This is a genomic window from Streptomyces sp. NPDC019531, assembly GCF_044903305.1.
In the GTDB taxonomy this organism is placed as follows: domain Bacteria; phylum Actinomycetota; class Actinomycetes; order Streptomycetales; family Streptomycetaceae; genus Streptomyces.
Window position 1 is genome coordinate 1 of sequence record NZ_JBJDQL010000057.1, and the last position, 48,030, is coordinate 48,030.

Sequence of the window (48,030 nt, forward strand, 5' to 3'; positions counted from 1 at the left end):
AGCAGCCTCGGCTATCGCAGTCCCGCCGAGTATGAGACCGCGCTCGCAGCCTGACCACCACACCGATGGTGTCCGTCAAAGCGGAACAAGCTCAGTAGGCGGTTGTCACGCCGAGCGGCTTTCCGTCCGGTGCGGCAGTGGTGCGGTAGTGAGCCGTGACGGTGTACTTCTTCTTCCCGCGGCATCCGCAGCCGGTCCAGTAGGAGTACGTGATGTCGTACTTGCCGTTGTAGACGCCACCCCAGGCGTTCCTCCATTTGCCGGAGATGAGTGTCTTCTTGAGGTCGCTGAGCATGGTGGAGCTGGAACGCCAGGCGGATCGCTTTCCGCTCCCGACATGCTTGTCCTTGATGTGCCGGAGGCCGAACTTGCCGTACTTGACCCCGTTCACCGTGACGTTGGACGTGCTGCCCTCGCGGATGGTCTTCCAGTGGCTTCCGGGAGAGCGCGACCACATGATGATGCGCCATTTGTCGCACTTCTTGAACGGATTTCCCCAGGCGCCGCACCGGCCGTCGAGGTCGGTTCCGTTCACCGGGTCCGCGCAGACGAAATCGTAGGCGTTGCAGTTGCCGCCGAAGACCGGGTCGGTCTGCAGGAAGCGCGAGGTGCTCGGATCGTAGAGGCGTGCGCCCATGAGGACGAGTCCGGTGAGGGTCTCGCTAGAGCGCTGCTTGCCTCCGAACCAGCCGTAGCGTGCTGCGGCCTTGTTCGCGCGGGGCGCGCCGTTCTCGTCGTTGTCGAGAACCGTGGGTGCGACGGCGGTGTCGAGCGGCAGTTGCAGGGCGATGTCTCCGTGGATGTTGGAGAGCTGCAGGACCGTGTCACCGGTCTTGCTCGTGGTGGCGCTGAATACGCCGGTCGCGGAGGTGACGTTTCGGGTGACCGTTCCCTGCGCGGTGTTCTCCACGATCCAGCTGGGGTCGTCGGAGTCGCCGCTGTAGTGGTTGGTCTTGGCGGACGTCTGGGTCCAGGTGCCGGCGCTGTTCGTCTCGATGGTCCAGGAGCGGGAGCGCAGGGCTGCGTCGAGCTGCCAGGTCTGGCGCCGGGTACCGGCGGTCTGCTGGCGGGCCAGGTCGTTGGTGTAGTAGGCGAGAGCCGAGCCCGGCAGGGTGGTGGTGCGGCCGAACGCGTCGTAGGTGTAGCCCGAGTCGGCGATTCGGTCCGCGGTGTCGAAGGCGCGGGCGGTGGTGCTTCCCGCACTGGTGGGGCAGGTGAGCCCGGTTTCGGCCGAGGCGCTCGCGGTGCCTGTGCGGTTGGAGCGCTTGTCCAGGGTGTAGGTGCGCAGTGCACAGGTGTTGTCGCTGGTGTCCTCGACGCGGGTCAGGCGTCCGGCGGCGTCGTAGCCGTAGCGCTGGTGAGACCAGCCCACGTGTGAGGAGGTTCGGCCCTGGATCGTGGAGGTGACGGCGTCGCTGTAGACGGCGGTTCCGTCACTGTCCCTGGTGTAGGTGCGGTCTGTGACGGCGCCTGTGGCGTCCTTGGCCTGCTTCAGTGTGTATCCGCCGGGCAGCTTTTCGGATGAGACTGCACCGTCCGCGTCGTAGGTGGCGGAGAAGTCGCCTGCGATCGAGTCCGTGGCCTTGGTGGCGAGTCCTCGTGCGTCCGCTGCGGTGTCGTAGGTGTATGTGATCGTGCTGGGCACGCTGTTACTGACGCTGACCGTACGGTCGAGGAGGTCGTAGGTGGTTGTGGTGGTCCCTCCGTCCGCGTCGGTGTAGGAGATCTCCCGGCCCAGCCGGTCGTAGGCGCGGGTGATGGTGCCGCCGGTCGGCGCGCTGGTCTTGGTCGCTCGGCCTGTGGCTGGGTCGTAGGCCGTTGTGGTCGCGGGGACGTCCGCTCCGATGCCGCCGGTGACGGTCACGGTGGTCGGCCGGCCGGCCGCGTCGTGGCCGCGGGTGATGGTGCGGGTCGTCGTTCCGGCCTTCTCGGCCGTCTTGGCCGTGTTGCCCCAGCGGTCGTATTCGGCGGTCATCGTGGGCAGTTGGGCAGGGTTGTTGCCGCCGCCGGTGATGTCACCGGCCGGGCCGCTGGTGCACAGCAGGTCGGCCCATTCGGGTCGCCCGGCGCAGGTCCCGGTGCCGCTTGCGGACCAGTAGGCGCTGACCTGTGTTCCTGCGTCGGTGCCCGAGGTACCCGGTGCGCCCTGCTTGGTCACACGGCCCTGGCTGTCGTATTCGGTAGTGGTCGTGATGGCGAGCCCGCCCGGATCCTGCACGACCTTTGTCGGAAGGCCCTTCGTCCAGTCGTAGTCCACGGTGGTCAACTCGGCGTCGGCGACGATGTCTGGGTGCTCGCGGACCTGTGCGCCTTGCGTGGTGCTGGTGACCTGGTTGCTGGTGCTCACGCCGGCGTCCGTGGGACGGCCCTCGTCGTAGCGCGTGCTGGTCCAGCTGCGGGCGATGACGGAGGAATCCGCCGCCACGAGGGTGGTGCTGCCCGACTTCAGGTCCTTGGCTAGGTCCACACGGCCCAGCGGCCCGAACTTTTCGAGTTCCCTGGTACCCGTGTCGTCGTACACCGAACGGGTGGACAGCAGCTCAGCCCGCTCGGCGCTGGGCAGTCCGCTCAGCCCCAGCTCGGCGAGGGCGTCCTTGTTGTCCGCTGTTAGAGCGAGAGCCGTCTCCCGGTTCGCGGCCGACAGGACACGTACGGTGTTGCCGAACCGGTCGTAGTCGGTGCTGTCGATCCGGCCGCCGGGCTCGGCGGTGTTCGTCCGCTGCCCCGACACATTGAGGTAATGGACGGTGGCGCGCCGGTAGTCGGACTGCGCCAGAGCCGATCCGGAGTGCGAAGCGGGTACCGAGTCGGCGGGGAAGACGGCGGCGGCGTCGGCGGGGATGTCGCGCTGTCCCCACGTTCCGACCGAGGCGGCGTTCATCTGATGGGGCGCGGCGGACCCGGAAAGGGGAACGTCGTAGACGACGCTGGTGGTCGCTGTGCCCTCGGTGATGTCGGCCGCGCCCTGCTTCAGTCCGGCGCGGGAGACCCTGAGCAGCATCCCCTCGACCGCCGCGGGTTCGTTGCCCGCCTTGCCGTAGGCGAAGGTCCAGGGCAGCTCACCGGGCGGAGTCAGTGAGATGATCCGTCCTGCCGAGTCGTAGGAGTACTCGGTCACCAGGGGTGGGGTGATCTGCGGGTTCCAGGCGCGGCGGAGCCGGCCCGCGTCGTCGTACTCATAGGTCTGGACGATCCTGGACGTGGCGGTGGCGGCTTCGGGTTCGGTGGCCCAGAGACGGATCTCGCGTACCTGTCCGGCGAAGTCACCGAATGCCGACGAAGTGGCCTTCGTGGTGGGGGCGTACACGTACTCCAGCAGACGGCAGCCCTTGGTCGACGGGTCGGCCGCGCAGGCGGACGCGGTGGCGGCGGAAGTGGGGGCGATGATCCGGGTGGGCCGGGCCAGCTCCTTGTCGCCGACCTTGACGGTCTCCGACATGACCGAGGTGACCGAGTTGGCCAGTCCGTCGATCAGGGTGCTGCTGACCTGCCATGCGGACGACGTCGGGTCGGCCCTGGTGAACTCCGTCACCGTGCCCGAGCTGTCCGAGAGGGTGAAGGCGCCGGTGACGCTTCCCTTCAGCACCATCTCCTCGGCGCCGGGTTCGGGTGTCCAGCCGGTCCGCGCGGCGTTCGCCGTGAAGTGGATCGGGCTGGCGTCGGCAAGTACGACGCTGATGGCTGTGTCGGAGATCTTCTCCAGGCGTGTGTAGTCCGACTCGTTCAACTGCGCCTCGAAGCCCGACACCCACTGCGGCCCGAAGATCGCGGCCTGGTCCTCCTGCTGTGTGCCGGCCTCCGGGCGGCGTGAGAAGGCGGTACGGGACACGGAGAGGTCGAAGTAGGAGGCGTCCTCCTCGGCGAGGGTGAAGTCTCCGGTGAGCAGGTTGACCGACCCAGGGCCGATGTCCTCGCTCGCCGCGTTGTCGGCGTTGCGGTCCACCACCACCGTGATCGGATCCGTGCTGCCTGTCGCGCCGTTGGGGCCGGTGAAGTCGGCCTTGAGTTCGACGCTTCCGTCAGGTGCCACTGTGGCCGACGCGTTCCACGCCAGCGGCGCGTTCTTGCCGTTCGTCAGCGTCACCGGCCACTGCGTGAGGGCGGCGCCGTCCAGTGTCACGTGCGCGGCGGGGACGGGCTGCCAGGGGTCCGCCGCGGAACGCCGCCAGGAGAAGGAGGCCGCGTTGTACTTGCCGCCGTCGGTCTCGGCTTCGAGGGTGAGGCGGCGTGCGGTCCGTTCCCCGGAGGCGGGACGAAGAAAGCCCCCGGCTCCCACGTTGAACGTGTACTCGACCGTCGAGGACCGGTTGTCAGCCTTGTCGACGGCACGGACCAGCAGCGACTGCGGGCCGTTGTCGGACGGGGTGATGGAGACGGTCTTGTTCCCGGTCGCTCCTCCGGTGGCGACCTTGGTCCAGGTCACGCCGTCGAGCGACCACTCCAGCCAGTTGTGGTCCGCGGCCGGGGGCGTGATCGTGAAGACACCGGCCTGCCCAGCACCCTTGCTCCACTTGTCTGGCGGGTAGTCGGTTGAGACGACCTTGGCGGGAGCGGCCGGGGCCTTGGTGTCGACCGTGAACGTCTTCCACGCCGACCAACCGGTGTTGTAGTGCGTCCCATCGTAGGGCGACGTACGGAACTTGTACGTCTTGCCTTCGGCCAGTACCCCGGACGGCACCGTCACCGAGGCGACCTGCCCCGACGGCACGTACTTCGACACCATGACGTCGCCGACCTGAGTGTCGGTGGCGCTGTCGAAGATCTGGAAAGTGCCGTTGACCTTGTCAGCGTCGGCGTCTACGAAGGTGTCACGCAGCGTGGGCGTGACGGTGTTGACCGTGTAGGCGCCGCTGTAGGAGAAGTACGGCGGACCGGCCTCCTGCTTGGTGCCGGTCCGCGGCCGGTAGTTGTAGTTGACCACCAGCTTCGGCGGATTGGACGCCGCGTTGGCGGAGTTGATCCGCTTCCACTGCGCCAGCACGCTCTCACTGGAGGCCCGCAGGCCCATGTGACCGCGTGTGGCACTGGCCGACGCCCACTCCTGCACGAGCGTCGTCACATCGGCGTTGATCCAGCCGTCGGGCGCCGAGGTGCAGGCCGCGTTGCCCCGGGTCTCGGAGGAGGTGGTTTTCTTCGCGGTCCAGGACGGTTGTGCGGTCCAGCGGGACGACGTGGAGGCCGCTCCGGAGGACCACACCTCCCACGGATACGCCTTGCAGTCCGTGTTCCCCGAATGGAAGTTCCACAGGCTCAGCTTGGCGTCCAGGACCAGCGCGTTCTGGACCGGCGTGGTGTTCCAGGAGATGAAGGACCGAGCGGTGCGCGCCGTGCCGTTGGCGTTGGTCGTGCCCGGGTTGCCAAGGTCCAGCTCGGTGTCCGTGGACCAGTCGACGGTCTCACCCTGCTGCACGTACGTGTCGAAGACGTTGCTCAGCGAGGACGTGGACGGATCGACGGTGACGGGATACGTGGTGCCGGGGTCGGCGAGGAACTCCGCGTCCGGGGTGACCAGCAGGGCGACGGAAGAACCTTTCTGCACGACCTTCAGGCCGACCTTGGCCCGGTTCGTGTGCTCGCCCGACCGCTTGTCGACGGACGCGTCCCACATCACGGGAGCCGGCATGACGGCCCGCCGCTTGTTCTTCCGGTCGGTGAACTGCACGCTGCCGTCCGGCAGTTGCTTGGCCTTCAGCCCCTGGCCTTCAGCGGCAGCGTGTACGAGTAGGCGCCCGTGCCGGGCCGCTTCTTGATCTCGACGTACTGCTCGAAGCCGGTACGGGTGGCCTCGACGACCACATCAGCGTCGGGTACGGCGTTGACGTACTCTGCCCTGGTCCCCTCCAGCCTCGGCTTCGGCAGCCCGCTCTTCCACTGAAGGGTGATCTGCTGGTCGCCCTCGCCGAGCGTCACCAGGTCGGTGGCCTTTGCCTGACGGGCCGCCTTCAGTGACTTCGCCGGTGCACCCGTCCTGCCCGCGAGACGGAGTCCCTCCGGGTGGGCGAGCGGTTCCACACCCGAGCCGGATTCCCGCAGCCGCACATCGACGTCGACCCACTTGCCGTCCCGCTCGAACCGGACAGGCCCCGCTGCGAGTTCGGTCGTCAGGCTGCCGTCTCTGTTCGCCCAGGTCGTGGACTCCTCGGTGCGTTCCGAGAGCGCCTCGACCCGCCTGCCGGACAACCTGGCCGTGACACGGGCCGAGGGTATGTCGGCCGCTTGTGTCGCCGTCTCCTTCTTCGGAGCCTCCGCAGTTCGCGACGGCGGGGCCGCCACCGAACTCGTCACGTCCAGCAGGGTGATGGCCATCGTGAGGGCCGCGCCCCCCGCCGTCCAGCGAACGATCCCCCTGTGCCGAGGCCGCCCGCGCCGTCGAGGCGTGGGTCTGTGAGCCGTCATCATTCCGACCTTTCATGCTTCACAGCGACATCACCCGTGTGATGTCAAAGTGAAGGTATGCAACAGGTAAAGATCATGAATGATCGTAAAGTCACAGAACTCGGACAGGTATCCACAGTAAATTCTAGTGATTCGTGTCACCTTCACGACAATTGCTTCATCAACTAGGGCGAAGCGGACGCTCCTTGTCCCGGGTCGTCGCGCATCTAGGGTCTGTAGATCTGGTGTCGTCCTGCGGTGTGACCTCCGCCGCTATCCTCTGGACCTATGGCGCGTCCGGCGACGCCCTCGGCGAGACCGGCGCCATGTGGAAATCGACTACCTCTGCGGCCGGTTGGGATTCGCGATGATCGCGATCGACGGCATCGTCACCTCCGGGCGCAGGCGCGGCGGCAGGCTGCCGAAGAGTGGACCGTGGCCGTGACGCTCGTTTGACGCTCTGGGTGCATCTCGGCCCGGTTTGGTAGCGGGGAAAACCGATCTGACCTGCGTGTTCTCCCGGCATCGTCCCTCGCGACATCTTTCCGATGACGCACCACGTGGAGTGCGTGGCCATTTTGGAGCCTGCTGCAAAGGGGCTCTGACCTGCGGGTTCCAGCGATCGCCCAGGCGCGGCCGGGGTGCTTGAAGCGCGGCGTCGCATCTGGGCCGGCCGACGCGGGCTCGACACCCTCCGCGCCAGGCAGCACGCTGACCTGGCCCAGGTCTTCGCCCTGCTCGCCGAGGGCCGGCTCGTCCCCCGGGTCGCCGCGCGCGGCCCGCTCACCGAGCTCGGCGAAGCGGTACGGCCGGCGGAATCCGGCACCGTGGGCACTTCAGCGGAGGACACCGCGGGTGGTCAGAGCGCGCTTGAGGGCACGCATCGCGTAGTAGGTGCGGGACTTCACCGTGCCGGGCGGGATGCCCAGGAGCCGCGAGACGTGGTTCACGCTGTGGCCCTGGAAGTACATGCCGTGCAGGACCTCGCGCTGCTGTTCGGTGAGGTCCGCCAGTGCTTCCCGCACCACGTGGGCGGTCAGTACGCGGTCCGTGTCATCACCGACCGGGATGACCACGTCGTCCAGCTGATGGGGGACGTTCGGGCGCACGGCTCGCGCGCGGTGCTCGTCGATCACCAGGTTCCGCAGGACCCGGAACAGCCACGGACGGATCCCCTCCGACGAGAGGGCGAGCGAGGGACCGTGCTGCCAGGCCCGTACGGCGGCTTCCTGCACGAGATCCTGGGCACGGTGCCAGTCGTCGTCCAGGCGTCGGGCCGCATAGGCCAGCAGAGCCGTCCCGTGCTCGGCGTACAGCTCGCGGACGAACCGTTCGGCGTCCTCAGCCGCTTCGTCGGCTCGCTCGCCGACGAGGACGATCGCCTGCTGGGTGCTCATGGTGTCTCTCCCTGAATGAGGGGCGTCGGCCTGCGGGTGCCTGGCTGTCGGCGATGCGGCGACTCCGATGTGATCAGCCTGCGGCGCCTCTTGTCCCACTGGTGAAGCTCACCGACCATCCGGGACGGTGGAATGCTGAAGCGGCTCCTCACCTGCGGAAATGCCCCCGGCTTGGAACGGTGCGTGGGACGCGGAACAGGCCGCGCGCTCCGGCCAAGCTGTGCGCGGAGCAGGGGGGCGACCCGGGGCAGGGCGGCGGACGTCATGACGACGGGCGGCTGCGATGCACCGGGCATCGCGGCCGCCCGTCGTGGAGACGGCACCGGGGGACCGGCACCGGCACCGTCACAAGAGGATCCCCCAGCAGGCGAGGGCCAGGAACAGACAGGTCGCGAGGTGGATCCACCGGTGGTGCAGGACGACGGCGACGAACTCCCGCATGGTCGCGCTGGGACGGAAGTACGAGGCCGTGGGGGAGCCGAGGACATGGCCGTCGACGCCCATCCCCCGCGCGATGATGGCGGCCCGGAAGGCGTGGAAGTCGTTGGTGACGATCGCGCAGCGGTAGCCGCCGCCGCGCTCGTCCATGAGTGCCTTGCTGTTGCGGAGGTTCTCCTCGGTGGTGGCGGACTCCGCCTCCCGCAGCAGGCTCTCGGCCGGTACGCCGCGTGCTGACAGATAGTCGGCCATCGCATGCGCCTCGGGAACTGCTTCGTCGGGACCCTGCCCGCCGGACGTGATCAGCACGGGCCGTCCGCCCCGGGCCACCTGGGCGTCGAAGAGGGCATGTGCCCGGTCCAGTCGGCTCGCGAGCAACGGCGGCACCCGGTCACCGCCGATCAGACCGGAGCCGAGGACGACGATGTAGTCGAGGCCGGACGGCACGGTCAGGCGGCTGTAGGCGTAGCCGTAGACGGTGAAGCAGACGAACAGGAAGCCGAAGTAGCAGGTGAACAGCACTGCGATCACGACCGCGACGGCCAGCGAGCGCAGCTGGGCCACGAGCGCCACCACCGTCAGCAGCAGAAGGGACAGCAGTCCGAGGCCCGCCATCAGCGTCAAGAGGTTGGCGGGACGGCTCCCCTCCTTGCGTACCATCCGCAGACCGTTGCCGATCAGCAGGCCGCAGACCAGCAGCAGGCCCAGCCCTTCCGGGACAGGGCTGGGCAGACCGGCGCCGGCCAGACCGCGGTGAAGGGCCAGGAGGTCCCGCCCGTGGGCCGCCGCCATCAGCACGACGAAGATGCCGAGCAGCACGGCGTTGGAGAAGCGCCGCGCGTCGACGACGACACCGATGACGAAAAGCAGCAGCGCGATGGCCGCCAGTATCTGGATCAGCATCCTGGACTTTCTTGGTGGGCAGGGTCGCCCGGGCCTACTGCGGCGGACGCCGGTGAACGGTTGGCGGAGATACCGGGCGAGGCGTCAGATGGTGGCCCAGAGTTGCTTCTCGGGGGAACCGTTCGGGTAGACGAAGCTGACCGAGCCGGCGTTCCAGCCGATGCTCTGCAGTGCTGTGCCCAGCAGAGCACCGAGCCTCTTTTTCGCGCTCACTTGCTCACTCTCCAGTCGGGGTTCCTCACGCCTTCAACGGTGGTCAGGCTTGCCTGGTTCACCAGGGTCTTCGAGACCCCTCCGGCCCGAGAGGTGGCTTCGGTGGCGCGAACGGACGGAGAGCGACGCGTTCAACGTCGTCAAAGCCTTCACGGATCACCTACGACGACCCCGTGCCGGCCTCTGCTCAATGGGGTGGCCGCCGCAGTCGTGTCGCGCGACGACACACCCATTACGGGAGGGCCTGCGTGGATTGCGTACCCGCTCGCCATGATCTTGCCCCGGGGCTGTTCGGCGCTCTGGACGACACGGATCGCTTGGTGCTGGAGGAGCACCCGGAGCACTGTGGTGCCTGCCGCGCCGAGCGGGAGGAACTGGGTGAGCTGCCGAACTGCCGCCCACCGCGCGGCAGGTCATCTGCGGGGGCCGGTTCACCCGGCACGGGGGAGAGACGCACATCGTCTCGCCCATGCTGTCGAGGCAGGCGCCCGCTTCGAGCCGACCGGACGCGGAGCACGCCGTCCACCCCCAGGCGCTGCCAGGTACTCGTCACGCCGCACGGGTCCGGTCCTGCACGGCGGCCCTCCTGGCGCCCGCCGACAGGAATTCGCCCGAGTGGGCGTTGCTCACGCGGCGTGCGGTCTCCTCCCAGCGGGGAGCCGCCTCGTCGTGGGCGGTGTCGCCCTGAGCCGGTTTGTCCGTCACCGCTCACAGCGTCCTCGATGGCGTCCGCCGTCGACCCCTGTCCTGCCTGTTCTCCACGGCGTGGACCTTGATGGCCAGCCACCGGGGGCGGCTGACGGACTGGTCAGCGACCAGCTTGGCGGTGCCGTTCTCCAGGTCGCCCGCGAACAGCGGCGTCCCGACGAACACGCCGACAGGGCGGGGATCAGTCCGAGCGCCTGGGAGACGGGCTGGAGGTCGGCGGCGTACGGCTGGAGCTCCGGGCCCAGCTCGTCGATGTCGCGGGCCGGCCGGCCTGGCCGGTCAGGACGTCCGTCAGCGCGGTCCGGCCACGGTGTGCCGGCGCAGTTCGCCGGGCAGGCCCTCCGCCGCCCGGAAGCCGCACACGGTGTCCAACTGACGGAGTGTCAGGGGTGGGCTCGTCGCCGCGTGTTGGGTCGGTGTGTGGCGACGCCCCTGATCGCGACCGTCGCTGCCAAGGCTCCGACGAGAGGGGCCAGCAGATAGACAGGCAGGAGTGAGAGGGAACCGGAGAGCAGGGCCGGTCCGAACTCCCGGGCGGGGTTGGCGACTCCGCCGGTGAGGGTGCCGAAGGCGATGATCTGGGTGGCGATCATGGTGCCGACCGCCCAGGGCAGCAGGGGGCCCAGGCGGGTGCTGGTCATGCCGATCCCCACGATGGCGACGATGACGAACATCGTCGCCGCCTCGATCGCGGCCACGGCGGCCCAGGACCACCCGGGGGCCGGTCGGATCACGGCGTGGTTCACGGCCGGGGCGGCGATCACCGATCCCCAGGCCAGTCGGCCGAGCGCGACGCCCAGCACCGAGCCGGCCAGTTGACTGGCGATGAAGGGGACGACGTCACGGCCGGGTGTGCGGCCGTAGCGCCACATCGCGAGGGTGATGGCCGGGTTGACGTGGCCGCCGGTCACCCGGCCCCAGGGCGAGAGCATGACGGCGGTGACGGTGTAGCCGGAGAGGGGCGCGACCACGAGGAGTCGGCCTTCGGGGGTGTTCCACCAGCCGCCCGCACTCACGTCGAGGGTGCCCATCAGCCAGCGGACCGTGGTGGTCACGACGAACATCATGAGTGCGGTGAGGGCGAGTTCGAGCAGGGCGGAGTGGAGCGTGCGGTTGCTGGTCGGTCGTTCCGCGCGCCTGGTGACGGTCATAGCGGGTTCGTCCAGGTGGCGTCGGAGCGGGTCAGGGCGAACGTGGTGATCGTGGCCGCCGTCAGGAGCACGGCCGCGAACAGCAGGGGCAGGGCCGGGCTGCTGTGCAGGACGGCGATCGCTCCGACCAGGCCGCCGGTGAACATCGCCGCCGCCGAGACCGAACGGCGGCCCGCCTTGCCGCCCTTACCGCCCGCGAGGCGGCTGTCCGCGGCGACTCCGGTGATGGTGAGCGTCAGGACGGTCGTGGTCAGGTCGGGTACGGCCAGGGCCCGGGCGGCGGCGTTCTGGACGCCCATGGCAAGGCCGAGGAGCGCGATCAGGGCGTAGCGCGCGGTGCCCGTGTACGGCGTGGCGGTGGCCTCGGCGATGACGTACGCCGCCAGCATCAGGGCGGTCTCCAGCAGGAGGGCCAGATGCAGGACCCGGCCGCGGTGGGCGCGGGCGCCGTGGGCCAGGCGGCCGCCGAGCAGGGCGCCCGCGGCGAACGCGGCGAGTGCCGCGAGCGAGGCGGCCAGGGAGAAGCCGGGTGCGCCGGCGAGGGCGAAGCCGGAGAAGACGACGTTGCCGGTCATGTTGGCGACGAAGACGTGGCCGAGGACCAGATAGCTGAACGCGTCCACGAGGCCGGTCACCACGGTCAGCGCGAGCATGAGCGGAGGGAGCGGGCCGTGGCGGTCGCCCATGTCGGGGACGAGCGTGGTCCAGGCTTCCCGTAGTGCGGCAGGCATGGTGGTGCTCCGAATCGCAAGGGGAGTGGTTGGTTCTCCTTTCGGGAACCGGTCTCCAGCCTCCTGCCGAGCGATCGTTCCGTCCAACATATGGATGCGGATGCAGCGATCGGTCGTACCGATTACTCCTTCACGGCGTGCCCTGCGACCACGTCGAGGAATGCTGCGGCGGCCGGCGCCAGCCGCTTGCTGTCGTGCACCACGCAGATGGTGTGTGTCGCTGCCGCGTCCGTCAGGCGGAGCGCGCGGGCGCCGTACGGCAGGATGTCGCCGGGGTTCTGGCCCAGGAGGGAGCCGGGGCCGAAGACCGTGGAGCGGGGTACGACCGTTACGCCGATGCCCCGCGCGGCCAACCGGATCATGTCGTAGATCTGGCCGACCTGGAAGTGCTGTCCGGGGCCCACCCCGGCGCGGGCGAAGGCGGACTCGACCTGGCGGCGCAGCCCTGTGCCCTTGGTGAACTGGATGAGCTGGTGAGTGTCCGGCAGGTCGGCCAGGCCGATCACCTCGCGGTCGGCCAGGGCGTGGTCGGCGGGCACGATCAGGACGAGCGGGTCGTCGGCGAGGACGCGGTGGTCGAGGCCGTCGGGGATCTGGTGCGGGGTGAGGCCGACGACGGCGATGTCGAGGTCGCCGGTGAGGACTGCCGCGGCCATCTCGGAGCTGGGCGCGTTGGTCACGTGGAAGTCGATGCCGGGATACCGGGCGTGGTAGTCGGCCATCACCTCGACCAGGTCGACCAGGGAGGCACGCGTCTGGATGAGCCCCAGGCGCAACCGCCCGCGCCGCAGCCCGGAGAGGGCGTCGAGGGCGGCCCGGGCGTTGTCGACGTCGGTGAGGATGCGCCGGGCGAGGGGTTCGAGGAGCTCGCCCGCGGCCGTCAGGCGGACGGAACGGCTGGTGCGGCTGAACAGCTGGGAGCCGACCTCCTTCTCCAGGCGGGCGACCTGCTGGCTCAGGGCGGACTGGGCGACGTAGCAGTTCGCGGCGGCCTGGGTGAAGTTGCGCGTCTCGGCGACGGCGAGGAAGTACCTCAGGTGCCGAAGGTCCATCCGATCTCTCCTGCCGATCGATTCCAGCAAAACCATGTGTTGGACCGATTCATGGTGCCAGACCTAGCTTCGAGATGTCGCGCGACGACCCATCTTCCGCTTCGCTCAGGAAGCCAAGGAGCCCCATATGTCCAGCACCATGCCTGTGGGCGGTGTCCGCCCGCACGAGGGCGTCCGGAGTCCCGCCCAGCTCGTCGTCCGCAACGGCCGCATCCACACCGGCGACCCCGCCCGTCCCACCGCCTCGGCCGTGGCCATCACCGACGGGGTCTTCACGGCCGTGGGAGACGACGCCACCGTCGCGCCCCGCATAGGTCCCGGCACCCGTGTCGTGGACGCCCTCGGCCGGCGCGTGATCCCCGGCCTCAACGACTCCCACCTGCACGTCATCCGAGGCGGCCTCAACTACCTGCTGGAGCTGCGCTGGGACGGCGTACGGTCGCTGCGTACAGCCCTGCGGATGCTGCGCGAGCAGGCCGAGCGGACCCCGAAGGGGCAGTGGGTGCGGGTGGTCGGCGGCTGGACGGGGGAGCAGTTCGCGGAGAAGCGGCTGCCGACCGTCGCCGAGCTGAACGCCGCCGCCCCCGACACCCCGGTCTTCGTCCTGCACCTGTACCAGTCGGCGATCCTCAACCGGGCCGCCCTCGAAGCCGTCGGCTTCACCCGCGACACCCCGAACCCGCCCGGGGGTGAGATCGTCCGTGACTTCGCGGGCAACCCGACCGGCGTCCTGCTGGCCGCCCCCGCCGCCGGACTGCTCTACTCCACCCTCGCCAAGGGCCCGATCCTCGGCGCCGAGGATCAGCTCGGGTCCACCCGCCACTACCTGCGCGAACTGAACCGCTTCGGCATCACCAGCGCCATCGACGCCGCCGGCGGCTTCCAGAACTTCCCCGACAACTACGCGGCCGTCACCGAGCTCGCCGAACGCGGTGAGCTGACCGTCCGCATCGCCTACCACCTCTTCCCGCAGACCGCCGGGCAGGAAGTGGACGACCTGCGCCGCTGGATCGGCATGGTGAAGCCGGGCGACGGCGACGAGTGGCTGCGCTGCAACGGCGCCGGCGAGAACCTCGCCTGGTCCCCGGCCGACTTCGAGAACTTCGCCGAGCCGCGCCCCGAGCTGACCGCCCGCGCCAGTGCCGACCTGGAGGCGGCGGCCCGGCTGCTGCTGGACAACGGCTGGGGCTTCCGCCTGCACGCCACCTACGACGAGACGATCCGTCAGGACCTCGACGTCTTCGAGAAGATCGCCGCCGACGGAGGCTTTCCGGCCGGCACCCGCTGGCTGTTCGACCACGCCGAGACCGTCAGCCAGGAGAGCCTGGACCGGATCAAGGCGCTCGGCGGGGCGATCTCCGTGCAGAACCGGATGATGTTCCAGGGCAAGGCGTTCGTCGAGCGGTACGGTGCCGAGCGCGCCGCGACCGCTCCGCCTATCCGCGCGATGCGCGAGACGGGCCTGCTGGTCGCGGCCGGCACCGACGCCACCCGCGTCTCCAGCTACAACCCCTGGCTGTCGCTGTCCTGGCTGGTCACCGGCCGCACCATCGGCGACACCCTCCTCTACCCGGCCGAGAACCGTGTCGACCGGGCCACCGCACTGGAGATGTACACCCGGGCGGGGGCCGAGCTCACCGGTGAGGCCGACGTGAAGGGCACCATCACGGAGGGCAAGTACGGCGACCTGGTCGTGCTGTCCGCCGACTTCTTCTCCGTCGCCGACGAGGACATCGACCGGATCGAGGCCCTGCTGACTGTGGCGGGCGGCAAGGTCGTGTACGCGGCCGGGGACTACGAGGGTGCGGCAGCCCCGCTCCCGGAGATCAGCCCGGCCTGGAGCCCGGTGGCCCGCTTCGGCGGCTTCGTGCGCGACGAGCGCTCGGGAGCACGGCAGGCCCGTGCCTTCGTCGAGGCCGCCGCCGAGTCGGAGGAGCAGCGCGACTGGCGCGAGCGCCGTGGCGACTTCGACCACGTGCCGCAGCTCAGCGGTGCGCTCGACCCGCTGGACGGCTGCTTCTGACAGACGAGCAGAGGTCGTAGTCGTACGAGAACGCGTGAGTCGTCCCCGGCCCGGGAGCAGCATGAGTGTCGGCTCATCGAGTCACGTCCGTTCCGCTTCGGCCTGGGCCCCGCTTGCCGCTCCGGTCTTCCGGGCCCTGTGGATCGCACAGTTCGTGTCCAACACCGGTACGTGGATGCAGACGGTCGGGGCGCAGTGGCTGCTGCTCGGGCACGGGGCTGGTCACTGCTTCCGCTGATCGCTGCCGACTCCCTCGGTCTGGGGGCCGGGGGCTACGGTCTGCTGCTGGCCGCGGTCGGGGTCGGTGCGGGGGGGCTTCGCGGGCGGTTGGGCGTCAACGGCATGCTGGCCGCCGTTGTCCTGGTGGCTCTCGCCACCGTGCACGTCACCCGGGTGGCGGTGGTCGTCCTGCTGCCCGCGGGGCCGGCCTGGATCGGTGTCCTGTCCACGCTCGACGCGGCGGTGCGGACGCGGCTGCCCGGCTGGGTGCGAGCCCGTGGACTCGCCGTCCACCTGCTGGTCTCCAGGGCGGCCAGGCGGTGGCGGCTCCGCTGTGGGGCGCACTGGTGCAGTGGCTCGGCCTGACCGCGGCCCTGCTCATCGGCGCGGGGTTGATGCTGCTGAGCGGGGCCACCCTGGCGCGCCGGCGGCTGCGTGGTGATCGATGAACCCACGAAGATGGGAGGCCGCATGCCCCTCAACCAAGATCGATGACACATTCAAAGAAGCGTGCGTCAAACGCCCTTCAGAACACGATCAAGTGCCGCCCGGCCTGCAGGTCCCCAGTGCGGCTTGCCGCCGGGAAGACCCCGATCTCCGTTCTGCCCCATGAGCATCAGGAAGAGGCTCTTCATAGCGGCCAGCCCGCGGGCGCGTCGGATCGCCTCCTCGTCCGCATACGCGTACATGTCGAAGAACCGTGAGGCCGTGCCCATGGGTAGCAGGACCCATGCGGCGGCGAGGTCCCACGCCGGATCGCCGGCGAACATGGCGCCGAAGTCGACGATGCCCGAGAGCGTCCCGTCCGAGACAACGACGTTCGCGGGATGGAGGTCGCCATGCACCCACACCCGCGGGCCCTCCCACGCCCGGGCCGCAACCGCGTCATCCCAGACGGCCCGGACATCGGCGGCGATGTCCTCGGGGGCAACGGCCTGGAAGAAGTTCTCGAAGCCGTCCGTGCAGTTCCTCGGATGGTCACCGCGGTCGGTAGCGATCGGAGCCTCGGCAGGCGCCTCCACATGGAGCGCCCGCAGGAAACCCGCCAGCGTGTCGGCCGCGTGGTCGCCGCGGCTGATCGAGCCGTGGTCCAGCGGCTCGCCAGGAACCCACGTCATCACGGTCCAGTGCTTGGGGAAACGCTCGGACGGTTCGCCGAACCGCACCGGAGTCGGCACCGGGAGCGGCAGGCGCGGAGCCAGCACAGGTAGCCACCGCCGCTCCTTGAGCTGGAGCTCCGGGGTGGGGTCCATGCGCTGCATGCGCACGGCCAACTCGTCCCCGAGACGCCACATTTGGTTGCCCCAGCCGCCCACCACCTCGCGGATGGCCAGCCCTGCAAGGTCTGGATGTTGCTCCTGCAGCAGGTCGCGGACCAGATCTGCGGTGATCTCGATCTCGGTGTCGGTCATGCGAAGACACAGTACTGAGGCGGCAGGCGGAGCGGCTCTCGCTCTCAGATACGTCTCGCTTGTCGGTCACGGCTGAAAAGTGGACCAGTGGCGACTCCAACTGGCCCCGGTTCGCGGGTAATTCGTGAAGATCAGGCGTCGTGAGGCGGCTCCGGAGGGTGGGGCGATCAGGCGGTTGACGCCTTTTCTGTGGGCGCAAGCTGCGTCTGCAGAGCGTGCTGATGGCGTTGTGCCCAGCGGACAGCGGGTGGTGCTGCCAGGCCTGTCAGCGCGAACATGGCTCCCGCGACATACCAACCGGGGCGGCCCCAGGTGATGCACATTGTGATGAGCAGTCCCGGTCCGAGGGCTTCGGCGAGGCCGGCGCCGAGGCCGAATACGCCCAGGTACTGGCCGGTGGCGTGCTGCGGGGCGAGAGCGAAGGAGGTCTCGAAGCCCGCGGCGGAGTGCCATAGTTCGCCGATCGTGTGGATCACCACGGCAGTAATGAGCAGGATTGCGGCGGCCCACGTCGGTATGCCTGCGGACAGTGAGATCAGTGAGCAGGCGATGAGGAAAGCCACGCCTGCCCGGCGGTAGGCGTTTGCGCCGGCGGCGGGGGAATCGACGTTACGGCTGGCCCGCACCTGGAAGGTGACGACGATGAGGGTGCCGGTGAGCATGGTGGCCGAGATGAGCCAGTGCGGGGCGGTGGTGGCACCGACGATCCAGAGCGGGATGGCCACGGTGAGCACCTTGAACTGGATGGCCATGATGCCGTCGAGGGCGGTCAGCACGAGGTAGGGGCGGTCCCGCAGGGCGATCCAGCGAGGACCGCCAGCGGTGGGGAACGGCGTGACGGGCGGCAGAACGACCAGGATCACCGCGGAGAGCACGAAGGCGACCGCGTTGCCGACGACCATGAGCTGATAGGCGGTGAGCGTGCCTACCTGGACGACCCAGCCTGCCAGCACGGCACCGAGGGAGATGCCGACGTTGGTCACCGCACGGAGGTAGGCCCTGAACTCCTGCGGCCGGTCTCCTCCGTAGTGCCTGATGAGCGGGGAGCGGGCGGCTATTCCGGCCGCCTTCGCCGCGGCGGCGGCGCAGACGGCGAGGACGAACGGCCAAAAGCTGTCGATCAGGACGAAGCAGGCCGTGGCCAGCGCCTGGACGACCAGGGTGGCCGCGTGGATACCGCGTGCTCCATGCCGGTCGGCCAGATGACCGACCGCGACGCCCAGGGCCAGCGCGAGAAGACCGGCGATGCCGAGCCCGAGCCCCACCTGGCCTGCCGGAAGGTGAACCGCCTCGGTGAAATACAGCACTCCGGCGGTGAGGTAGAGGCCGCTGCCGACGGTGTAGATGAAGTTCGATGCCGCGAGGGCGCGCTGCGGTCCGGTGTTCGGCATCAGGCGGGGCATGACGGGGCTCCACGTCTCGACAGGCGGTAAGGGCCCGTCAAGCTTGTTGCATATTACTTGCAATAGCAAGAAGGTCGCGCCAGTGGTGCGACTCCCCTCCCAGCCTCCGTGCACCACGGGTGGGGGCGCTCCGCCCCGACGCCACCCCTCAGTACCCCCGAACGCCCCTGCTGGGGCCAAGTCGCCTCGACGGGGTGCATGGAAGCCGCCCGAGCCACTCCCGAACCAGACTCATCGAGCGGCGTCCACTCCGCCTGCCGAGGCCACCCGCACCCTGTTTCCGCCCCCGGCCGGCAGGCTCTCGTCCACGCCGGTGAATCCCGCGATGCCGGAGAACCGGGCTTCCTCGAACCGCACGGCGTCCGAGAGTGGAACCGGGCCTCGTCGAACCAGCCGGTGCCGAAGTGACGTTGCCCTGTGGCGGGGGCGTGGAGAGCACGCAAGAGAGAAGAGAGCGGCGAGCGCGGCAACCTGGCAGCTCGTGAAGCGTGGAGAACTCCATGACCACAAGGAGCCGTGCTCGCCTTGCGCCCAGGACTGACACAGCGTCACGTGCTCGAAATCCTTGGGGTCTTGGGGTCCTGGGGCGGTGTCGGCGAGGTCAGTGGTTCTGCGGCTGTTGCCGGTGGGTGGACTGTCGCTGCTTGCGACTGCGGAAAATCATCGCGGCTTGCCGCAATCGTCCTGGGTTACTGCTCGGTGGCCTCCCCCTCTCGGCCGGCCTGGTGGTGGTGCGTCACCGTGATGTCGAGTGGGCGGTGGCGGAAGGGTGGGGTTGTCCGAGCCGGTCCTGGATGCTCCGCTCAGCGGCCGGGTTCGGCGGCGGCCTCGGGCGGGGGCGGGCCCGCGCCGGTGAGGACGAAGTCGACCAGGCGGCTGATGTAGTCGCGGTCCACGGGCAGGTTGCGGTGCAGGATGTGCAGGTGGAGCGCGCCGCCCAGCACTTCCAGGACCAACTCGGGAACCGTGTCCGGGTGGAGGTCGCCGCGATCGATCCCGCGCTGGACGATGGCCTCGTCCTGACCGCCGCGGGCTTCCCAGAACCTCGTGCGGAGTTCATCGGCCTGGGCCGCGTCGTCCGCCGGGAGGAGCCCGAGCCGAGCCATGTCGCGGCCGGCGGGTGTGCTCAGGAAGGCGGCGAGGGCGGTGACGAGGAGGGTCAGATCCTCGCGTGTGGAGCCGGTGTCGGGGAGGGGCATGTTCGCGTCCGACCGGCTCATGACGGCATCGAGGATCAGATTGGTCCGGGTGCCCCACCGCCGGTAGATGGACGTCTCGTGGACGCCTGCGCGGGCGGCGATGTCCACGACGCGCGTGCCCGACAGGCCCTCGGCGTCGAGTAGTTCGGCGGTGGCGTCGAGGACGGCCTGGCGCACGGCCGCGCCGCGGCGGTGGGAGGGGGAGGGGCGGGACGACGGCATGCCCACATTATCCCAGCCTCACTTGCGGAGGGACTGAGGCAGCTGTTTGACTGCGCGCTATCGCAAGCCGACTTGCGATAGAGAGTCTCAAGGAGGCTGCGGTGCTCACGAGAGCGAAGACCACCGGCGGTATCTGGCGCGGCCGGACCGAGGACGGCCTGATCGTCTTCAGGGGCGTGCGGTACGCCGAATCCGAGCGGTTCGGCCCACCCCGCCCGGTACCCGCCTGGAGCGGCGAACGGGATGCCACAGCCGACGGCCCGATCGCCCCGCAGCGGCCCCCTCGGCTCGCGCATGTGATAGGCGCATCGGAGCGCGGCGAGCAGGGCGAAGACTGTCTCAGCCTGACCATCACCACACCCGCGGTCGACGACCGTGCCCGCCCCGTTCTGGTGTGGATCCATGGTGGGGCCTATCTCTCGGGCGCCGGGTCCTTGAAACTGAACGGCGCGCACCGACTGGCCCGAGAGGGCGGTGTGGTCGTCGTCTCGGTCAACTACCGGCTCGGCGCGCTCGGTTATCTGCGCTCGCCTGGAATCTCCGAAGGCAACCTTGGCCTGGCCGACCAGCTGGCGGCCCTGCGGTGGGTACGCGAGAACATCGCCGCGTTCGGCGGTGACCCCGACACGGTCACCGTGGCCGGCCAGTCCGCGGGCGCGCACAGCGTGCGGTGCCTGCTGGGCATGCCCGACGCGGAGGGGCTGTTCCGCCGGGTCATCCTGCAAAGCACACCCGCACGCTGCCAGAGCACCCCGAGCGTCGCCGAGGAGGCTGCCGGGCTGTTCCTCGACAAGCTCGGCACCGACCCGCGCACCGCCGCCCTGTCCGAGATCCTCGACGCCCAGGTCGCCGCCGCACTCGATTCCGGAAGCAGGCTCGGGTTCAACACCGCACCCCTGTTCACTCCGGTCAGCGGAGTCGGACCCCTCCCTGACGAAGACCGTTGGGAGGCGGGTCTCGCCGAGCGGGCGCCGGGACTGGACGTCATCATCGGCACCACGCAGCGGGAGATGAGCGCCTTCTGCTCCGTGAACCCGGTGCTGAACCGTCTGCGCCGGATCCCCCTGCTCGGTCCCGCGGCCGTCGCCGCGGTCGAACGCGCCGTGAACAGGATCGCCTTCGGCCGTCCCACCGAGGACCTGGCCACCCGACTGAGCGAGGCCGGCGCCCGAGTGTGGAGTTACCGCTTCGACTACGCCGCCCCCGACTGCCCTTTCGGCGCCACCCACTGCATCGATCTCCCCTTCCTCTTCGGCACGTACGCCGACTGGTCCGCCGCGCCGTTGCTCGCCGGCATCGACCCGGACGACTTCGAGACCCTCGGCCGCCGTGTGCGTACCGCCTGGCTCGGCTTCATCCGCGACGGAGTTCCGGCCGCTGGCACTCCCTGGCCGCAATACACAGCAGACCTGCGACACATCGCATCCGTCCCGGGCCTGCCCTAACGCTCCCCGGCTGAAGTACCCGTCAGACGGTGGACCGTGCATATCGCCGCGTCCGCCATGAACCCCCGCTTCGAAGCGGCAAATTGTTGATCAGCGCACAGAAATGCAGAGAGAGCGAACATGTCGGATTTGGACATGACTGAATACGCGATGGGGCACACCTCCGGGGAGACGGACCGGCTGGGCCTCCAGGATTCACTTTATGGCGGGCACACCGAATTCCTGTTGAGGGCCGCGGGGCTGAAGGAGGGGATGCGAGTTCTCGACGTCGGCTGCGGCACGGGTGATGTGTCGATCGCGGCCGCGCGAGTTGTCGGCCCGGACGGCCATGTCGTCGGCGTGGACATGGATCCGGGGGTGTTGACAACAGCTCGGGCGAACGCTGCCGCTTCCTCAGTTCGGAACGTCAGTTTCGAGCAGGGTGCACTCCCCGACGTCGAACTCGAGGAACCTGTCGATGCCGTGGTGGGTCGGTTGATCCTGATCCATGTCGATGATCCGGTGGCGGTCGTCAAAAGCCTGAGAGGGTCGCTTCGCCCTGGCGGCTTCATGACGTTCCAGGACTTCAACACGTCACGGCTGCGGGCCTTCCCCGAGGTTCCGCTGGTGACGAAGTGCCAGGAGTGGATCTGCGCGGGGTTGCGGGAGGCCGGCCGCAACCCGGACATGGGCGAGCAACTGGCCAGGGTGCTGCGGGCCGCGGGGTTCACCGACCCCGGTGTCGCGGTCGGCGTGCCGACCGGTGGCCCGGACTCGGACGCTGTGACACTCGTCGTCGAATCCACCCGCAGTCTTATGCCGATGATCGAGCGCAGCGGCGTCGCCGATCCGCGGGAAGTCGAACTCGACACTCTGCACACCCGCTTGACGAAAGCGTGCGCGGAGTCACAGGCGACGCTCTACCTCCCCGATCTGGTGGCCGCCTGGGCGGTTCTCGGAAGCGGGCGCTGAACGGGACGCGTGGGCTTGCCCTGGCAGGGACCGCTGGTGCCCGGCCCCGAGGCGGTCACCGTCTTCGCCGCACGGCACGGTCTCGACGGCGAACCCGCCGAACTGTTGCCGGTATCCCGCGGTCCGCGCGGCGATCGAGACGGGGCAGTCCGCGGCGAACTCCGTTCTGTCCCGTCCCGAACAGGTCCGCGCCCACACCGTGCCGACCGAGGACCGGCAGCCCGGCAGCGAGTTCGTCCCCCACCCGCGAAACGCGCCGCGGGCCCATCCACGAGCGCTACGCCTCGCAGATCGAGGCGATGTACACCGCGCACGCCGCGACCACCGTCACGGCCTGATCCGTACAGGAGACGACGGTAGCCGCATCGGCCTGCCGAAGGTGCCTCGACCGCCCAGCGCCGGGGGCACCGTGAACTCCTTGACACCCGGGTCGCGTTGGACGGCTTCGGGGTCGAGGCCGGGGCGGGAGCGCCATGATCTTCGCACAGGGCGCGCCATGATCTCCGCACAGGGCGCTCCCGTCTCAGCGGTCTCAGACCCTCTCGTCGTCGTGCTGATGAAAGGAACCGGCCGGTGCCGGACACGGACGGAGCGTGGAATCCATGACAGATCAGGAGACCCGCCACCGACAGCGGCGGGCGCGCTTCGAAAACCTTGCGCACGTTGTGACGGAACCCCTGCACCGCTATCTGGTGCGGCGAACGGCTCCCGACATGGTCGAGGACGTGTTGTCGGAGACCATGCTGGTGCTCTGGCGTCGCGTCGACGATGTGCCCGGGCTGGGGACCGGGTCCCCGCCCGATCGCGATGACGTGCTTCCTTGGTGCTACGGCGTGGCACGGCACTGCCTGGCCAATGCCCGACGGGCCGACGGACGCAGGCTCCGCCTGGTGGAGCGGCTGATCGGGGCTCAGCAGGAGTCCGGAGCCATGGCCGCCGATCACAGCGACCTGCACGCCGCGCTAGGCGCTCTCTCGGAATTGGATCGCGAGGTCGTGCGGCTGTGGGCGTGGGAGGGGCTGGCGCCGCAGCAGATCGCGGAAGTGACCAGGCTGACGCCCAATGCCGTGAGCGTGCGGCTTCACCGGGCGAAAAAGAAAATCGCCCAACAGCTTCAGTTGGAGCGAAAGAATGCCGAGCGCCCCGGACACAAGATGAATGAAGGAAGGAGCAGCCAGTGAATGACGACGAGTTGCTGACCCTGCTGAGGGCGGCGGACCCGGCGCTGACTTCATGTGCTCCGCTGCCCGACATCGATCGTCTTGTGGAGGACGTCTTGAACACCGAATCCGTAGCCCTGTCCGACAACAACGCCACCGGAATCGTCACTCCCGCCGCGAACGTCACCGCAGGAAAGGGACGCCGACGTCTCTTCGGGCTCGCGGCGGCTGCCGCGCTGCTTCTCGGCGGGGGTATCACCGCGGGAATCACGGCGAATTCCGGCAACGGTCACGAGACCGCGGCCGGCGCCCCGCTGAAGCTCACCGTCGCACACAGCACCACCTCGAGGAAGTGCGCGCCCCCGGTTCCCGACCAGTTGGCCGGGAACCCGACGCTCTTCTACGGGACGGTCACCTCCGTCAAGGGACCCCTGACCACCTTCCACGTCGAAGACTGGCTGCGTGGTGGCGGCACGAGGACGGTCCTGGTGAACCAGGACCCCGATGTGGAACACCTGACCTTCACGGTCGGTCAGCGCTACATCGTGGCCGCCGACGAGGACGGCACCGTCCCCATCTGCGGTGCGAACTGGGTCTCGGACAAGACCTGGAAGGAATTCAGCCAGGAATTCGGAAACTGATACCACGGCTTCAGCCGTCTGCTGTGACGGAGTAATGCCGGTGTTCCCGCGGGCCTCGTGGTGATTGTCCAGCGGGCCACGGGAGGGATGTACTGCTGGTACACCCATCGACCGCGACTGGCTGCTCATGGTGAAGAGGGGTTACCTGGAAGATGGGGTGCTGTCCCCGGCCGTACGGCGGCGGGGACGGCGCCCTACCCCCGTGCACGGGCACTCCGTGTCCTCGGGCAGGTCGCACGCGGAGCCGGTGCCGCGCGCCGACTAATCGATGTGGCCTGCGAGGAAGTCCGTGATGTAGCCCATCGTCTCCTTGGCGGACCAGGGCTTCGCCCCACCGGCGGACGAGCCGTCGGAGCCGGAGGAAGTACTCGGCGAGGCATCGGAGTTGGCCGAGATGCTCAGGTCACCGTGGCCGGCGCCCGTGAGCACCACGCGCTCGGCTTCGACGCCCTTGTCCTTGAGGGCGGTGAGCAGGTTCAGTGTCTGGCTGGGTGAGACCAGCGGGTCGGCACTGCCGTGCAGAAGAAGGAAGGGCGGTGTCGAGGAGGAGATGTGGGTGGCCGGGTTCGCGGCGGCCATCTGGCTGGTGTAGTCCTTGATGGACTTGGTGGTTCCGGGTCCGTACACCCATTGCGCGGCCGAGTTGCCCGCGGTGTAGTTGCCGTCCTTGGCGGCCTGGTCGTAGTCGGAGGCGATCTCCGACAGGTTGGCGGGACCGAACTCGTCCACCACACCCTGGACCTTGCTGCTCTGGTCGAGGTGGTCGCCGACGTCGTATGCCTTGTCGCCGTTGGTGACACCGGTCATGGCCGCCAGATATCCGCCCGCCGACTGGCCCCATACGAAGACGTGGTCCGTGTCGATCCCATAGGTGTCGGCGTTGGCGCGCAGGTAGCGAATGGCGGACTTGACGTCGGAAAGGGCGTCCTTGTAAGTGGCACCGCTGGTTGTGGTGCGGTACTGGACACTGGCGACCGCATAGCCCTGGTCGGCGATGTAGGTGCGCTGGTCGAGGTTGCCCGTCCGGTCCGCCAGCACCCATTCGCCGCCGGATATGAAGACCACCAGAGGCTTCTTGCCCGAGGACCTGGGAACCTGGATGTCGAGCTTCAGGTCGGTCTTCGCGCCGTGGGTGGTCGGCGAGGAGTAGGTGATGTCGTCGGTCGTCGTGACCGCCGACGTGTCACAGGTGATCGACGGACCGTTGGGGTCGATTACCGTGCTTGTGCTGTTGTCGATCTTCTTGATCGTCTTTGCCTCGACGATTTCCAGGGCCCCGCCGTCCGAGCCTCCGGACGGCATGCCGCTGGGAGTGTCCGTGGAGGCGCCACCCCCTTCAGTCCCTCCTGCGCCTCCCGGGGTGGATGTTGTCGGACATGCGGAGGCCGATGCCGATGCCGACGTGGCGGACGATCCGGACGAAGAGTCATCCGCCCCGCAGCCGGTCAGACTGACACCTGCCACCAGAGCGATCGCCGCCAGGGCAGCGATCCGCGCCGGCCGTCGAGGCCGCCGCCACTCCTTCCCCTCGCCGTGGCCTGCACTTGCGTCGTGTCCATGCATCGCGCCTTCTCCCGCTGGTGTCGAACGGAGGCATATCCGGAGATGGGATCTCCGTTTACGCGGCGGCCACCTTAACATGAAGCGGAGATTTAATCTCCGGTTAGGGTGTGGAGGCGCGCCCGGCCGGTGTTTTCCGAACCCGCGAGTGGCGCGGTCGTACGATGTGCCAGGACGATCGCGCGCCCCCGAAAGTGAGACCTCTGTATGGCGGCACCCTCCGCATCCGGTGAGGCCGGCGAGACCGGCGGCTCCGGCGAGGCCCGTACGCCCAGGCCGCGGCGCGACCGCGAGCTGAACCGTCGCAAACTCCTCGCCGCCGCACGCGAGGTGTTCCGCGATCACGGCCTGAAGGCCACCCTGGACGATGTCGCCCGCCATGCCGGGCTCGGCGTGGGGACGGCCTATCGCCACTTCCCGAACAAGCAGGCCCTGATCGACCAGCTGGTCGACGACATGTTCGCGCGCGTCGAGGAGGCCACCCGGGAGGGGGCGGAGGACGGCGACGCCTGGCGCGGGCTGACGGTCAGCCTGGAGCGCGTGGCCGAACTGCAGGCGCTCGACCGTGGTCTGCGCGAGGTCGTGCTCCACAGCGACCGTGCGGTGCCGACGGGGCTGCGACACCGGGAACAGATCAGGCGAAACGTCGATCTCGTGGTCGAGCGAGCCAAAGGGCAGGGCCTTCTGCGCGCGGACGCGGAGCCCTGGGACCTGGTCGTGATCCAGCAGATGCTGGCCGCGGTGACCGAGCGGAGTGGACAGCCGGAGCTGTGGCGGCGCTATCTGACGTTGTTGCTGGACGGGTTGCGCGCCGGTCCCGAGCGCACGGAACCGCTGCCGGGCGAGGACTACGGCAAGCGGCTCGACGTGCAGGGATCGAACTGGATCGGCCCGCCGTCGCCGAGCGCGGACGCCCCGGCCCCGCCGCGTGACTGAAGGGAAATCCTCGGGTTCGGCTCTCGACGGCGCTCGTCCGCCCCCACTCGTGGCCAGTCGGTGGAACAGGAAATCCACACGGGCACCTGACGCGTTCCTTCCAGGTCTTCTCCGAGGCCCAGTTCGCACCGCCCACGGGAATGGTGCCGTCCTTGTCGTGCATGTGCACGGCCCGTTGCCGCTTGCGGTGGCGGTGAGAGTCAGCGGGGCCTCTGCCGCCGTCGAGTGACAGTTGCGGGAATTCGCGACGGACACGGGGCGGTCAGCCGGGCTGTCGTCGACAAGCTCGCCCGGTTCCGGGCGGGCACCCGTTCCGTGGCCCGTCCCGGCCGGCGGGTCCGCTCGGACTGTCCTGACAACCCGATCCCTCTCCGTGCCCCGTACGGCTGTGACCGTACCCCTCCCGCGTCGTGCGGCAGTTGCCGTACGGCCCAGTGACGGTGCCCGGGGGATGTGCGGGTGAGCCGCGAACGACACCTTTGACACATCGAACTCGATGCCTTGTCTTGACCGTTCGTCTTTCTCCCTACCAAATTCCATTGCGCGCGGACCGGCCGGGAAAGTTCCGAAGCGGTCGCGGGAGGACAGAAAATGCAGCGCCTATTCGTCGGCATCGCCGCCGTCTCACTTCTGCTCGGGGCCACGGCCTGTGGATCGTCCGGAAATTCCGGCGGCTCCGCGTCAGAGAGCGGCGGTATCACCAACGTAAAGGTCGGAGTCATTCCGATCGTCGACGTGGCCCCGGTCTATCTCGGCCAGAAGAAGGGGATCTACAAGAAGTACGGTCTCAGTGTCTCGATGACCACGGCGCAGGGCGGCTCGGCCATCGTGCCGGGCGTGGTCAGCGGCCAGTTCCAGTTCGGTTTCAGCAACACGACGTCGCTGATGGTCGCTCAGAGCAACGGCGTACAGGTGAAGGCGGTCTCCAACGGCGTGGCCACCACCGGCGTGGACGGCCACGACTACGGCGCGCTGGTAGTCAAGAAGGGCAGTTCCCTCAAGTCCGCGAAGGACCTGGAGGGCAAGACGGTTGCCGTCAACACGCTGAACAACATCCTCGACACCTCGGTCCGTGAGTCCGTGCGCAAGGCCGGAGGTGACCCGTCGAAGGTGAAGTTCGTGGAGCTGGCCTTCGACCAGATGCCCGCCGCCCTGGAGAAGGGCCAGGTGGACGCCGCGATGGCGGTCGAGCCCGCGCTGACCACCATACTGAACCAGGGGGGCGTGGAGATCGCGTCACCCTACGTGGACGTGGCCAAGGACCTCACGGTCGCCATGTACTTCACCTCGCAGACGTACGCGAAGCAGAACCCCGAGGTGGTGACCAAGTTCCAGAAGGCCACCGCCGAAGCACTCACCTACGCGAACAGCCACCCGGACGAGGTCCGCGACATCGTCTCCACGTACACGGAGATCCCCGCCTCCGTCCTGTCGAAGGTGACACTGCCGAAGTGGCCGGAGGACATCAGCCGGTCCTCGGTGGAGACACTGGAGAAACTCGGCGAGCAGGACGGCCTGTTCAAGACCGCCCCGGACCTGGACGAGTTGCTGCCGTGAGAAGGCCGGACATCGCACTCGGAGCGGCGGGGCTCGCGACCTTCCTCGCCCTCGGCGAGGCTGTGCCACGGCTCGGCCTGGTCGACGCCGACTACTTCTCGCCGCCGAGCAGGATCGCCGGCGCGCTGGGCGGCGAACTCGGCGACGGCGCCTTCTGGTCGGCGCTCGGGGACACGTTGACCGGCTGGGTGATCGGCCTCGCGATGGCGTCGGGCGCGGCCGTCCTCTGCGGCCTGCTCATCACCGTTGTGCCGTTGCTTCGCCAAGTGACGGCGTCCACGATCGAGTTCCTGCGTCCCATCCCGTCCGTGGCACTGATCCCGCTGGCCCTGCTGCTGTACGGCACCGAACTGCGCTCGGTCCTTGTGCTGGTGGTGTACGCGTCGTTCTGGCAGGTGCTCATCCAGGTGCTGTACGGCGTCCAGGACGTGGACCCCGTCGCCGACGAGACGGCACGGTCGTACGGACTCGGGACCTGGGCGCGCATCAGGCACGTGACCTGGCCGACGGCCCTGCCCTACGTCATGACCGGGATCCGGCTCGCCGCGGCGGTCGCCCTGGTGCTCGCCATCACGGCGGAACTGGTCATCGGAGCACCTGGACTGGGGTCGCTGATCGCGGTCGCCCAGGCGTCGCAGGCCGTGCCCGACATGTACGCGCTGATCATGGTGACCGGAGCCCTGGGGCTCCTGATCAACCTGGGCGCCCGAGCGGTGGAACGGCGGGCGCTGGCATGGCACCAGTCCGTCCGCGGAGAGGTCGCCCTGTGAGAGTGCTGACCCGACAGGTGCTGCTCGCGGTCGGCCTGCCCGCGGTCCTGCTGGGACTGTGGTGGGTCGCGTCGGACGGGAGCACCGACCCGTTCTGGCCGCCGCTGCGCACGATCCTGAGGACCTTCCCCTCGGTGTGGACCGGCGAACGCCTGCGGACCGACCTGCTGCCCAGCGTGCTGCGCCTGGCCGTCGGTTACACGCTCGCCGGCGTCGTGGGCGTCGGCCTGGGCACCCTCATCGGTTCGCACCGCGGGGTGCGGGCCTTCTGCGAGCCTGTGCTGGAGTTTCTGCGGGCCGTGCCACCCCCGGTGCTGGTGCCCGTGATCATGCTGTTCGCAGGCATCGGCGACACGATGAAGATCTTGGTGATAGCGAGCGGCTGTGTCTGGCCGATCCTGCTCAACACGGTGGAGGGCGTGCGCGCGGTCGACTCGGTCATGCTGGAGACGGCGCTTTCGTATCACATCGGCGGAGCCGGGCGGCTGCGCCACGTGGTGCTGCGCTCGGCGAGTCCACAGATCGTCGCCGGTCTGCGCCAGGCCCTCTCCGTCGGCATCATCCTCATGGTGATCAGCGAGATGTTCGCGGCGAACAACGGCATCGGCTTCACCGTGGTGCAGTTCCAGCGCAGTTTCGCCATCCCGGACATGTGGACCGGGATCCTGCTCCTGGGCCTGCTCGGATTCCTGCTCTCCCTCGTCTACCAGTTCGCCGAGCGCCGCGTGCTCGGCTGGTACCACGGCCTGCGCGCGTCCAACCGGCGGTCGTGAGTGAACATTCCGAAAGGGCGAACCATGCTCGACGTACGTGGCCTGAGGAAGACCTATCAGGGGTCCGGCCGGCAGGTGGAGGCGGTCCGCGATCTCACTTTCACGGTGAAGGCCGGTGAACTCGTCTGTCTCGTGGGCCCGTCGGGCTGCGGCAAGACGACCCTTCTGAAGTGCATGGGTGGACTGCTCAGCCCGTCCGCGGGACAGGTGCTCCTCGACGGCGAACCGGTGACCGGGCCGCCGCCCGGAATGGCCATCGTCTTCCAGGAGTACGGGCGCAGCCTCTTCCCGTGGATGAGGGTCGGGGACAACGTCGGCCTTCCCCTGAGACAGAAGGGGATCCCGAAGGCGAAACGCCGGGAGCTGGTCACCGACGCCCTGCGGTCGGTGGGGCTCCCGGACGCCGCCGACGCCTATCCGTGGCAGTTGTCCGGGGGCATGCAGCAGCGCGTGGCGATCGCCCGTGCACTGGCCTACGAGCCCCAAGTCCTCCTGATGGACGAGCCGTTCGCGGCGGTCGACGCGCAGACCCGCGCCGACCTGGAGGACCTGGTGCGGGCCCTGTGGCAGGAGCGCGGGATCACCATCCTGTTCGTCACGCACGACGTCGACGAGGCGGTCTACCTCGGCGAGCGGGTGATCGTCCTCTCCGCCTCACCGACTGTCGTGCAGGACGAGCTCCGGATCGATCTGCCCGACGAACGGGATCAACTGCACACGCGGGTAGCCCCTCGCTTCACCGAACTGCGGACCCACGTCTACGAGCAGATCCAGGCGGCGAAGCGAGCCGTCAGGGCGGACACGTCCACGACGTCGGCCGCATCGGCCGCCAACGGGCATCCGGCCGGCTGAGCCTGGCCGAGGGTCCTCCCGATCGCCGCCGCCGTACCGGCACCTGGGTGGGCGGTGGCGGCGAGGGCCGGCAGAACGGGGCCCGGCTGCGCGCGACGGGCCCCGCGTCGCGGCGATGCACGGGCCTTCAGGGGGCCGGACCGCGCTGTGCGAGCGTCTCGTGGGCCGGGTGACCGCCGGTGAAAGACCGGCGCGAACGCCATCACACGACCACCACCGCACCCGGAGACGGACTCTCCGTTTTGCCGTAGGGTGACGGCATGAACGACGCCGCGATCCGAGTGGTCATCGCCGACGACCAAGCCCTGTTGCGGGGTGGATTCCGCATTCTGATCGACTCGGCCGACGACCTGGAGGTGGTGGGAGAGGCCGAGACGGGCCGCGAGGCCGTCGAGGTCGTCCGCCGCACCGCACCGGATGTCGTGCTGATGGACATCCGCATGCCGGAGCTGGACGGTCTGGCGGCTACGCGGGAGATCGTCGCGGATCCGGATCTGGCCGGCGTCCGCATCGTGATCCTCACCACCTACGAAGTGGACGAGTACGTCCTTCAGGCCCTGCGGGCCGGGGCGTGCGGCTTTCTGGGAAAGGGGATGCGCCCCGCGGAACTGCCGGAGTCCATCCGGGTCGCGGCGCGTGGCGAGGCACTGCTGTCGCCCAAGGCCACCCAGACGTTGATCACGAGGTACCTCACGCTGCCCGGCGGACCGCCGCCCGCCCTGCCGGGGGAACTGGCCGAACTCACCGACCGTGAGCGGGAGATCATGGCGCTGGTGGCCGAGGGGCTGTCCAATGAGGTGATCGCCGGCCACCTGGTCATCTCCCGCCAGACCGTCCGCACCCATGTGCACCGCGCCATGGCCAAACTCGGAGCCCGGGACCGGGCTCAACTCGTGGTGATCGCCTACCGGACGGGGCTCGTCCGCCCCGCGGCCGCGGACCAGTACCCGGACCGCGAACGCTCTCCCGGAAGGGTCCCGCCGCTCGCGGTGCCGGAGCCGGGGTTCAGGGCTTCGTCTGCGGCGCGGGAAGGAACGCGTCCACGCTGAACTCCTCGCGGCCCGCCTCGACATCGAGGCGACCGCCGACGGAGGCGGCCCGCTCGCGCAGACCGAGCAGGCCACGACCGGTGCCCCGGAACTCCGGAGGAGGTACCGAGGACGGCAGGGAGGAGTCCCGTCCTTCCTCACTGCCGGTCACCGGGTTGACCAACGTGATCCGGAGCCCGTGTGCGCCGTAGGACAAGCGGACCGTGGCGGTCCGGGGTGTGGCGTACTTGAGCGCGTTCGTCAGCGACTCCTGGATGATGCGGTAGCCGGCCATACTGACGGCCGGACTCAGACTGGCGCTCCTTCCACCGCGTCGGATGTCTATCGCCAGGCCGGCGGCCCGGAAGCCGTCGAGGAGATCGTCGAGGCGGTCGAGGGTGGGCATGGGCTCCGTCGGGGGCACCTCGTCACCGGGCTGGCGCAGAACGGTCAGCATGGTGCCGAGTTCGGCGAGCGCGGTGCCGCTCGCCGTGATGACGTGCTCGATGGCCGCTTCGGCCGCGTCGGGCTGCCGGCGCAGCAGGTGGACGGCCGCTCCGGCCTGGAAGTTGATCACCGTGATGCTGTGGGCCACGATGTCGTGCAGGTCGCGGGCGATACGCAGGCGCTCCTCGGCCACCCGCCGGCGCGCCTCCACCTCCCGGGTCCGTTCGGCACGCACGGCGCGGTCCTTGATGGCCTGGATGTAGGCGCGGCGGTTTCTGGTGGCATCACCGATGGCGGTGGCCGCGCCGAGCCATGCGATCAGGAAGAGGTTGGCCGGGTCGAAGAGGTGACTTCCCGTCACAAGGAGCGTGCAGATCTGGACGATGATCGCGGTGACCGTGCCGGTGATCAGAGCGCGGGTGCGCGGGGCCGCCACGGCAGCGGAGTACAGGGCCACCAGACAGCACACGATTCCGGGCCCCGGCTCCCTCATCCACAGCAGGGCGACAAGGAAGCTGCCGGTCGTCGCCGCGAGCGCGGCCAACGGCATACTCCGGCGCACCGTCAGCGGCCCTGCCGAAAACAGGGCGAGCAGCGTCTCGGGCACCATGGAGGTGCCCTCGCCGTGGAATCCCGGGAGAATGCCGGCCATACAGACAGCGGCAAGCAACCCATCGGCGACGAACGGGTTGCTGCCGTACGCCCGGCCGCGGATTCCGTCCAGCGCACTCACCACCGCCGGACTCCGGCCGGTATTTTCCCGCAACAGGGCGCGCCCACACAGTTCATGCGGTTCACGGTACGCGCCGGGTATCGGAGCGGGCCCGGCCGCCGGTTCACCATACGCTGACCCACGTATGCCGAGCGGAACGATACGGCGGACGCCGTATGCGCGGGAGACGGTAATCAGGGGACGCGCGCACCCGTTTCAGAGGGAAGTCTGAACACATCGCATCGCGGCGACTGTATCGCCCGATTTTGATCCGGCGCGGCTCTCGTTGTCAGGAAAAGCACAGAGCCAGCTGATTCGCCACGTCGAGGAGTGCCGCCCGCTGTCAAAAGCTCACCCAAACCCGCACCCTGAGAAGGATGATGATGTGAAGCGCCGAATATTCCTTTCCGGCATGGCCGCCACCGCCGCAGGAGCGACCACCGTTTGGTACTACGGCGGAACGCAGGGCGCGGCGGCGTCGACCGGACACGCGCTGACGTTCCCCAAGGACTCGTACACGACGGAGACGAAGACCGTCACGACGGCCGACGGCACCGAGAAGAGCGTCACCTACCGGCTCTGGCAGGACATCGTCTACGTCTCCAAGCCCGTGGACGAGACCTACCAGAGCCTCAAGGTCCAGGAGCCGGTGGAGATCGACGGGAAGACCATCGACGCATCCCGTGCTCCGATCTTGTTCCACATCCCGATCAGCGGCTTTTCCTCCGGCACGGCCTCAGGCGGCCGCCTCCCCACCGCGATCCCCTCCGCGAGCGACGGCGCCTCGCCCGCCCCCGTCCCCAGGCCGCCCGGGGTGGTCGACCCGGGCCGCAACGCGGACCTGGCCCTCGCCGCGGGCTATGTCGTGGTCACCTCGGGGGCCCGTGGACGGGACAACGTCAAGGACGGCACGTACTACGGCAAGGCTCCCGCCGGCATCGTCGACCTCAAAGCCGCACTGCGGTACGTCCACAGGAACAGGAACGTGCTGCCCGGCAACCCGGACAAGATCATCACCAATGGCAGCAGCGCCGGAGGCGCCTTCTCCTCGCTGCTGGGCGCCTCGGCGGGCAGCTCGCTGTTCGACCCCTACCTCCGGGAGATCGGCGCGGCCGAGGCGAGCGACGCGGTGTTCGCCTCCGCCTGCTTCTGCCCGATCATCGACCTGGGCAACGCCGACAAGGCTTACGAGTGGATGTTCGGCTCAGCCGAGCTGTCCGGCGAACTGGTCGACCAGACGGCCTCGAAGCAGCTGACCGCGCAGTTCGTCGCATACCAGGAGTCGCTCGGCGTCCATGGCGTCAACCGGTTCGGCCGGGTGACAGCCGCCAACTACGACAGGTACCTGCTGGAGACCTATCTGCGACCGGCCGCGACCAGCCATCTGCGGTCCCTCTCCGACTCCGACCGGACGACCTACCTCACCGACAACCCGTTCATCACCTGGTCGGCCAACAGGGCGTCCTTCACCTGGGACGGATTCATCGCACACGTGGGCCGGTCCCGGCCCGTGCCCGCGTTCGACAGCAAGGACATGACAGGAGCAGAGCCGGGTTACTTCGGCGACGAGACCCACAACACCCGGCACTTCACCAACTTCGGCCTGCGGTACGCGACCGGCGACAGGACCGCCACGATCGACAGCGACCTCCCGCACAAGGTCACCCTGGTCAACACGATGCACTACCTGGAGAGGCGCAACCCACGGCGGGCGAGGAACTGGTGGCTGCGGATCGGCACCAGCGACACCACGCACTCCCTGACCGCGATCACCAACCTCGCCCTCAAGACGCGGAACCTCGGCGACGACGTCAATCTCAAGATGTACTGGGACGGCGGCCACGGCGCCAACGACGACCCGGGCGACATGATCAAGTGGCTGGGCGAGATCACCGGCTACACCATCGGGTAGCACCGCATCGGCACCCGGCCGTACGACAGAGCAGAGAGCTCACGACCTGCGAGACACGCAGGCGGTGTACAGGGGCCCGGGCCCCCTTCGCCGTCGCCGATGAGTGCGCGCAGGGTGCGGATAGGTCGGACTTGGTCCCCCGGTCACGGTGAAGCAGGCGGACAGGGGGGCTTGGATGCCCTGCTCCCCGACTCCAACGCGTGCGCGTTCCAGCCGCGGGCTTCCAGACCGGCGCGGACCACGGCCGCGATGTCGGCCATGGGCGCAGGGTTCGGACCATTAGTGTCGGGAGCATGATGACACCCCTCGCCGGCAGTGCCTTCGACTTGCTCCGCCTCGACGCCGTGTCCGACCAGGATGCGCTGCGCCGGGTCTACGACCTCCCCGGCGCCGCCGCCAAGCGCAAGCAGATGACCGAACTCACCGAACAGACCCGGCGGTTGATCGGATGCTCAGCACTGGTCCTGGTCGCCAGCGCGGACGCCGAGGGCAACTGTGACGTCTCCCCGCGCGGTGGCCCCGCCGGATTCGTCGCCGTCCTGGACTCACGGACGGTGGCGATACCGGACGCGACCGGCAACAAGCGGCTCGACACCCTGCAGAACGTCATCGCCACCGGACGGGCCGGGCTGCTGTTCGTCATCCCGGGGCGCACCACGACGCTCAGGGTGAACGGCCGGGCCTGCGTCTCCACCAGCCCGGAGCTGCTGTCGCAGCTGACCGCCGTGGGCAAGCCGCCGGCCAGTGCGCTGGTGGTGGGGATCGAGGAGGTCTACCCGCACTGCCCCAAGTCGCTGCTGCGCAGCGGAGCCTGGAAGCCGGAGCAGTGGCTGCCGGCCGACGCCCAGCCGACCTCGGCCGAGGTGACGCTGGCCCAGCTGCGGATGCCGGAGCTGACGATCGCCGACATCGAGCAGACGGAGGCGGATTCACTGAAGTACCGGTACGAGTGACGGGCGGGCCCGCGAGGTGAACCACCAGCGGACCCGCAACCCGTCGTTCACGCCGGATAGGCGTGTGTCTGTGTCGCCTTGACCGTGGCCCATACGGTGGCCCCGGGATGCAGGTCCAGTTCGGCGGCGGCGATGGTGGTGAGGTCGGCGGCGAGCGGGAGTCGGCCGGTCAGGGCGGCGCGGATCTGTTCGCCGTGGGTTTCCAGTCCGCTCACTTCGCAGCGCCAGAGGTTGCGGGCGCTGGAACTGGTGGGGCGGTCGCGGTGGAGGGTGACGGCGCTCGGCGGGAAGGCGACGAAGACGGGGCCGGTGAGGTCTTCCGTGGTGGTGACCTCGGCTCCGCCCTCGACCTTGACGGTGTGTCGCTCCGCCACGCCCCGGTAGAGGTTGAGGCCGACCAGATGGGCGATGTAGTCGGTGCGGGGGTGACGGGCGATGTGCGCCGGGGTGCCCTGCTGGACGATCCGGCCGTCCTCGATGACGACGAGACGGTCGGCCAGGACCATGGCGTCCAGGGGGTCGTGCGTGACGAGGACGGCGACGGCCTCGAACTCGGCGAGATGGTGGCGGAGTTGGGCGCGGACGTCGAGGCGGGTGCGGGCGTCCAGGGCGGCGAGAGGCTCGTCGAGAAGGAGCAGACGGGGATGCGTGGCCAGGGCGCGGGCGAGGGCGACGCGCTGGGCCTGACCGCCCGACAGACGGCGGGGTTTGACGGACGCATGGGCGGACAGGTCCATGCGCTCCAGCCATACGGCGGCCTGCGCACGGGCCTCCGCCTTGCTCGCCCCGTGGCAGCGCGGGCCGAAGGCCACGTTGTCGAGCGCGGTCAGGTGGGGGAAGAGGAGGTAGTCCTGGAAGACGACCCCGACGGGGCGGGACTCCGGTGGCGTACGGTCCAACGCGGCACCGTCCAGGCGCAGATGACCGTCGGACAGCGGGACGAGTCCGGCGAGGGCGCGCAGGGCGGTGGTCTTGCCGGCGCCGTTGGGGCCGAGAAGGGCGACCACGTCACCGGGCGCGGCGGTGAGGGCGACGTCGAGGCGGAAGGAGCCGCGCTCGACCACGAGACGGGCGTCGAGGCCGTCCGGCGCGGTGTCGTCACGGACGTCGGGGATACCGGTCATGAGGTGGTCATCCAGCGGTCGCGCAGTCCGGCCAGGACCGCGATGGAGACGGCGAGCAGGACCAGGCTGAGGGCGATCGCCGACTCGGGGTCGTTCTGGAGGGCGAGGTAGACGGCCAGGGGCATGGTCTGGGTGCGGCCGGGGAAGTTGCCGGCGAACGTGATCGTCGCGCCGAACTCGCCCAGCGCGCGGGCCCAGGCCAGCACCGCGCCGGCCGCGATACCGGGGGCGATGAGGGGCAGGGTGACGCGGCGGAACGCGGTGAAGCGGGAGGCGCCCAGTGTGGTGGCGGCCTCCTCGTAGCGGGGATCGGCGGCGCGCAGGGTGCCCTCGACACTGATGACGAGGAACGGCATCGCCACGAAGGCCTCCGCGATCACGACTCCGGTGGTGGTGAAGGGGAGCGTGAGACCGAACCAGGAGTCCAGCCACTTGCCGACGACGCCGTTGCGGCCCAGTGCCATGAGGAGGGCGACACCGCCGACCACCGGGGGCAGCACCAACGGCAGCGTCACCAGGGCCCGTACGAGACCGCGGCCGGGGAAGTCCACGCGGGCCAGCAGCCAGGCCAGGGGAACCCCGACGACCAGGCTGACCGCGGTCGCCGCCGTCGCGCACAGCAGGGAGAGCTGGAGCGCCTGCCACACCTCGGAGCTGGTCAGCAGGCCGGGCATGCTGCGCCAAGGGGCCCTGATCAGCAGGGCGATGAGGGGCAGGGTGAGGAACGTCAGGCCGATCAGGGCGGGGACGAGCAGGGGCAGTGGCGCACCGCCCCTGAGGACACGGCGGCGCCGCGGGCCACCGGAGAGGGTGTCCGCGGCGTCGGCATGGCCCGGGGATCGGAGGGTCACGGCTGGAGGAACCCGGCCGCGGTCAGGACCCTCTGGCCCTCGGCGGACTGCACCAGCGCCATGAACGCCTTCGCGGTCCCGGTGTTCTTCGACTCCTTGAGCAGGGCGATGGGGTAGTCGTTGATGGCATCGGCGGACTCGGGGAACTCCACGCCCTCCACCTTGTCACCGGCCGCCTTCACATCGGTCTTGTAGACGACCGCCGCGTCGGCCTCCTTCAACACCACCTTGTTGAGGGCGGACTTGACGTCCTCCTCGTAGGAGACCGGGGTGAGCTTCAGTTTGCTCGCGGTCAGGGCCTTCTCGGCTGCGGCGCCACAGGGCACCGTCTTGTCGCAGAGCACGACCTTCAGGTCCTTGTCGGTGAGGTCCTTGAGGGAGGCGACCTTGTCCGGGTTGCCGGGCAGGGTGGCGATCTCCAGCTGGTTGCGGACGAAGGTGGCCGGCGCGGTGGCGTTGTCCTTGGCGTCCGTGACGATCTTCATCGTCTTGGGGCTGGCTGAGGCGAACACGTCCGCCGGCGCCCCGCCCGTGATGCTCGCGGCGAGAGAGTCGCTGCCGCCGAAGCTGAAGGTGACCTTGGTGCCGGGGTGGGCCTTCTCGAAGTCCTTGCCCAGGGTCGTGAAGCTCTCCTTCAGGGAGGCCGCGGCGAAGACGGTGATGTCACCGGAGATCTTCGTGGAGGCCGAGGCCGAGGAGCCCGACTTGGCGGAGTCCGAGTCGTCGGAGGACGAGCAGGCGCTCAGGGCCAGCAGCGCGGCGGCGCCCAGGGCGGCCACCTGCACGGGCCGGCGGGTGCGCACAGTACGGGTCATCACGGATCCACTCCCTCAAGGTCCTGACGGACTCTGCGACAAACTCAACGGCCGACTCGCGGCTGACCAGCGCCACCACCCGGAAAGGTCCGGCCTGGATCTTCAGTGACGATCCCGTTCGGCGGTCTGTTTCCAGCCGTCGACCAGACGGTGTGCATACGTCGATCATAGTGACGCATATGCGAGGCGAAAGTCTCCTGTGTCATCGCATGAGCCGTAACCGTGATCTATCACGTTGGCATGTGCGTTTGTACGTGAGGGCTGTCCGGGTACGGGTCATCCGGGAGGTGGTAGCCCGTGAGCCAGACCCTCGCAGCTGCCCGTACGACCGCCGGACCCGCGGCGGAACTCGTCCTCACCGGCGATCTGGACCGCCCGGCCCGGCTGACGGTCCCCGACCTGCTGGCCTGGCCCCAGCACCGGGCCGAGGTCGCCTTCGAGTGCGCGACCAGCGGCGTCCAGCACCACACCTTCACCGGCCCGCTCCTGCACGACGTCCTCTCGGCCGCGCGCCCGGTCTTCGACCCGGCCCGACGCAAGGACCGCCTCCGCTTCCTGATCGCCGTCCGCGGCACGGACGGCCACCACACCCTGCTGTCCTGGGCGGAGATCGACCCCGACTTCGGCAGGGCCCCCGTCCTGCTCGCGGTCACCCTAGACAGCACACCCGTCGACCGCGCCGGTGCCCAGCTGGTGCTGCCCCAGGACCGCTGCGGCGCCCGCCACATCAGCGGCATCGACGCGATACGCGTGGACGGCGGCTACGCGGCGTGGCCCTGACAGCGACCCGAGGAACACGGTGAAGCCCGCCCCAGCACGAAGCTCCGTACGCCAGATGTACGGCCCTGGAGGCGGCCGGCCTGCGGCTGCGCACGTCCCGCACCTGGGCGGGTGACCCGGTACCGGAGACCTTGGACGGCACCGTCGCCCTGGTGGTGAGGGGCGGCCCGGCCGGTGTTCGGGGTGTGCCTGGGGTGCGCAACTGCTGGCGGTGGCGGCCGACATACTCGCCCCCGCTGCCGATGCCGGCGGCCGTGGCGGGTACGAGGCGTGGTGCGTGTGGGCGGTGCCTGGAGCGGTGGGCCGCTGGACGCCGGTGAGGCGGTCGAGATCTCCGCCGGGAGCACGGGCGGTGGTTCCGCTGGAGGAGGCCGAAGGGGCCGGTGCGCTGGTGAGGGGCTTGGTTCAGGCCGACGGCAGGCGGGGCGAGGGCTCCATGCTGCCGCGTCGGCCGGAGCACCCGGTGCGCCCGCTCGCGTGCGCCACCGGCCGCGATACGGCGGCTCGAACGCGGTCACATGCGGCGGCCGCGACCAGGTCCTCCCGTGCACGCTGGTGGCCCTGGCCGTGGTGGTCCACGCCGTGGCCGGCTTTGGCATCATTTCGACGACCCACCACACACCGGGAGGCCGGCCGCATGAGGATCTCGCAGCGCGCCCAGTCCGTCGCGCCCTTCTACGCGATGGAGTTCGGCAAGCACGCGGCGGCGCTGGAGGCCGAGGGGCACCACGTAGTCAAACTCAGCCTGGGGGAACCGGACTTCGGGGCGCCCCCGGCCGTGCTCGACGCGCTCCGGGAGACCGTGGGCAGCAGGCCCATGAGCTACACCGGGGCGCTCGGACTGCCCGAGCTACGGCAGGCGATAGCGCGGTTCTACGGCGATCAGCACGGAGTCGACGTCGATCCGGGCCGGGTCGTCGTGACCGCGGGGGCCTCGGCCGCGCTGGTGCTGGGCGCCGCCGCGCTCGTCGACCCGGGGGACGAGGTGCTCATCGCCGACCCGTCGTACCCCTGCAACCGGCAGATCGCCGAGAGCTTCGGGGCGCGGGTCACCCTGGTCCCCACCTCGGCCGGGTCCCGGTACCAGCTGGACACCGGCTCTGTACGGTCGTACTGGACGGACCGCACCCGCGGGATCATGGTCGCCAGCCCCTCCAACCCAACCGGCACCTCGGTACCGGCCGACGAGCTGGCCTCGATCTGCGAGCTCGCCCGGGAGCGGGACGCGTGGCGGATCGTCGACGAGATCTACCTCGACCTCGGCGACCACGACGAGCACGGGCGGCCGCCGCGCAGTGTGCTGTCGTACGACGATGAAGCCGTGGTGATCAACAGCTTCTCGAAGTACTTCGGGATGACCGGCTGGCGGCTGGGCTGGTGTGTGGTGCCCGAGGCGCTCGTGCCGGCGCTGGAGCGGCTGGCGCAGAACTACATGATCTGCGCCTCCACTCCCGCCCAGTACGCAGCGCTCGCGTGTTTCACGCCCGGGTCGCTCGCCGTGTGCGAGGAGCGGCGGGCCGAGTTCGGGCGGCGCAGGGAACTGGTCCTCGAAGGGCTTGAGCAGATCGGGCTGCCGGTGCCCGTGCCGCCCGACGGGGCGTTCTACGTCTACTTCGACGTCAGCGGCACCGGACTCACCTCGTGGGAGTTCTGCGGGCGGGCGCTGCGGGAGGCGCATGTCGCCCTCACGCCGGGGCGGGACTTCGGGGTGGGTACCGCCGAGACCCATGTACGGCTGTCCTACGCGGCCTCGGCCGACGAGCTGCGTGAGGGGATCGCGCGGCTCGGGAAGTTCGTGGCCACGCTCGCCTAGACATGGCACAGGGGCCGGTCCACGCGGACCGGCCCCTGCGTCGTTCAGTCGTTCGGACCAGATCTCAGACCAGGTCGAAGCGGTCCAGGTTCGAGACCTTGACCCACGCGTCGACGAAGTCCTTCACGAACTTCTCCTTGGCGTCGTCGCTCGCGTAGACCTCCGCGAGGGCGCGCAGCTCGGAGTTGGAGCCGAAGACCAGGTCGGCACGGGTGCCGGTCCACTTCAGCTTGCCGGTCTCCGCGTCGCGGCCCTCGAAGGCGGTCTGGTCCTGCGAGGTGGACTTCCACGTCGTACCCAGGTCGAGCAGGTTGACGAAGAAGTCGTTGCTCAGGACCCCCGGCCGGTCGGTGAAGACACCGTGCGCCGTGCCGCCCTGGTTGGCGCCGAGGACGCGCAGACCGCCGACGAGGACGGTCAGCTCGGGGGCGCTCAGCGTGAGCAGGTTCGCCTTGTCGAGCAGCAGGTACTCGGCCGGCAGACGGTTGCCCTTGCCCAGGTAGTTGCGGAAGCCGTCCGCGACCGGCTCCAGCGCGGCGAAGGACTCGACGTCGGTGTGCTCCTCGGTCGCGTCCACACGGCCCGGCGTGAAGGGGACCTCCACGTCGTAACCGGCGTCCTTGGCGGCCTTCTCGACCGCCGCGGCACCCGCGAGGACGATCAGGTCGGCCAGGGAGACCTTCTTGGCACCGGCGTTGAACTCGGCCTGGACACCCTCCAGGGCACGCAGCACCTGGGCGAGCTGCTCGGGGTCGTTGACCTCCCAGCCGCGCTGCGGCTCCAGGCGGATACGGGCGCCGTTGGCACCGCCCCGCTTGTCGCTGCCGCGGAAGGTGGACGCCGAGGCCCACGCGGTCGACACCAGCTGCGAGACCGTGAGGCCGGTCTCCAGGACCTTGGCCTTCAGGGCCGCGACGTCGGCGGCGTCGATGGTCTCGCCCTCGGCCTGCGGCAGCGGGTCCTGCCACAGCAGGGTCTCCGCCGGGACCTCCGGGCCGAGGTACAGGGACTTCGGGCCCAGGTCACGGTGGGTCAGCTTGTACCAGGCGCGGGCGAAGGCGTCCGCGAACTCGGCCGGGTTCTCGTGGAAGCGCTTCGAGATCTCGCCGTAGATCGGGTCGAAGCGCAGCGAGAGGTCGGTGGTGAGCATCGTCGGCAGCTTCTTGGAGTCGCTGTGGGCGTCGGGGATGATCGCCTCGGCGTCCTTGGCCACCCACTGGTTGGCGCCGGCGGGGCTCTGGGTGAGCTCCCACTCGTGGCCGAAGAGGATGTCGAAGAAGTCGTTGCTCCACTGGGTGGGCTTGGTGGTCCAGGTCACCTCAAGGCCGGAGGTGATCGCGTCGCCGCCCTTGCCGGAGGCGTAGGTGGACTTCCAGCCCAGGCCCTGGTCCGCCATGTCGGCGGCCTCGGGATCGTTGCCGACCGCGTCCGCCGGGCCGGCCCCGTGGGTCTTGCCGAAGGTGTGACCACCGGCGATGAGGGCGACGGTCTCCTCGTCGTTCATCGCCATCCGGCGGAAGGTCTCGCGGATGTCGCGGGCCGCGGCCAGCGGGTCCGGGTTGCCGTTGGGGCCCTCGGGGTTGACGTAGATGAGGCCCATCTGGACGGCGCCGAGCGGGTTCTCCAGCTCACGGTCGCCGGTGTAGCGCTGGTCGTCGAGCCAGGTGGTCTCGGGACCCCAGTACACGTCCTCGTCGGCCTCCCAGACATCGGCGCGACCGCCGCCGAAGCCGAAGGTCTCGAAGCCCATCGTCTCCAGGGCCACGTTGCCCGTGAGGATCATGAGGTCGGCCCAGGAGATGGACTGGCCGTACTTCTTCTTGACCGGCCACAGCAGACGGCGGGCCTTGTCCAGGTTGCCGTTGTCCGGCCAGCTGTTCAGCGGCGCGAAGCGCTGCTGGCCACGGCCGCCACCGCCGCGGCCGTCGCTGATGCGGTAGGTGCCGGCGCTGTGCCAGGCCATACGGATCATCAGCGGGCCGTAGTTGCCGAAGTCGGCCGGCCACCAGTCCTGCGAGGTGGTGAGCACCTCGGCGATGTCCCGTTTCACGGCGTCCAGGTCAAGGGCCTGGAAGGCCTCGGCGTAGTCGAAGTCCGCACCGAGCGGGTTCGCCACGACGGGGTCCTTGGCAAGGATCTTCAGGTTCAGTCGCTCCGGCCACCACTGGCGGTTGCCGCCGCCCTGGGTCGGGTGCGGGGCACGCCCGTGCGCGACCGGGCAGCCACCGGTGCCCTCGGTCTTGGCGTCGGTGACGATTGCGTCGGGGTTCTCAGACATTTCAGTCCTTCCGAACTGGGTGGATCACGGTGCTGAAGTAAGCCTTTGGGGAGAACAGTCGGGGCACAGGCCCCAGAAGATGACCTCGGCCTCGTCGATCGAGAAGCCGCGGTCGTCGGAAGCCGTCAGACAGGGCGCGTGACCGACGGCGCAGTCGACGTCGACGACGGCCCCGCACGACCGGCAGACCAGGTGATGGTGGTTGTCCCCGATCCGCCCCTCGAACCGCGCCGGGCTGCCGGGCGGCTCGATACGGCGCACGAGACCCGCCGCGGTGAGCGAGTGCAGGGCCTCGTACACGGCCTGGAGCGATATGTGGCCGAGACGGTCGCGCACTCCCGTGGCGATCGCGTCGGCCGCGAGGTGGTCACCGGTCCGAACGGTCTCGAGCAGTGCGACGCGCGCGGCCGTCACCCGCAGGCCGGCACCGCGCAGCTCGGCGGCGGTGTTCGGAAGCTGGGGGGCGGTCATGGACCCAACCTACCCCCACAAACACGAATGGTTCAAGAAATGGAACCGTTCCAAATCTGTGTCGCGTCGGATCGGGGCTCCGAGGGTGCTCACAAGAGTCCCTTGTCATGTGTGCGGGCGGTGTAACCCCTGATGAACGGCTCGGGAGACATCTGCGTAATGGGTGTTTCGTACGGTCGACGGAGATCGAATCGGTTGAGGTCAGGAGGCGTGCCCGTGGTGCGGACGGTCTGCTCGTACTGCGGAGTGGGCTGCGGCCTGGTCCTCGACATCGGTATCGGCCCGGACGGACGGCGTACGGTCCTGAAGGCGTCCGGTGACAAGGAGCACCCCGCCAACTTCGGCAAACTCTGCACCAAGGGCGCGACCACCGCCGACATGCTCGCGGCGCCCGGGCGCCTTGGCACGGCCCTGGTGCGTCCCGAGCGCGGCGAGGAGGCGGCGCCCGCCCCGGTGGCCGAGGCGATCAGCCGTACGGCCCGGCGGCTGCGGGAGATCATCGACGAGCACGGTCCCGACGCGGTGTCGCTCTATGTGTCCGGGCAGATGAGCCTGGAGGCCCAGTACCTGGCGAACAAGCTCGCCAAGGGGTTCGTGCGCACCAACCAGATCGAGTCCAACTCCCGGCTGTGCATGGCCAGCGCAGGTACCGGCTACAAGCTGTCGCTCGGCGCGGACGGTCCACCCGGCTCGTACCAGGACTTCGAGAAGGCCGACCTCTTCTTCGTCATCGGCTCCAACATGGCCGACTGCCATCCGATCCTGTTCCTCAGGATGATGGAGCGCGTGAAGGCGTCGGGCGCCAAGGTGATCGTCGTGGACCCGCGGCGCAGCGCCACCGCCGCCAAGGCCGACCTGTTCCTGCAGATCAAACCGGGCGCCGACCTCGCCCTGCTGAACGGCCTGCTGCACCTGCTGCACGCGAACGGCCACACCGACCCCGACTTCATCGCCGCCCACACCGAGGGCTGGGAGGCGATGCCGGAGTTCCTCGCCGACTACACGCCCGCCGCCGTGGCCGAGATGACGGGCCTCGCCGAGGACGACATCCGGGAGGCGGCGCGGCTCATCGGATCAGCCGGTGAGTGGATGAGCCTGTGGACCATGGGCCTCAACCAGTCCACGCACGGCACCTGGAACACCAACGCCCTGGTCAACCTGCACCTCGCCACGGGGGCCATCTGCCGCCCCGGTAGCGGCCCGTTCTCCCTCACCGGCCAGCCCAACGCCATGGGCGGCCGCGAGATGGGATACATGGGCCCGGGCCTGCCCGGTCAGCGGTCCGTCCTCGTCGACGAGGAGCGGGCCTTCATGGAGGACCTCTGGGAGCTGCCCCCCGACACCCTGCGCGCCGACGGCGTCGGCAAGGGCACCGTCGAGATGTTCCAGAAGATGGCCGACGGCGAGATAAAGGCCTGCTGGATCATCTGCACCAACCCGGTCGCCTCCGTCGCCAACCGCCGTACCGTCATCGAGGGACTGGAGGCCGCCGAGTTCGTCGTCACCCAGGACGTCTTCACCGACACCGAGACCAACGCCTACGCCGACGTCGTCCTGCCCGGCGCGCTGTGGACGGAGGGTGAGGGTGTCTTCGTCAACAGCGAGCGCAACCTCACGCTGACCCAGGCGGTGACCGACCCGCCCGGCGAGGCGATGGCGGACTGGCGGATCATCGCCGCCGTCGCGTGCGAGATGGGGTACGAGAAGGGATTCTCGTACGACAGCGCCGAGGACGTCTTCGACGAGATCAAGCAGGCCTGGAACCCGAAGACGGGCTGGGATCTGCGCGGGGTCTCCTACGAGCGGCTGCGGTCCACGCCGGTGCAGTGGCCGGCCGCGAGCGAGGACGGGCCCGACCGCAACCCGATCCGGTACGTGGGGGAGGACGGGTCGCTGAAGTTCCCCACGGCGAGCGGACGGGGCGTCTTCTACGCCCGGCCGCACATCCCGCCGGCCGAGATGCCGGACGACGACTATCCGTTCGTCCTGAACACCGGGCGGCTCCAGCACCAGTGGCACACGCTGACCAAGACGGCGAAGGTGGCGAAGCTCAACAAGCTGAACCCCGGGCCGTTCGTGGAGTTGCATCCGCAGGACGCGTCGGCGCTGGGTGTGGTCGACGGTGACTCCGTCGAGGTGGCCTCCCGGCGCGGCCGGGCCGTGCTGCCCGCCGTCGTGACGGACCGGGTGCGGCCGGGGTGCTGCTTCGCGCCCTTCCACTGGAACGACCTGTTCGGGGAGTACCTGAGCGTCAACGCGGTGACGAGCGACGCGGTGGATCCGCTGTCGTTCCAGCCGGAGTTCAAGGTGTGCGCGGTGTCGCTGACGAAGGTGGCGGTGCCGGTGACCTTGCGGTCTCCGGGGGCTGTGGTGGGCCCGGCATCGATTCCGGTCCCGGTTCCGGCAGTCGCGCCGCAGGTGACTGAGGTGGCACCCGTCGCGCCCACGGCGTCGTCCACGGCCGCGTCCGTCTTCGGCCTCGACCCGGCCCCGCCGCCCGTTCTCACCGCGCAGGAGCGTCAGTACCTGGTCGGCTTCCTCGCCGGGGTCCCGGCGGGTGCACCCGGGGTGCCGGTGCTGCCCCCCGACGCACCCTTCAGCCCCGAGCACGCTTTGTGGGTCAACGGCACACTCGCCGGGATGTACTCACGGGCGACGGCCACACAGACTTCGACCACACACTCGTCGGTCACGGTCCTGCGCCGTGAGGTCGTCATCCTCTGGGCCTCGCAGACCGGCAACGCCGAGGAGTTCGCGGCGGCCACCGCCGAGCGGCTCAGCACCGTCGGCCACAGCACCTCCCTGCTCGGCATGGACGAGGCCGACCTCGGCGCACTGCCGGCCGGTGCCGACCTGCTGCTGATCACCAGCACCTTCGGCGACGGCGACGCCCCCGACAACGGCAGCGGCTTCTGGGACACCCTGGCCGACCCCGGCACGGCCCGGCTGGAGGGCCGACGGTACGCCGTGCTGGCCTTCGGCGACTCGTCGTACGACGACTTCTGTGGGCACGGCCGCCGACTCGACCAGCGCCTGGACGAACTGGGCGCACTGCGCCTGGCCCCGCGCACGGACTGCGAACCGGACTTCGAGGACGCGGCGCACGGGTGGCTGGACCAGGTCCTGACGGCGCTGTCCGACACCCCGGCCGCCGACACCGGGGCCCCGGCCCCCACGGTGACCCGGGCGGCCCCTGCCATCTCCCCGGCCCTCCCCGCCGCCCCGCCCCGCCCGAAGAAGCCCGCCCCCGTCCTCGCCCGGCTCACCGGCAACCGCCTCCTGAGCCTGCCCGGCGCCGGCAAGGAGGTCCGCAGGTTCACCTTCGACACTCGGGACAGCGACAGTCCGCTCATGTACGAGGCGGGCGACGCCCTCGGCATCCGGCCGCTCAACTCGGTGGACCTGGTCCAGGAGTGGCTGGCCGTCACCGGTCTGGACGCCGGGGCCACGGTGGACGTGAACGGCGTCGGTGAGGTGCCGCTCGGCGAGGCCTTCCTGCGCCATCTGGACATCACGAAAATCACCCCCGGCCTGCTCCGGTTCGTAGCCGAACGCACCCGTGACCCAAGGGAGTTGAAGAAGCTCCTGCGTCCGGACAACAAGGACGAGCTCGCCAAGTGGGGCTGGGGCCGCCAAGCCGTGGACGTGATCACGGAGTACGGCGTCAAGGCCGCCCCGCAGGACTGGGCCCAGACCCTCGGGCGCCTCCAGCCGCGTCTGTACTCCATATCGTCCAGCCCGCTGACCGACCCGCACCTCGTCTCCCTGACCGTCTCCGTCGTGCGCTACGAGAACCTGCGCGGCAGGCCCCGCCAGGGCGTCTGCTCGCCTTTCCTCGCGGACGCCGCCGCGCACACCCCGGTGGCGGTCCACGTCCAGCCCTCCCCGCACTTCCGCCCGCCGGCCGACTCCGGCACACCCATGGTCATGGTCGGCCCCGGTACCGGCGTCGCCCCCTTCATCGGCTTCCTGGAGCAGCGCCGCGCCCTTGGCCAACGAGGCCCGAACTGGCTGTTCTTCGGCGAACAGCACAGGGCGACCGACTTCTACTACGAGGACGAGCTGACCGGCTTCCTGGCGGACGGCACGCTCACCCGCCTGGACACCGCCTTCTCCCGCGACCAGCGCACCAAGGTCTACGTCCAGGACCGGATGCGCGAACACGGGCCGCTGCTGTGGTCCTGGCTCCAGGACGGCGCCCACTTCTATGTGTGCGGAGACGCCTCCCGCATGGCGAAGGACGTCGACCAGGCGCTCAGGGACATAGCGGTCCTCCACGGCGGCCTGGACGAGGCGGGTGCGGCGGCCTATGTGAAGCAACTCGCCACGGACAAGCGCTATGTGCGAGACATCTACTGATCGAACCCATGGGCGGGCGCCCGGCCACACGTGGGAGTATCGGTCGCCATGAGAGCGTCCCCAGCGGTCCGGAGCCTGCGCGCGGCGGTGTTCGCCGCACTGTGCGTGCTGCTGGCCGCCGGGGGACACACGCTCGCGACCGGCATGGCCCCGCCGGTGTGGGCGCAGGCGGCCGGGTTCGCGCCGGTGTTCGCGGCCGGCTGGCTGCTCGGCGGCCGGGAACGCTCGCTCGGCGCCATCGGAGGAGCGACCCTCACGGCCCAGGGCGCACTGCACATGGCCTTCGGTGCGGCACGGTCGCCTGAGCTTGTTCCGCTTTGACGGACACCATCGGTGTGGTGGTCAGGCTGCGAGCGCGGTCTCATACTCGGCGGGACTGCGATAGCCGAGGCTGCT

General features: G+C 69.4%; 35 protein-coding genes and 3 pseudogenes. 19 read left to right on the top strand and 19 right to left on the bottom strand.

What is annotated here, in order from left to right:
* Window positions 1–91 precede the first annotated feature (91 nt).
* The 9 genes and pseudogenes from ACI2L1_RS39775 to ACI2L1_RS39815 all read right to left on the bottom strand — a co-directional run bounded on the left by ACI2L1_RS39775 (window position 92) and on the right by ACI2L1_RS39815 (window position 12,968).
* Window positions 92–6,306: pseudogene (locus ACI2L1_RS39775) on the bottom strand (DNRLRE domain-containing protein).
* A gap of 905 nt (window positions 6,307–7,211) precedes the next feature.
* Window positions 7,212–7,772, bottom strand: a complete 561-nt coding sequence (locus ACI2L1_RS39780) for a sigma-70 family RNA polymerase sigma factor (RefSeq protein WP_404744336.1) — start codon at window positions 7,770–7,772, stop codon at window positions 7,212–7,214.
* A 345-nt stretch (window positions 7,773–8,117) separates the two neighbouring features.
* Complete coding sequence (locus ACI2L1_RS39785) at window positions 8,118–9,113, bottom strand: YdcF family protein (protein WP_404744337.1); 996 nt, start codon at window positions 9,111–9,113, stop codon at window positions 8,118–8,120.
* A gap of 84 nt (window positions 9,114–9,197) precedes the next feature.
* Window positions 9,198–9,326 carry a hypothetical protein gene (locus ACI2L1_RS39790; protein ID WP_404744338.1) on the bottom strand — a complete coding sequence of 43 codons (129 nt, stop codon included), beginning with the start codon at window positions 9,324–9,326 and terminating at the stop codon, window positions 9,198–9,200.
* Between the two features lie 549 nt (window positions 9,327–9,875).
* The gene (locus tag ACI2L1_RS39795; protein WP_404744339.1) at window positions 9,876–10,031 is read right to left on the bottom strand and encodes a hypothetical protein; all 156 of its coding nucleotides are present in this window, start codon (window positions 10,029–10,031) and stop codon (window positions 9,876–9,878) included.
* Window positions 10,032–10,034: 3 nt separating this feature from the next.
* Window positions 10,035–10,199, bottom strand: coding sequence for a hypothetical protein (locus ACI2L1_RS39800; RefSeq protein ID WP_404744340.1), 165 nt, complete (start codon window positions 10,197–10,199; stop codon window positions 10,035–10,037).
* 218 nt (window positions 10,200–10,417) lie between these two features.
* The gene (locus ACI2L1_RS39805; RefSeq protein ID WP_404744341.1) at window positions 10,418–11,185 is read right to left on the bottom strand and encodes an MIP/aquaporin family protein; all 768 of its coding nucleotides are present in this window, start codon (window positions 11,183–11,185) and stop codon (window positions 10,418–10,420) included.
* Window positions 11,182–11,916, bottom strand: a complete 735-nt coding sequence (locus tag ACI2L1_RS39810) for a YoaK family protein (protein WP_404744342.1) — start codon at window positions 11,914–11,916, stop codon at window positions 11,182–11,184. Before ACI2L1_RS39810 ends, ACI2L1_RS39805 begins: the two co-directional genes overlap by 4 nt.
* 122 nt (window positions 11,917–12,038) lie before the next feature.
* Entirely contained in the window at window positions 12,039–12,968 is a 930-nt protein-coding gene (locus ACI2L1_RS39815; RefSeq protein WP_404744343.1) for a LysR family transcriptional regulator, read from the bottom strand.
* Window positions 12,969–13,095: 127 nt separating this feature from the next.
* Between ACI2L1_RS39815 and ACI2L1_RS39820 the strand changes: the two genes are divergently transcribed.
* The 3 genes from ACI2L1_RS39820 (at window position 13,096) to ACI2L1_RS39830 (ending at window position 15,576) form a co-directional block, all read left to right on the top strand.
* A complete protein-coding gene (locus ACI2L1_RS39820) occupies window positions 13,096–14,991 on the top strand; it encodes an amidohydrolase (protein WP_404744344.1) in 1,896 nt (631 codons plus the stop codon).
* 61 nt (window positions 14,992–15,052) lie between these two features.
* Window positions 15,053–15,229, top strand: coding sequence for an MFS transporter (locus ACI2L1_RS39825; protein ID WP_404744345.1), 177 nt, complete (start codon window positions 15,053–15,055; stop codon window positions 15,227–15,229).
* On the top strand, window positions 15,187–15,576 hold the full coding sequence (locus ACI2L1_RS39830) for an MFS transporter (RefSeq protein ID WP_404744346.1): 390 nt from the start codon (window positions 15,187–15,189) through the stop codon (window positions 15,574–15,576). Before ACI2L1_RS39825 ends, ACI2L1_RS39830 begins: the two co-directional genes overlap by 43 nt.
* Before the next feature lie 149 nt (window positions 15,577–15,725).
* On the opposite strand, the gene ACI2L1_RS39835 is transcribed toward ACI2L1_RS39830, so the two are convergent.
* From ACI2L1_RS39835 to ACI2L1_RS39845, 3 genes are all read right to left on the bottom strand, one after another.
* The gene (locus ACI2L1_RS39835; protein ID WP_404744347.1) at window positions 15,726–16,622 is read right to left on the bottom strand and encodes an aminoglycoside phosphotransferase family protein; all 897 of its coding nucleotides are present in this window, start codon (window positions 16,620–16,622) and stop codon (window positions 15,726–15,728) included.
* A gap of 167 nt (window positions 16,623–16,789) precedes the next feature.
* On the bottom strand, window positions 16,790–18,025 hold the full coding sequence (locus tag ACI2L1_RS39840; RefSeq protein WP_404744348.1) for an MFS transporter: 1,236 nt from the start codon (window positions 18,023–18,025) through the stop codon (window positions 16,790–16,792).
* An 803-nt stretch (window positions 18,026–18,828) separates the two neighbouring features.
* A complete protein-coding gene (locus ACI2L1_RS39845; protein WP_404744349.1) occupies window positions 18,829–19,446 on the bottom strand; it encodes a TetR/AcrR family transcriptional regulator in 618 nt (205 codons plus the stop codon).
* A gap of 101 nt (window positions 19,447–19,547) precedes the next feature.
* Here ACI2L1_RS39845 and ACI2L1_RS39850 point away from each other — a divergent pair, with 101 nt between their 5' ends.
* The 4 genes from ACI2L1_RS39850 to ACI2L1_RS39865 all read left to right on the top strand — a co-directional run bounded on the left by ACI2L1_RS39850 (window position 19,548) and on the right by ACI2L1_RS39865 (window position 23,643).
* Window positions 19,548–20,891 (top strand): carboxylesterase/lipase family protein, encoded by a 1,344-nt coding sequence (locus ACI2L1_RS39850; protein WP_404744350.1) that lies wholly within the window; start codon window positions 19,548–19,550, stop codon window positions 20,889–20,891.
* A 120-nt stretch (window positions 20,892–21,011) separates the two neighbouring features.
* On the top strand, window positions 21,012–21,842 hold the full coding sequence (locus tag ACI2L1_RS39855) for a class I SAM-dependent methyltransferase (protein WP_404744351.1): 831 nt from the start codon (window positions 21,012–21,014) through the stop codon (window positions 21,840–21,842).
* 602 nt (window positions 21,843–22,444) lie between these two features.
* Entirely contained in the window at window positions 22,445–23,023 is a 579-nt protein-coding gene (locus tag ACI2L1_RS39860) for an RNA polymerase sigma factor (RefSeq protein WP_404744352.1), read from the top strand.
* A complete protein-coding gene (locus ACI2L1_RS39865) occupies window positions 23,020–23,643 on the top strand; it encodes a hypothetical protein (protein WP_404744353.1) in 624 nt (207 codons plus the stop codon). Before ACI2L1_RS39860 ends, ACI2L1_RS39865 begins: the two co-directional genes overlap by 4 nt.
* A 261-nt stretch (window positions 23,644–23,904) precedes the next feature.
* On the opposite strand, the gene ACI2L1_RS39870 is transcribed toward ACI2L1_RS39865, so the two are convergent.
* Window positions 23,905–24,945 carry a prolyl oligopeptidase family serine peptidase gene (locus ACI2L1_RS39870; RefSeq protein ID WP_404744354.1) on the bottom strand — a complete coding sequence of 347 codons (1,041 nt, stop codon included), beginning with the start codon at window positions 24,943–24,945 and terminating at the stop codon, window positions 23,905–23,907.
* A gap of 465 nt (window positions 24,946–25,410) precedes the next feature.
* Here ACI2L1_RS39870 and ACI2L1_RS39875 point away from each other — a divergent pair, with 465 nt between their 5' ends.
* From ACI2L1_RS39875 to ACI2L1_RS39900, 6 genes and pseudogenes are all read left to right on the top strand, one after another.
* The gene (locus tag ACI2L1_RS39875; RefSeq protein WP_404744355.1) at window positions 25,411–26,139 is read left to right on the top strand and encodes a TetR/AcrR family transcriptional regulator; all 729 of its coding nucleotides are present in this window, start codon (window positions 25,411–25,413) and stop codon (window positions 26,137–26,139) included.
* 591 nt (window positions 26,140–26,730) lie between these two features.
* Entirely contained in the window at window positions 26,731–27,696 is a 966-nt protein-coding gene (locus ACI2L1_RS39880; protein ID WP_404744356.1) for an ABC transporter substrate-binding protein, read from the top strand.
* A complete protein-coding gene (locus tag ACI2L1_RS39885) occupies window positions 27,693–28,466 on the top strand; it encodes an ABC transporter permease (RefSeq protein WP_404744357.1) in 774 nt (257 codons plus the stop codon). The genes ACI2L1_RS39880 and ACI2L1_RS39885 overlap by 4 nt, the downstream gene beginning before the upstream one ends.
* The gene (locus ACI2L1_RS39890) at window positions 28,430–29,239 is read left to right on the top strand and encodes an ABC transporter permease (protein ID WP_404744358.1); all 810 of its coding nucleotides are present in this window, start codon (window positions 28,430–28,432) and stop codon (window positions 29,237–29,239) included. The genes ACI2L1_RS39885 and ACI2L1_RS39890 overlap by 37 nt, the downstream gene beginning before the upstream one ends.
* 24 nt (window positions 29,240–29,263) lie before the next feature.
* On the top strand, window positions 29,264–30,091 hold the full coding sequence (locus ACI2L1_RS39895; RefSeq protein ID WP_404744359.1) for an ABC transporter ATP-binding protein: 828 nt from the start codon (window positions 29,264–29,266) through the stop codon (window positions 30,089–30,091).
* Window positions 30,092–30,351: 260 nt separating this feature from the next.
* Window positions 30,352–31,020, top strand: a pseudogene (locus ACI2L1_RS39900) (response regulator); the annotation flags it as partial.
* 76 nt (window positions 31,021–31,096) lie between these two features.
* On the opposite strand, the gene ACI2L1_RS39905 reads toward ACI2L1_RS39900, so the two are convergent.
* Window positions 31,097–32,299, bottom strand: coding sequence for a sensor histidine kinase (locus ACI2L1_RS39905; protein WP_404744360.1), 1,203 nt, complete (start codon window positions 32,297–32,299; stop codon window positions 31,097–31,099).
* A gap of 364 nt (window positions 32,300–32,663) precedes the next feature.
* Here ACI2L1_RS39905 and ACI2L1_RS39910 point away from each other — a divergent pair, with 364 nt between their 5' ends.
* Both ACI2L1_RS39910 and ACI2L1_RS39915 read left to right on the top strand, forming a co-directional pair.
* The gene (locus ACI2L1_RS39910) at window positions 32,664–34,190 is read left to right on the top strand and encodes a subtype B tannase (protein WP_404744361.1); all 1,527 of its coding nucleotides are present in this window, start codon (window positions 32,664–32,666) and stop codon (window positions 34,188–34,190) included.
* Between the two features lie 293 nt (window positions 34,191–34,483).
* Window positions 34,484–35,143: an MSMEG_1061 family FMN-dependent PPOX-type flavoprotein gene (locus tag ACI2L1_RS39915; RefSeq protein WP_404744362.1), complete on the top strand. Its 660-nt coding sequence runs from the start codon at window positions 34,484–34,486 to the stop codon at window positions 35,141–35,143.
* 47 nt (window positions 35,144–35,190) lie between these two features.
* On the opposite strand, the gene ACI2L1_RS39920 is transcribed toward ACI2L1_RS39915, so the two are convergent.
* The 3 genes from ACI2L1_RS39920 to modA are packed head-to-tail and all read right to left on the bottom strand — an operon-like array spanning window position 35,191 to window position 37,933.
* Window positions 35,191–36,267 carry an ABC transporter ATP-binding protein gene (locus tag ACI2L1_RS39920; protein ID WP_404744363.1) on the bottom strand — a complete coding sequence of 359 codons (1,077 nt, stop codon included), beginning with the start codon at window positions 36,265–36,267 and terminating at the stop codon, window positions 35,191–35,193.
* A complete protein-coding gene (gene modB / locus ACI2L1_RS39925; protein WP_404744364.1) occupies window positions 36,264–37,118 on the bottom strand; it encodes a molybdate ABC transporter permease subunit in 855 nt (284 codons plus the stop codon). Before modB ends, ACI2L1_RS39920 begins: the two co-directional genes overlap by 4 nt.
* The gene (gene modA / locus ACI2L1_RS39930; protein WP_404744365.1) at window positions 37,115–37,933 is read right to left on the bottom strand and encodes a molybdate ABC transporter substrate-binding protein; all 819 of its coding nucleotides are present in this window, start codon (window positions 37,931–37,933) and stop codon (window positions 37,115–37,117) included. Before modA ends, modB begins: the two co-directional genes overlap by 4 nt.
* 297 nt (window positions 37,934–38,230) lie before the next feature.
* Between modA and ACI2L1_RS39935 the strand changes: the two genes are divergently transcribed.
* Both ACI2L1_RS39935 and ACI2L1_RS39940 read left to right on the top strand, forming a co-directional pair.
* The gene (locus ACI2L1_RS39935; RefSeq protein WP_404744366.1) at window positions 38,231–38,713 is read left to right on the top strand and encodes a molybdopterin-dependent oxidoreductase; all 483 of its coding nucleotides are present in this window, start codon (window positions 38,231–38,233) and stop codon (window positions 38,711–38,713) included.
* Window positions 38,714–39,350: 637 nt separating this feature from the next.
* A complete protein-coding gene (locus ACI2L1_RS39940) occupies window positions 39,351–40,526 on the top strand; it encodes a pyridoxal phosphate-dependent aminotransferase (protein ID WP_404744367.1) in 1,176 nt (391 codons plus the stop codon).
* Window positions 40,527–40,590: 64 nt separating this feature from the next.
* On the opposite strand, the gene katG is transcribed toward ACI2L1_RS39940, so the two are convergent.
* Window positions 40,591–42,804, bottom strand: a complete 2,214-nt coding sequence (katG, locus tag ACI2L1_RS39945; protein WP_404744368.1) for a catalase/peroxidase HPI — start codon at window positions 42,802–42,804, stop codon at window positions 40,591–40,593.
* Between the two features lie 24 nt (window positions 42,805–42,828).
* Window positions 42,829–43,275 (bottom strand): Fur family transcriptional regulator, encoded by a 447-nt coding sequence (locus ACI2L1_RS39950; RefSeq protein ID WP_404744369.1) that lies wholly within the window; start codon window positions 43,273–43,275, stop codon window positions 42,829–42,831.
* Between the two features lie 159 nt (window positions 43,276–43,434).
* Between ACI2L1_RS39950 and ACI2L1_RS39955 the strand changes: the two genes are divergently transcribed.
* Together ACI2L1_RS39955 and ACI2L1_RS39960 are read left to right on the top strand one after the other, a co-directional pair.
* A complete protein-coding gene (locus ACI2L1_RS39955) occupies window positions 43,435–47,634 on the top strand; it encodes a molybdopterin-dependent oxidoreductase (protein WP_404744370.1) in 4,200 nt (1,399 codons plus the stop codon).
* Window positions 47,635–47,682: 48 nt separating this feature from the next.
* Window positions 47,683–47,931: pseudogene (locus ACI2L1_RS39960) on the top strand (hypothetical protein); the annotation flags it as partial.
* Window positions 47,932–48,030: the final 99 nt, after the last annotated feature.

Bases quoted from the DNA above. Each gene is read 5' to 3' on its own strand.
- ACI2L1_RS39780 (WP_404744336.1), bottom strand. From the start codon at position 7,772: ATGAGCACCCAGCAGGCGATCGTCCTCGTCGGCGAGCGAGCCGACGAA.
- ACI2L1_RS39895 (WP_404744359.1), top strand. From the start codon at position 29,264: ATGCTCGACGTACGTGGCCTGAGGAAGACCTATCAGGGGTCCGGCCGG.
- ACI2L1_RS39825 (WP_404744345.1), top strand. From the start codon at position 15,053: ATGAGTGTCGGCTCATCGAGTCACGTCCGTTCCGCTTCGGCCTGGGCC.
- ACI2L1_RS39955 (WP_404744370.1), top strand. From the start codon at position 43,435: ATGGGTGTTTCGTACGGTCGACGGAGATCGAATCGGTTGAGGTCAGGA.
- ACI2L1_RS39815 (WP_404744343.1), bottom strand. From the start codon at position 12,968: ATGGACCTTCGGCACCTGAGGTACTTCCTCGCCGTCGCCGAGACGCGC.
- ACI2L1_RS39820 (WP_404744344.1), top strand. From the start codon at position 13,096: ATGTCCAGCACCATGCCTGTGGGCGGTGTCCGCCCGCACGAGGGCGTC.
- ACI2L1_RS39845 (WP_404744349.1), bottom strand. From the start codon at position 19,446: ATGCCGTCGTCCCGCCCCTCCCCCTCCCACCGCCGCGGCGCGGCCGTG.
- modA (WP_404744365.1), bottom strand. From the start codon at position 37,933: ATGACCCGTACTGTGCGCACCCGCCGGCCCGTGCAGGTGGCCGCCCTG.
- katG (WP_404744368.1), bottom strand. From the start codon at position 42,804: ATGTCTGAGAACCCCGACGCAATCGTCACCGACGCCAAGACCGAGGGC.
- ACI2L1_RS39875 (WP_404744355.1), top strand. From the start codon at position 25,411: ATGGCGGCACCCTCCGCATCCGGTGAGGCCGGCGAGACCGGCGGCTCC.
- ACI2L1_RS39785 (WP_404744337.1), bottom strand. From the start codon at position 9,113: ATGCTGATCCAGATACTGGCGGCCATCGCGCTGCTGCTTTTCGTCATC.
- ACI2L1_RS39855 (WP_404744351.1), top strand. From the start codon at position 21,012: ATGTCGGATTTGGACATGACTGAATACGCGATGGGGCACACCTCCGGG.
- ACI2L1_RS39840 (WP_404744348.1), bottom strand. From the start codon at position 18,025: ATGCCCCGCCTGATGCCGAACACCGGACCGCAGCGCGCCCTCGCGGCA.
- ACI2L1_RS39835 (WP_404744347.1), bottom strand. From the start codon at position 16,622: ATGACCGACACCGAGATCGAGATCACCGCAGATCTGGTCCGCGACCTG.
- ACI2L1_RS39940 (WP_404744367.1), top strand. From the start codon at position 39,351: ATGAGGATCTCGCAGCGCGCCCAGTCCGTCGCGCCCTTCTACGCGATG.
- ACI2L1_RS39920 (WP_404744363.1), bottom strand. From the start codon at position 36,267: ATGACCGGTATCCCCGACGTCCGTGACGACACCGCGCCGGACGGCCTC.
- ACI2L1_RS39890 (WP_404744358.1), top strand. From the start codon at position 28,430: ATGGCACCAGTCCGTCCGCGGAGAGGTCGCCCTGTGAGAGTGCTGACC.
- ACI2L1_RS39880 (WP_404744356.1), top strand. From the start codon at position 26,731: ATGCAGCGCCTATTCGTCGGCATCGCCGCCGTCTCACTTCTGCTCGGG.
- ACI2L1_RS39915 (WP_404744362.1), top strand. From the start codon at position 34,484: ATGATGACACCCCTCGCCGGCAGTGCCTTCGACTTGCTCCGCCTCGAC.
- ACI2L1_RS39950 (WP_404744369.1), bottom strand. From the start codon at position 43,275: ATGACCGCCCCCCAGCTTCCGAACACCGCCGCCGAGCTGCGCGGTGCC.
- ACI2L1_RS39870 (WP_404744354.1), bottom strand. From the start codon at position 24,945: ATGCCGTCCGGAGGCTCGGACGGCGGGGCCCTGGAAATCGTCGAGGCA.
- ACI2L1_RS39860 (WP_404744352.1), top strand. From the start codon at position 22,445: ATGACAGATCAGGAGACCCGCCACCGACAGCGGCGGGCGCGCTTCGAA.
- ACI2L1_RS39810 (WP_404744342.1), bottom strand. From the start codon at position 11,916: ATGCCTGCCGCACTACGGGAAGCCTGGACCACGCTCGTCCCCGACATG.
- ACI2L1_RS39805 (WP_404744341.1), bottom strand. From the start codon at position 11,185: ATGACCGTCACCAGGCGCGCGGAACGACCGACCAGCAACCGCACGCTC.